Consider the following 57671-nt stretch of genomic DNA (forward strand, 5'->3'; position numbering starts at 1 on the left):
GTAACAGTTTATGTATGTCGAACAATTAAGATGGCTTCCTGCCATCCCTTGTCCGAAGCCAATTCATCTCCCACCTACTCACTAAGCGTTCCTTGAGGAAGGAGTCTTCTTGGCTAAAATGATAAAACGATAGGGTTTATTTGGTATGCGTATTATTAAGAGTATGCTTCTATTTTAGGAATGCTTTACCCCACAAAATGAAAGTACACTTTGTTTTCATTCTTAAGTTGATGGGCATGGGGTCACCATACATTGCAATTAACCTAATATCTTCTAGGAATAGTAAAACAAAAACACTGGCTTAATACCAGTGTTTTTGTTTTACTACCAATAATCGCTTTTATGATAACTAGAAACGTTTATATTATGTGATAAAAGAGGCTAGAGGCTTAACAAGTATTTATCCTTTTTTGTTGTCGTAAAGAGCAAATGTCATATCTGCTTCACAAACAATTTCGTTATCTATTGTAGCAATAGCATGGGCTTTGGCAAATAAACGACGAACACGCGTCATCTCTACTTCTAAACGTAGCTGATCACCGGGACGAACTTGTTTTTTGAATCGGCAATTATCAATACCAGTCAAAAAACCAATATTTCCACGGTTTTCTTCTTTCATGAGCATAATAAATGCACTTACTTGTGCTAAAGCTTCTACAATTAAGACGCCTGGCATAACTGGATAGTCAGGAAAGTGGCCGTTAAAAAACTCTTCATTAATTGTAACATTTTTGATGGCAACTGCGCGTTTGCCTTCTTCTACTTCAATAATACGATCTATCAGTAAAAAAGGGTAACGGTGCGGAAGAATCCCTTTAATTTGTTGAATATCAATCATAACTCTCTCTCCTTTTTTATATTTACACTTATGCTTCAGTCAATATTTCCCCCTCTATCTAATGTATTAACACAAGATATTAGTACTAGGTAATGATTTTTTCGTACGTTAGCGGTACGGAATCAATTTAGAAAAAGAAGGACCATTCTAAGATAATACCTTTACTTATTCATTCGGAAAAGATCATTTGTATCTGTTGTATCAAGCTATACAAAAAAACAATCAAGAAATAACCAAGATTCTATTCCACTTGTTCCAGTTTCTACAAAAGAATGGACGAAAATCTTATCGATATGAGAAGAAAACAGTCTTTGATATTATGGGCGTTGTCTATGAATATAGTGGATTTGGAAAACAAAAGAAAGCTGCATAATTTTTAAAAATGATACCTATCTAGGTTTATTTAGTATGCTTATTTTTAAGGACACAAAATATTTTAAGAGTTTTTTAGTTCAAATGAACAAAAATTCATTTTGTTTCCGTTCTTAAGTTGATGGGCATGTACGGTACCCCCTAATAGAATAATCTCTGGCTCATAATGCTTCCATTTAAAATCCACTGGTCACTTCATCGTCGTACACGCTCTTTATTTGTGAATATTTTCAGTGTACACAATGACAGTATTTTTTTCACCAGAACCAAAAATACGTATTACAAATAAACTCACTCAAAAATAGATCTCCTTCAAAAAGGAGGTCTATTTTAACGATCTAGATATTGTTCCAATAATTGAATGGGCCCTTGCAAATTTATTTGAATCATTTGTTTAGCCATAGAAGATGGTGAGCATGGCATATCATTTTCTAGCCACCAAGAGATTACACCAATATATGCAGCAGAAATATAACTAACTATCATTTCTTTTGTAACAGGGAGTTCCTCTTCTTTTACATTTGTTTCTAAAATCATGTGATCATAAAATTGAAAAATAAAATCTTTTAGATATTGAATGAAGTTTGGAATACCTTTTTTGATTAACATGACGTGAAAAAACTTATTTGACCTAGCTATATGCTCAAAAATATGTAAAGCCACATAATGCTGTAATTCATGTGGATCTTTGGTCACGCTGTAGAACTTCGATGCATCTCCAAAAAGTTCTCTAAGCATCTTATCTATACTTTGATTCAATAAATCCTCTTTATCTTCATAATGACGATAAAAAGTCGCTCGATTGACAGTTGCGCGTTCAGTAATATCTTGTATCGTAATGCTTTCATAACTCTTCTCATCCATTAACTCAATTAAAGAATCTCTGAGAAGATTGTGTGTACGGCGTACACGCGGGTCTACTTTTTTTTTCACCATTGTTAAACCCCTTTGCAAATTTTTTATACTTTTGCAACAATATCCAGCTGAAATGTTGCTTAAGCATCATTTCAGCTTTTTTTGATTCTTGTTATCGTAAAATCTATAACTATAATTATTTACAACAAGTGTTGTTTTTGCAACAAAAGTATCAAAAATATTCACAGCAGATTTATTAAAAAACAACATAATGTTGAAAAAAAAGTTCTTAATTACTGGTTATTCAAGCCAGAGTCAATCAGTGTATTGAAGAAAAAGCAAACTCAAAATAGGAAGGTGAGCATACATGCAACAAAATGAAGTGATCAAACAGTTTTCCACACCACTGGATGCTCCAGCATTCCCGGTAGGTCCTTATCGATTCCATAATCGAGAATACTTAAATATTTTATATCGTACAGACCTAGATGCACTGAGAAAAATAGTACCTGAACCTTTGGAGATTACGGATTCACTTGTTCGTTTTGAAGTTATGAAAATGCCAGATGTAACTGGATTGGGTTCCTATACTGAATGTGGACAAGTAATTCCTGTAAGCTTTGATGGCGAAGAGGGTGAATATTTACATGCTATGTACGTAGATAGTTTTCCCGCTATCGCTTCTGGAAGAGAGATAAGTGCTTATCCTAAAAAGTTAGGCAAACCAAATCTATTTGTGGATTCTGATACATTAGTGGGTACTCTTGACTACGGATCTTTAAGAGTAGCAACTGCCACGATGGGTTACAAACACCGCCCTCTTGACTTAGGTGAGGCGCGTAAAGAAATCTGTAAACCTAACTTTATGATTAAAAAGATGCCAGGATATGACGGATACCCAAGGATTTGTGAACTTGTCCGAAGTCAAATTACGGATATCACTATTCACGGTGCTTGGTCAGGTCCTGCACGCTTAGAGTTATTTGCACATGCATTAGCACCAATGTCAGATTTGCCTGTGCTTGAGGTTGTCTCTACCTCTCACATAATTACAGATCTTACTTTGTCTTCTCCAAGTGTTATACATGACTATCTAACAAGTAAGTAACACATGTGAAGAAGGTAAATCTAGTTAGAAAGGAAAGAAATTAGATATGGTTAAGATGAGTAAAAATGCTAATAGTCCTCAGTTAGCTGAGAATTTGCATGTATTTAGCCCTGTTACAGTTATTGGAGCTGGTGTCATTGGGATTTCATGGGCAGCCTATTTTCTTGCAAAAGGTTTAGAAGTACGAGTAAATGACGTTCTCCCTGATTTAGAAGAAGTTGTGCATGCGGGTATAGAACAGATTATCCCCACTTTACATGAACTTGGACTTCCAACTGAGTGTCTTACAGATCGATTAATTATTGAAAGAAACCTTGAACATGCACTTGACGGTGCCGCTGTTGTACAAGAAAACGGCCCTGAACGTATAGACTTTAAACAGGAATTATACGCCAAAATTGAACAATTTGTCAGCAAAGACACGTTACTGCTGTCATCTTCTTCTGGATTAAAAGCCAGTGAAATAGCAGAGAAGATGAAAAATCCAGAACGTATGTTAATTGGCCATCCATTTAATCCACCACATCTTGTTCCATTGGTGGAGGTTGTACCCGGCCAATTGACAGCTTCTAGTGCCGTTAAGAAAGCTGTCAATTTTTATGAAGCATTAGGTAAGAACTCTCTTGTTTTGAAAAAAGAAATGGATGGATTTGTAGCAAATCGTCTACAGTCAGCATTATTTCGTGAGGCTATTCATTTGGTACTAGAAGGCGTTGTTTCAATGAAGGAGCTTGATGAAATTGTCACCAGCTCAATTGGTCTTCGCTGGGCAGCAGGTGGGCCATTTTTAACATTCCATTTAGGAGGCGGCAAAGGGGGCTTCCCTGCTTTCCTCAAACATTTAGGGCCGGGAATGAATGACCTTTGGGATCACCTTGGTAAACCACATTTAGATAAAGATACAGTACAGGTATTGTCTGAACAAGCTATTGCTTCTTATGGCACCATTGCTAAAAATCAGCTTGAAGAAGAGCGAGATTGTCGCCAACTATCTGTGCTACGTGTACTTAATGAGAAAAAATAAATATATCTTGTCATACTATTTTTAAAAAGGAAGGGATTATAATGACTACAAATACAGACGCAAAAAAACTTACTGATGCTATCATTAAAGCAAATGAAAATAAATTAACCAAACTTGATGATTTCGATATTTATAAAGAACTAACCACTGTTTTAGAGGAAGTCGGATTATCAGTAGAAGAATGTGGCGGTACAGTTACTTTTTATGGTCAAGACCCTATTGTTCCAAGTACGTTACGTCTAGCATCAACTGCAGCAATCGCTTTAGTAGCAAAATCCATTGCTGTTTCAAAGATTTGGAGAATGCGTGGAGGAAAAGGTCAAGATATTCACATGGATTTACGTAAGGCACTTCGAAGACTATCTCCTTTTTACGATAGACAGTGGGAAAAAATCAATGGGCTAGCACCAGGTGTTGCTAATGATCCTTATAATCCTTTTGACTTTACTTTCTATCAAACAAAAGACGGGAAATGGGTTATGCCACTTAATCCGTATCCACGATCTAAACACGAGGCATTGAATTTTTTAAATTGTACTGAAGATCGTCGATCTGTAGCCAATGCAATTAGACAATGGAATTCAAATGATTTAGAGAACGCTGCTGCTGAACGCGGAATTGTTATGCCAGTAGTTCGTACAATAGAAGAGTTTATGATGGAAGCTACTTACGAAGAAGTAGCGAAGCTTCCTCTTATTGAAATTGAAAAAATTGGTGAGAGTGATCCAGAGCAACTTTCTAAAGATGCCAAGACTCCACTAGAAGGTATTCGTGCATTAGGACTTGCGCATGTTATTGCTGGTGCAGGTTTCGGAAGAGCACTCGCTTTACATGGTGCAGATGTTCTAAACGTCTGGCGTCCAACTGATTGGGAACATGATATTGTGTATGCAACATCAAATGTGGGAATGCGTTCTACGACACTTGATTTAGGAACTGGAGAGGGTAAACAAAAGGTAGAAGAATTATTACAAGGTGCGGATATCTTTTTTGCTAATCGTCGCTCTGGATTTATTGAGCAATATGGACTATCAGCAGAAGATTGTGCTCAAATTCGCCCAGGTATCATCCATTGTACAGTAAATTTACATGGAACAGAAGGCGCTTGGGCAAACCGTAATGGATTTGATCAAACAGCCGGGTGTGTAACAGGTGTTATGGCTCTTGAAGGTTCACCTGACAATCCAAAATTACCTCCTATTTCCATTGTAAATGACTATGCAATTTCTTGGTTACTGGAAGTAGGAGCTTTAGTAGCACTAGAGAGAAGGGCAAAAGAAGGCGGTAGTTATCGTATAAGAGTATCTTTAGATCGTGTATCTTTATGGATCCTTTCGATGGGTATCTTTGATAAACAATTTGTTAAAGAAACAGCTGGTTCCTCAAAGGAACATGAGTATATTGCACCAGATTTATTTACAGCAGAAACTCCATTCGGTTTATATCAAGGAGTAACGGATCAAGTGAAAATGTCAGAGACACCTGGTGAATATAAAACAGTTCTGATTCCACGTGGGTCCAATCGTCCAGGATGGTTACCTAAATAATTATAGTACTATTGGGTCGGCCTAGATACTTGTAAAAACGGGTCATAACGAGCTGAATTCACATAAATAATTGTATGGAGGAAATATCGTAGAAATGATTCAATAAAATATATTAAGATCGTGTTTTGATTAATCTTTTTTCAAAACACGATCTTTCTTTTTGCTTATTTATCAAGGCTATTAGTATTAATTTGATCAATTTTTATTCTAAAGCTACATTTGTCGAATGAAAATAAAAAAAGCCCTCAACAAATAGTTAAGAGCTGCGGCATATACCGCAATCCAGGAACATAACTTCCCAGCATAGGTTGATAAACTGCTAACGTTAGCAATGGCATTAGCTTTCTTAACAGTTAACAAAGCGTATTCTATCACGTATCCTGAACAAGAGATATGAGTAAAATAAGGTTTATTTTACAATTAATAGATATACAATATTGCATATTCTAATAGGATTTCATTTGTTGAATAATTAAATGGACTGACTCCTTACCAATATTCAAAATCGATTGCGTATTTCTAACTTGTGTTCCAGTTTTTTTGAGCAGGTCAATGAATATCCACATATAAACTCCAGATAAATCTCTAATATCTTCATATAGACTCCAGATAGCGTCTGTAAAATTCAAGTTATCAAGGAGGTTAGAAAAAATGAATTTTATAAAACGAGCAATTCTCAGTATGAAACAACGAAAAGGAACAACATTCATTTTGATGGCAGTCTTTTTAATTGTTGTCAATTTAGTATTAGCAGGCTTCACAGTCCAAAACGCAACTCAAAAAGCAGCGGATGCTGCAAGAAAAAAATTGGGGGCAGAGGTTGATCTAGCTCCTGATCAGCTAAAGCTACTAGAGAGTGGGCAGGAAGATAAATTTACTCCTCTTACTGAACAATTAGCCGGTAAATTAGCAAAATCAAAGTATGTTAAAAATTATAATTACTTGTTCACAAGTAATGGTACTCCCGATGGATTTAAACATATTGAACCAGCTAATAAAGAGAACAATTCTTCATTTACTAAGATGGCAGGAGAAGGAGACATTCCGACCCTAAGTATATATGGTGTTAGAGAAATGAGTTTACTGGACACATTTAAAAGTGGAGAAAGTAAAATCGTGGATGGCAAACCAATTACAAAGGATGTAGTCGATAAAGATGTTGCTGTTATTGAAAAAAGATTAGCCGCTGAAAACAACCTAAAAGTCGGAGATAAAATTAAAGTAAAAGGAAGTGATTCCAAAACTACACTGGAATACGAGATTATTGGGATTTATGAAACAAGTCGAAAATTGGAAGGGATTTTAGCTAATTTGGGTGACGCTATGTTAGAACCAGCTAACAACATATATACTACCTATAAAGCCGCTCAAAAGAACGCGGGGGGAAAGAACGAGAAGGCAAAAGCAGGTAGTCCTGACGCTACTTCACTTCAAGCGGTATATTCTTTAAAAGACCCATTATTTATTGATGCATTTAAAGAAGAAGCAAAGAAATCAGGTCTTGATTTTGAAGTATTCAAGTTAGATGCACATGACGAAGTATATAAACAAATGGTTGGCCCAATTGAAAACATCGCCTCTACTTCACAAATGATTATCTATATTGTATCTATTGCGGGTGCTATTATCTTAGGATTAATCATTATGTTATCAATTAAAGGGCGTCGTAAGGAAATGGGTATCTTATTGTCCATCGGGGAGAAAAAATGGAAACTAATGGCCCAGTTAGTAGTAGAAGTAGTATGTGTTGCTGTATTAGCGTTTGGATTATCTGTCACAACAGGATCTAAAGTGTCTCAGTTAATAGGAGATAATTTACTCTCTAGTGAAATTGCTACAGCAAGCGAAGAAAAAGATGAGTCAAAAAATGGGGTATCAATGATAGTTGAAGCTAATGGTAAGATGCCAAATGAAAAAGAAGATCCAATTGATAAAATTGATGTAAGTGTAACAGGAGAGGATTTAGGAAAAATGGGGGGAATTGGACTAGCTATTGCTATATTAGCAACTCTTCTTCCAGCGCTATCTATTCTACGCTTAAATCCAAAACAAATTCTTTTAAAAGATGAATAAGGAGGCCCAATATGGAGACGATTTTACAATTTAAAAACTTAAATTATTATTATGAAAGTAACGGAAAAAAAGTAACGATACTAGATAATGTTAATTTTTCTTTTCAAAAAGGGCACTTTTACACGATTTTAGGGCCATCTGGATCTGGTAAAACCACAACGCTTAGCTTAGGTTGTGGGCTAGATATACCTAAAAATGGTCATGTACTGTATAAAGGCAAGGACATTCGAAAAATTGGTTTGGATCGATACCGTAATCAATATGTATCCGTGATTTTCCAAGCATATAACTTAATTACCTATATGACTGCTCTTCAGAATGTACTAACGGCCATGGAAATTACAGGTGTGAAGGTACAGAATAAAAAAGCAAGAGCATTAGAATTATTAGAGAAGGTCGGACTCACAGAAGTAGAGGCGAAACGAAATGTCTTGCAACTAAGTGGGGGACAACAACAACGTGTAGCAATTGCTCGAGCACTATCTTGTAATGTGGATTTACTTATTGCTGATGAACCAACAGGAAACCTTGATGAAGAAACAGCAACAGAGATTATTGAGTTGTTTCAGGAGCTCGCGCATCAAGAGAATAAATGTGTAATTGTTGTGACGCATTCACAGGGAGTTGCAAAAAAATCGGATCGAGCAGTTTATTTAAGTAAGAAAAAATTAGTAGTAAAAGACGCCCCTAGCGTCTAAAAAACAAATTCTGTGATTAGAAGAGTTTGAAGGATAAGGAGATCGGGAAAATGATAAAAAATTAGTAGGTCTGCTTTTCATTATAGGATTATTAGGAGGCTGTACTGTAAGTCAAGAAGATGGAAAATCTGATTCGAAAGCTGATAAACCAAAGCAGATTGAATCACCTAATAAAAAGCCAGGTAATTCATCACCAAATGAACAAAAAGATGCTAAGTCTATTCGTATAAACGAAGACGGCTCATATACAAAGATTGATGATGATGGGAATGAAAGACCCCTAGATCCTAAAGAGATAGGAAAATAGAAAAAAGGTATAGATAGAAATCCAGGAGTCTCAAACATGAATTAAGATATGATTTTAACTATTTTAAGGAATGTGAGAATATCCTTATTTCCAGCGAATGAAGATGAACATCTTACACAAACATTGGAGGATAATGCGATGAACCAAGATCTGACTTTACAAATAGCTATGAATAACCGATTCCTTAACGTACAGGGAATCGGTTATTCATTTTATTTCTTTTTTATAGAGTTTTTATCTCGTAATGGTCTTAGATTATTGAAAGTTGTTTTTTGGTTTAAGTTCCACACATAATCACCTGTCAATGTGATATGTTCCCATCCAAGTGGAGATATATGTTGTAAATATTCCTCTGGTATATCCACTCCTTTTGTTCAATAACTTAATTTTGTATATTTATCTGAACATACATAAGTTTACAAGGTTTTTGAACACATAAAAAGGAGAAATCCTATGATTTTTGGTTCGATATTATCGCGTACAGAAATATATGTTAATTAAAAGTCAGAAAAGTAAATTGGATAAAAAATATTAATGGATATATTGAGTTATTACCTATTCAAATACCCTTACTAATATCAATTCATTTTATTAATAAAACTTATCTATATTTTGAAAAACCCCAACCCATTTACTCTTAAAATTTTTATTAATAAAAAACAACAGATGTAAGCTTTATTTGATATTAATTGCATTTTAGGGCGTATGTAAGATATTATTTCTTTTAAATAAATTAACTTAAAAATTAAATATAAAAAGCCAAACAAACTTTAAAAATCACACTTAAATTAGAGGAGAGTACAATATGAATACAATCATGATTGTAGAAGATGATACAAAAATCGCTGAATTACTGGGAACTCATATTAAAAAATACGGATATCAAAGTGTTATGATAGAGGATTTTGAAAATATCTTAGCTACATTTCAAAAGATTAAACCAGATTTAGTGCTATTAGATGTAAATCTGCCTAATTTTGACGGTTATTATTGGTGCCGCCAAATACGAGCTATTTCTACTTGTCCAATTATATTTCTATCTGCAAGGAGTGGAGAAATGGATCAAGTTATGGCTTTAGAAAATGGTGGTGATGACTACATTACGAAACCTTTTTATTATGAAGTTGTAATGTCTAAAATCCGTAGTCAACTCAGAAGAGCATACGGTGAATATGCTCCTAAAGTAAAAGAACGAATAGTTGAGCAATCAGGATTATTCCTGTTCCCAGAAAGAATGGAACTTCAACTAGAAGATAAGACAATTATACTTACTAGAAAAGAAACAACTTTATTGGAAATATTGATAACAAAGTCTCCACTCCTTGTAAAACGTGAAGTGATTTTAGAACAACTATGGGATAGTTCATATATAGACGAGAATACATTGAGTGTAAATATAGGGAGAATTAGAAGGAAGTTGCAAGATTTAGGTATTGAAAACGCACTGGAGACAGTTCGTGGTGCTGGATATCGTTTGCATGCTACTTGGGAGAAGGAAGGAAAGGAATAATGAAATTATTTTTAGAAGAACATATTCCACTCATTTGTTATACATTTGCCCAATTGCTTATCATTCTTTTTATATATTGGTTTGATGGTTATCCACATATTTTGACAGCATTATATTCTGTATTTTTGGGTGTTTTTTTATTAATAGGTTATCTAATATATCGTTATTATAGTCATCGTTCATTCTACAAGCGTCTATCAACACCAATGGAAACTTTAAATGAGTCAATAAAAGATAGTGATTTGACTCCATTATCAATGGCCTTAGATAAATTACTACAAACTCAATATCAATATTATCAAAACCAATTAAAAAAATGGGAAAGAAAACAACAAGAACAAATGACTTTTATGAATCAATGGGTTCATCAAATGAAAACACCTCTTTCTGTTATTGAGTTAATTACACAGGATGCAGATGACTCTCGATTTGACAGTATTAATGAAGAAACGGAAAGAATCAAAAAAGGATTGGAAATGGTCTTATATGTTGCTCGTTTAGAAACATTTGAACAGGATTTTCATGTAGATAGAGTGCCATTATTAGAAATGATTGATTCTGTTATTCATGAAAATAAACGTCTGTTTATACGTAGTTATGTGTATCCAGAAGTAAAAGTGGGTCCGCTCCTTACTGTAGAAACAGATAAGAAATGGCTTCGATTTATACTCAATCAAGTGCTGTCAAACGCAATAAAATATTCATCAAGTAAGAAAGAGAAAGTAATAATATCAACGTATTCAAAAGGACGAGCAATTATTTTGGAAGTAAGAGATTATGGAGTGGGCATTCCTATTGCTGATTTACCACGTGTTTTCAATCCATTTTATACAGGAGAAAATGGTAGGAAATTTAAAGAGTCTACGGGAATGGGATTATATCTTGTTAAAGAAGTATGTGAAAAATTAAATCATAAGATTGATCTAGAATCTGAAGTAGGTAAGGGAACAAAAGTTAGAATCGTATTCCCGTATGCATCTCGTTAACCGATGAAAGGTAGACTTTTCATCGGTTTTTTCTTTTGAATCTTACAAACTTGTTAGATAAATGTTAGGGAAATCGATAGGAAAAATCCTATGCAATATGTACATTGTATGTAGAATCAAAACTGAAAGGAGAAAGGAATTATGATACAAAAGCAACGTATTGAAATAGTTGATTATTTACGGGGATTTGCGCTTATAGGTATTACTTTTACAAATATATTTCAAAACACGAGTATGGTGAGCACTGATGCTCATCCTTATTTTAGCTCTTTCGTTTACACTTTCATGGTATCCAAATTTATTTATATATTTATGTTCCTTCTAGGCTTATCTTCTGCATTATTAATGTCAAATTTAAAGAAGAGGGGTGAAAGGGCAAATTTAATATATATCCGGCGTTTTAGTATTCTGTTATTAATTGGTGTTACATGTACATTTGTAGGGGTCTCTGCCGGTGGATTATTTATTATGTATGCAATTTATGGGCTAATAGGATTTGTATTTCAGTATATACCACCGATGATTAACATTGTCGTTTTTATCGCTATTGCAATATTAATTTGGTTCACACGTGACATGGTTTTAATTGAAGGTGAATCAACTAATAATCAAATTGTATCTTTAGTAAGCATGTTAAGCGGGTTTTCAATGGTTATTTTAGGGATATTTTTAGGACAAGTATCTTTTTTCAATCACCTACAAAGATATAAGGTATTACTTGTAACAGGTTTAGTCCTTCTTTTCTTTTTAACATACTATTCTTATGGCTGGATGAATAATTTTAGTTCTTTCGTACTGCCCCTATTTTATATTGTTTGCTTTACCATTTTAAGTATGATTCCCATGGTAAGAAGTATGTTCTCATGTTTAATCGCATTTGGCCGAATGTCTATGTCAAACTTTATTGTGCACACATCGATTGTTTTTGACTATTTAGAAAATGAAAAGTTCTCATTCTTAACCTATTTAGGTATCGGTCTATCCATTATTGTTATACAAATTATTTATAGTAACATATGGTTAAAGTACTTCAGAATGGGACCTTTAGAATGGATATGGCGTATGGGGATATATTGGAAGAAAGTTAGAATTGTAGGTTCATTCGCGAAAGATTCTAATTTTAAAGAAAACAAAACCTGTTAAAGAAGTATGTGAAAAATTAAATCATAAGATTGAGCTAGAATCTGAGGTAGGTAAGGGAACCAAAGTTAGAATCGTATTCCCGTATGCATCTCGTTAACCGATGAAAGGTATACTTTTCATCGGTTTTTTCTTTTGAATCTTACAAACTTGTTAGATAAATGTTAGGGAAATCGATATGAGACATACTAAGTATAGGTTACACTTCATGTATCGAAAAGAGAAATGGAAGGTGAAATACTTGTGGAGATACTACATGTTTCAGATTTAGGGAAAGTTTATCCTGGGAAAATTTCTTATACAGCATTATCCCATATTGATTTAAAAATAAACAAAGGTGAATTTGTAGGAATTATGGGACCATCTGGAAGTGGTAAAACAACGCTATTAAATATGGTGTCTACTATAGATGCTCCAACATCAGGAGAAGTATTAATTCATGGAGAAAATCCATATCTGTTATCTCCAGATCAGTTGTCTTTATTTCGAAGACGTGAATTAGGGTTTGTTTTTCAATCATTTAATCTCCTTAATACACTGACAGTGAAAGAAAATATTGTTCTTCCACTTACGCTTGATGGTGTAAGCCCTAGAGAAATGGAAGGGAAAGTGGAAGCTATTGCTGAAAAACTAGGGATAACTGAAATATTAGATAAACGTACGTATGAAATTTCTGGTGGGCAAGCACAAAGAACAGCAATCGCACGAGCTACTATTCATAATCCGAAATTATTACTTGCGGATGAGCCTACAGGAAATCTGGATTCAAAATCTGCTCGTGATGTGATGGGATTATTGACAACGCTTAATAAAGAAAATAGCACAACGATGATGTTAGTGACACATGATGCAATGGCTGCAAGTTATTGTGATCGCATTGTGTTTATCAAAGATGGACAGTTATACAATGAGATTTATTGTGGAGATAATCGCAAAGTATTCTATCAAAAGATTCTAGAGGTTTTAGCATTATTAGGAGGAAATGCAAATGACTTTTCGACAGTTCGCATTTAATAACGTCATTCGAAGTAAACGAACATATTTGGCTCATTTTTTAAGTAGTACGTTTGCTATTATGATTTTCTTTACTTATGCATTACTTGCATTTCATCCTAATTTACAAGGCGATCTTGCTGCCAGTGTAACAATCAATACATTTGCAAAGTCAGGATTACAGATATCGCAGGGGTTAATATTTTTCTTCTCATTCTTCTTTATCCTATATTCTGTAAGTGCATTTTTAAAAACAAGAAAAAAAGATTTTGGAATTCTAATGCTACATGGGATGTCACCTTCACAGTTGAATAAATTAATATTTATTGAAAATACAATAATTGGAATCGCTTCTATTTTAACAGGAATTACAATTGGAATGGCGTTCTCTAAGTTTATCTTAATTATGAGCAACAATCTGCTAATGATTGATAAAGGACTCCCATTTTACATGCCCTTTAAAGCTATTGGAATAACATTTGGAGCTTTCTTCTTATTATTTTTATTTATTTCACTTTTCACTTCTCGACTAGTAAATGTAGAGCAATTAGTAGAATTAATAAAAGCAGAAGAAAAGCCAAAGCCTGAACCCAAAGCATCCTTTTGGCTGTCTTTATTCGCACTTATTTGTATTGGATTAGGATATACGGGTGTATTCCATAGTGTAAATGCAATTCAATATAAGGATATGAAATATGTATTATTCATGATGGCGACAGGGGTGAGCTTTGTTGTACTTGGAACGTACTTCTTATTTACACAGCTCAGTGTATATGTGTTACGTGCATTAAAGAAAAGGGAAAATATTTTCTTTAAGAAAACAAACATACTCACCATCTCAGATTTAGTGTATCAATTAAAAGATAATGCAAAAATGTTTTTTATGGTCACTATTATATCTGCCGTTGCCTTCACTGCAGTTGGAACTTGTATGGGATTAGGTAACTCATCTATGGCTGAATCGAATAGTCCCTTTGCATTTTCTTATCAGTCCTATAATAATAATCCTTTAGAAAAAGAGCATCTAAAAAAAATAGAAAGCCAACTCAATAATGGTGGGTTTAAATTCAAACAAGTAGCTTATTCAATAAAACAAATTCCAGATACCCTTTATAACAGTAATGTATTATTAAGCGTTATAAAAATAAGTGATTATAATAAGTTAGCTGAGGCATTTGGTTTTGAAAAAGAAAGCTTAAAAAATGAAAATGATAGTATTGTCATACCTGCAAGAAAATTCGCTAATACAAAATCGAATCAAAATAACTTTCGATTGTCGCATAGAAATATAAAAATAGATATGCATGTAAATAAAACACTAACGCCAAAAGAACTACAAGATACAAACATAACGACAATTATTATACCAGACGCAGTATATAATCAAATGATAGTGGATCCAGAGAATTACCGTGGTGAATCCACCATTAATGGTTTTATTGTGAAGGATTGGGAGAACACGAAAAAAGTTGCTGAAAAAATCGTGACTACTCTTCAGAAAGATAATGAAGGTATACATGAGCCTGTATTATACAACGAACAATATAAATTTTCTTCTTTAATATCTACATGGATAGTGATGAAACAAGGTTTTGGACTTGCATCCATCATGAGTGTATTAATAGGCATTGTTTTCTTTACGTTTGCTGCAAGCTTTTTATATTTCCGATTATATACAGACTTAGAACGAAATCAGCGGCAATATAAAATGATAGCAAAAGTTGGTTTAAGTAAACCTGAATTAAAGAAAATTGTGTCACGTCAACTTGCATTGTTATTCTTTTTACCAATTGCAATAGCGATTACACATAGTACAGTTGCTTTTATGGCCTTACAAAAGTTAGCTAATTTTTCAGTCTTGGGTAGCTCCGTTATAGTATTGGTTTGTTTCTTAGTTTTGCAAATTATATACTTTTACTTTGTTCGTTCTCAATACTTGAAAAAAATGTATAAAACGATTTTTTAATTCAAAAATAATAAAAAGAAGGAGAATATAGGATGAAAAAAAGACTTGGGTTATTAATAGTAGCTGGTATTTCGATTACCATGTTAGGAGCATGTTCATTCTTTGGTGCAAAAAACTCCCCGGCAAATGGGCTTTCAATAGAGGTAGAGCAGTTAAATGAACAAACAAGAACTTCTATAATAGACCTATACAAAGATATAACCATATCACAAGAGCAATTCAAAATAAAAGAGGGTAGCATAGATAATAACAAACTCAACATAAAGCTCCCGACACAATTTGTGGATGCTAGGACGGATACTCCTAGTAATTTACTATTTATAAGCAGAACAACTGCTGAAAAAATGAATAAAAAGGGGCTTATACGTGAAAGGGATAATAATAGTGGGCTCACATCTTCAGTCCCTATTGCCTCTTTACCAAAAAGAAAAAAAGATGAAATTATCTTATTTGCAAATAAAGAATATAAGGACTTAAAAGAAATAACATATGATGGGAAAAAAATGATTACTCAATACGAAGGTGATGTATGGCTAGCGCCATATCGTGGTGGATCTAACGAAATCCTATTAATTGTAGATGATACATTATTTAAAGAAATAAATGGGAAAGAAAAAACTAGACAGATTCTATCTTTTAATAAATCTTTTGGGAATCATAATTTACTCAATCAAGGGAAAGCACCAGAATTAAGTAAGGAAATAGATAAAGTGAATACGGCTTTAGGTACTGAGGGTAAGGGAGCCGTTGAATTTGTAAATATTACAGAAAAGTAAAAATTACTTTTATATAGAATAAAAGTTTAGAACATATTAATCATCTTTGAAAAAATCATTTATTGATTTTTTCAAAGATGATTATTTTTAAGTACACAAATAAGTGGATCTGATTTTTTAGTCATAATAAAAAATCAGATCCACTTTTGAAAATATAATCAGCATCTAAATTTACATCCTTGTTTTTTTTGTGTCTAAAATGTGTCTAAACGTACAATTTTCCCGAAAAGGATTTTGGAGTCTAACAAACGACCGTTTATGGAACCTTCTTAACTTACAGTAGAGCCAAGTTTTTTAACTGAAAAATTCCTTAGCGCAAAAAAAGACACCTTAAGGTGCCTTCCTCCGACTTGATAACCACTTTAATTTTAATAATATGTATTGGAATCCCACCAAAATATTATTTTACTATGTTAATTTATACTGTTCATTGGGAGAATTGTCACATCGCTATCAAACTAAGATTTTGACCAAAGAACTTTCATAATTTACAATTCAGCTTCCGATATTTTAGTTAATTATTTCATTTCAATATGTATATTATTTATCTTTCTGTAGAAAATGTTTTGGTCAAATAAATACAAAATGTAGACATACAAAAAAGCCATTCTTTCTATGATTTTTAAGAAAGAACGGCTTTTTATTTATTTTATAGGCTATTACATTGGATAACCTGATAGCAACTGAACAGAAATTATGTGAATTTGTAAACTGGACTTATTGAGTTTTTCCATCTTCGTACATGTATATGGCATTCCCGCCTAGTACTAAAACTACAAATCTATCATCCTTTTTATATGTAATCATCGCGCCGTCTGCTTTCTGTGTTTTCCATCCAGCAAACCATAGTCCTAACTGATAATCAAAAGGTAATCCGTTCGAAAAACATGCTCCATTGTATTCATAATCTTTATGATCTTCTTGATACACATATTCTGCACGAGCAGGTACAGGAAATCCTTGTATTTTTGATTCAACTGTACGATTATAGTACGGGATAATTCCAATAATAACAACGACTAGTATCGTCAATGGTACCTTCCGATTCACTAAGATTCATCTCCTTTTTTTCCTCTTTTTAAATTTTTTAGGAAAGTAACCCTTTACTTCTACCTGGAATAATTGGTATTACAAAAACCATCACACAATGATGCTAGCATGATGGCATTTGTTATTTTCTTATTTCTTAGTCTCATTAACCCATGTAACAATGTCCTGAATGACATACGCAGGTACATTGGAAGGGACTTCGTATTCACTTGGATGACTTAATTCCCCGTCCCCCTCCGTGAAGAAGTGATTCAATTTCGGATATTCTTTGAACTGAACATTGCTGCGGCTTGAAAGTCCTTCTTGCCATCTCGTAAACTCATCTTTTACTGTTACTTGATAATCACGTGCGCCTTGCAGAATTAGTAATGGTTCTTTTCGTGATTTCGCTTCCTCAACTGGACGCCAACGAGTTACATCATACATGAAATGCGGAGAAAGATAATTGTAACCAGCTGGTGGATGATCTGGATCAAAAGTTGGATCCTCAATATAGGCAAATTGTTTTTTTAGTTCATCAATATATTCTTTTTGCGCCCCGAGGTACTGATACTGATCAAGGAGTATGTCAGTAAAAGGACGCGCAGGTGGTGCCATTAAAATACTTCCTCTCACAAGTGATGCAGGTGCTTTGCTTAATATACGTGGCATTGTGCCAGCTCCTTGACTATGTCCGAGAATGAAAATGTTAGCAGGGTCAATGCCTTCCTGTTGTGCTGCCGATTTAGCTGCATATATGGCATCATCTGTAGTATCACGGTCTAAGGTAGCAGGTTCTGCACTCATTTTAAAACCGTGTTCTAAGGAACGTTTCTCGTAACGTAACACTGCGATACCGCTTGATGAAAGACCAGCTGCAAGGTCTCTAAAGATTTTAGCTCCCATAAATGTACTATCACGATCATGCGGACCAGAACCGTGAACAAGAACAACAACAGGCACTTTTTCACCAGCTTTATGTTTTGGAACCGTTAATGTGGCTGGTAACGGGTATGTAGCATTTCCAATGACGATTTCGCGTTCTTGATAGGAATCAGGTTGGTCGTAGCTAGGATGCGGGATGGTATAAGATTTCTCGGGCGTCGTTCTTACTCCAACTTCATCTACTTTGCCGCCAGGCGTGAATTTAAGGAGTAGTGGAATAGTAGTTCCTTCGATAGCTCCTTGAATTTCAACCGTTTGATGGACCAAGTTTCGTTCTTTTATAACAGGCGTTCCCATGCTTGTAATCCTGCTCCCGCCACTTTGTGTCCACCAGCTTTGTAATATATTTGCCGTAAACCTAGATTGAAAAGCTGCAGACGTCAATTGAAGTGCCTCTGCATATTTACCTTGCTTGAGATATTTAAAAAATAAAGACGTACGCTCCGTTAAAGAGACTTGTTTCTTTTCTGCAGTTTGTGTCCCTTGTGTATCCGCGTGAATAGTTGTAATCGGAAAAGAAGAAATCCCTAAAGAAAAGAGTAGAGTAAAAGAAAGTGCTGATTTTTGTATGCTCTTTTTTTTCGACATGTTTTAACCTCCAAAATGTGATGATAGATATAGGTATGGTAATTAGTGGAATGTTTCCCTATTGGGGTTTCGGTACATGTAAGAGGGAATCCTGCATACATATCATAAAAAGCCAGTTTGAAAGAGTGGAGGAGTTAAGCAAGTCCCTGCCCAATATTGGAGCAAAGAAAATGCACTTGAGGCACTTCGGTGGACAATAGAAGAAAAATTAAAACTAACAGATGAAGAAATCAAGTGCTACTATAATCGTGCATGGTTCGCGAAATACCGATTATTTACACCACTCATGATGTATTGGAACGCTAGCCCATACGCAATGATACAAGATCTCTATCCAGATAAATTTCAAGAATGGGAGTTTGCGAATACACGGCGAAATTTATGGAGTATAGAAAAAGGGATAGAAATACTGAAATGGGTGATTGAAGAAAAAGAAAAGCTTTCAGATTCAAAAATAATAGAAATGTTCGATATGGAATAGATTAGAAAAAATAATCTATCAACCCCGCTCAATAAGCATTGGGGGAATAATCCTTTTCATTATTTAAATGCAGCATATCCAGGTAAATTTCAAGAATGGAAATTTTGTAGAGTGCGAAAAGGATATTGGAATAAATCAACTGCGCTTCAGGTATTACATATATTATTGAAAGAAAAATATAAGATGGCAGAAGAAGATGTACTACAAACATGTGATACGAAGTGGGCTGTTGCAAATGGCTTATCAACGCCTTTACATAATTTTTGGAAAAATAAAAGTTGAGAAAGTTTGAATGAAGTATGAATAGGATGAAAAATACAAAAAGCCTAGCATCATTGCTAGACTTTTTGTGTTAAATGTGTTCACCGTGATCTTCTAGTTTCGGAGCGCCGCCAGTATCGCCTTTATTATAGGCAGGAGCCCCACCACCATTTCCATGTGAATCTAGTTTAGGTGAAGGGAAATGAGTATGTGCCTCTTGCTTTGGCGCTGGTGTTTCCCCGCCATTTAAGGAAGGAGCCCCGCCACCATCGCCTTCAGATTCTAATTTCGGAGCAGGAGTATCGCCAATATTGTAAGCAGGAGCGCCACCGTAGTCACCATGATTTTCTACTTTTGGAGCTGGATAATGTCCATGGGTATCTTGTTTCGGTGTAGGTGTTTCGCCACCGTTTAAAGCAGGAGCGCCACCAGTATCACCACCATTTAAAGCAGGAGCCCCACCAGTATTACCATGTGATTCTAGCGAAGGAGCGATTAAATCTGCATGAGTCCCTTTTTTAGGAGTCCATCCTTCCCCATGAGTATTTGTAAAGGAAGGAGCCCAAGTATCACCTTTATTGTATGATGAAATAGGAGGCCTTCCGTGATCATAAGCGGGAGCGCCACCAGTATCACCACTATTTAAAGCAGGAGCGCCGCCAGTATCCCCACGGTTTAAAGCAGGAGCCCATGAATCCCCATGCGACTCTAATTTAGGAGCAAGTGTATCGCCATGTGCAGCTTTTACAACACCGCCATCTCCAATATTTACGCCAAAAAGACCAAAACTAAAGACGGATAATCCCACAATCGTTGACCCAAGTTTTCTTTTCAAACTATACCTCTCCTTTTTCCTTTGTTTTTTCTAATTTGTCTAAACGTGGTAGATAAAATGAAACGAATCGTAAAAAATTACCAATTTTATAAGATATACGACTAATTCTGTGTAAAATTTTGTAAAACCTCCTTTAAATTAGAATTTTCTAAAAATAAAATCCGACAAAAATCAACATTCTAAGGTAGTTGTGTTTTTATGATTGTGTCGATTTTTTTGAAGAAAGGCAGGAGGATCGACTATAGCATCCAAGTAATTATTTAATTGAACAAAAGTATTATTAAAAAAGAGCATGTAACAGAAGTTAAATACTCCTTGTTTTAAGACGATTTTCAGATGTTTCTCTAATGGAATAGTTATCACTAAAATTAACAATAACAGAAATTTTTTGTTCATTATTGTTCGCGGCATGTCCATGCAGATAAATTTCACGTGTTCTATATTCTTCTGAGGGTTTAATTGTTTCGATTACGATATCGAGATTTCTCTCTTTTTTGAAGTAACCAATTGTTACAAGTTCGGCAGTTTTTTTAACTTCTGGCCATTCTTCGCTATATTCTTTTGGAATGGAATGAGCGGGTACTAAAAGTATAAATAACATGGGGATGGTTATAAAAGCTATACTCAAAATTCCGTAGCGTAATAAGTTTCTTCCCATTAAGTAACACCTTCCAATGTTGTTGTATTTATAAAGTCAATAGTTCGTATCATAAACCAACATTAACCAATTTACTATCAATTCAGGTGACATTAGCATTACAAATTTGTAAGGTTTATCAGATAGTAGAACCAGTGGGAATTATATACAATTGCTATTTTAATCAGCATATGCCTTCAGAATTCTAATAAATACATACTTGAATTTTGATATGCATTTATGATTTTTTTGGAACAAAAAAATGACTCTTACAATTGAGTAAGAGTCCTATAAACAAAGAAAAAGTCGCATATGATACTACATAAAATCGTTGTTTTATTATAACATTTCAATATATAGTTGTCTATACATGGATATGCGAAGGAACTGACAAACATGCTATTTGCAGACAAAAAAGTCCTAGAGGGGACTAGGACTTTTCTACTGAACGATACGATTTATAAAAAGAACAAAGTTAATATATCATAAGAATGTTTCATAAATGTATCGGAAATGTGAACATTTCGTTATTTGAATGTAAGTTGAAAAACACATATATAAGCATGCAGTTTAATAAGGAAAGAGGAACTATCTCCACCAATGTCGTTTACTTGTCCGATGTAAAGGTGAAAGGATATTAACGAAAAGGCAATTTAGTAGGAAGTAAATTTAAAAAGCCCTGTCATTTGACAGGACTTTCAAAAAAGGAACAACAGTTAACAACTGAAGGTACCATTATATTATCATTAATGGTAATTTTCTTCTTTTGATTTAGGACTTGGTGAAACGACGTGTACAGTTGATTTACCAAATTGGTACGTAGCTGCGTATTTTTCTTCTGTCATCGTTTGATCTCCCTGCATATAAGGTTACTACATTAGTATGCGCAAAATACGCCAGTTTACTATAACATAAGTCAGATGTTTTGGTGTATATCTTAATATTGGAAAAAAGAACGATGAAAAAACTATGGATAAGGGAATATGAACAGTAGAAACAGAATACATATAAGTGTTTTATTATTGTATATAAATAATATTTACCATAAAGAAATCAGGGGTGTTCTATGAAGAAAATACAATTATACATTGTAGCTATTACTCTATTATTAATTACGGGTTGCGCAAAGATGGATGCTTCGAAAATTGATGAAGAATTAAGTGGATTTGAGAAAAAAATAAATTTACATCCATATTCAGATCGTGGTTTATCCTATGAAAAAAGGCGCACACTTGAAAATATGCAATTTCTTGATGTTGTTATTACTGGGAACGAAGCTTTTCATAAATTGTCACATAACGAGAAAGTGAAAGTGCTAACAGATTGGAAAAACGATTTTGATAATAAGACATCGACTTTCTATTTTGATTGTGGAGATTTTAAATGTGATTTTAGTTTTGGTTCCGTTCTTATTAAAGACAAAGCCGACACTTATTCGTTTTCTTTCCATTCAGCTGATACAGTCATGAAAAAAAATGATGAACGCTTCGAACATATTAAATCAAAGGAAGAAGAAGCGAGTGAAACGTTTTACAATGAGTTAAATCAAAGGATGAATTGGTTTGTATCGTCTTTATATAATTTCAAATTACGAGGATATCCTATTAGTTATGAAGAACCCTATCAAAAAAAGAAACACTTTACACGTTACCATGGCGAAATAGAGGATCACAGTAATAAAATTTATGAACTTATGATGCAAACAAAGCAAGAAAATTTGATAGAAACAGCTAAACGAATTCAAAATTATAAACTTCAATATAAAGAAATATATATGTCAAACCTTAATATGACTAGAGAAGATAGGAAAAAACTTGATACTTTAACATATGAACTAGCAAAGGAATTGCTAGTCATTGCAAAAGCATTTCCAAATCCCAATATGATAGATGAAAAGATAAAAGAGTTCAAAGACATTCTTACTAAAGGTATTTGATTGGTTCTCATGCATATAGAAAGTAAAAAAGGCGACTCTATGTCGTCTTTTTACATGGAAATGGAAATGGGAATATGGTTTTTTTGGTATAACAAATAGATTCTGCTGAGTTCAATTGATATAATTATCTTAATTATAGAAAAAACAGAGGTGCTGGGATGGGAAAGATAAGTAATAATAAAATAGAAAGACGGGCTGTAGAGGTAATTAAATCTTTTGCGAACGCGCTAGATGTACCACTTAAACCAAATATTCCAGAGGGGGATAAGGGAATTTCGTTTGATGGTGATATAGAAGTCTTTAAAGATTTATCGGAATCTGTAGAATCATTAATGGGTAAGGTGCCCGTACAAGTAAAAGGAACGCTGGTTGAAGAATTTACAACAGGGCCTAGAAAATTTCGAATCGAAATGGAGCACCTCAAAAATTATTTGAATAGCCAAGGTGTCTTGTATTTTGTTGTAGAAATAAAAAGAAATCGAGAATATAAGGTTTTTTATAAACAATTATTACCTCTGGAAATCTATGGAGTTTTGCAACAATACGCATTAAAAAAGAGACCAAAAGGAAAAATGGTTGAACTGAGACCACTATCCGAAACGGATTTAACAAGTGTATGTATTAAGTTTTTGAATGAGACCAATAAGCAACCATTAATGTTAATTGAAAGTACACCTTTTAAGCGTGAGGATTTTACAAGTTATGAATTAACGAGTTTAACATTTGATCCATCTATGGGAAATATATTTGAACATGATTTTACGCTTTATGGTGTGAAAGAGAAACTCACTGTTCCGCTGGAGCACATTCGAATTGATGCTGTATCAAGTGAAATCTTAGAAACAATCATTATAGATGAACAATCATATGTGTTAAATATAGAAGCAACAAAGATGGATAAGAGAATCGAATTGTTAATTGAGAATTCATTAGAACTTACCTATACATCGGATTCAACAAAGTTTGATTTTAAACTAAAGAAAGTGCATTCTTTAGATGCCCAATTAAAAGTATTGCCACTAATCATTAAATTATTATCAGCAAGTAAAGTGAAATTTGTTAACCTACGATTGCCTCTGGATTTATCCACAACAAAAAAGGAACTAGAGCTAATCAAAACTTACGAAAATTTATACAACACATTTTTACAACTTAAAAAAATTTTTTCGCAATTAGAAGTAGATGAAAAACTTGAATTCGGAGACGAACCAAATGACATACACAAAATTATTCACCAAATTAGTAATTTTAATAAAATGATGTTTGATGATAATAGCAGTGATGTCATATTGGATCTTCCAGAAAATGCGGAATATATAGGGTTTAACATTGGTGATATACGATTTATCCTTTATTATAATCCAGAAGCGAAACCGAAATTTTCGAATGCATTTTCTCAAAACTTCCCTAATAATCAGATTTATGTCGGCTGTGATGATGTTGTAACCCCGTATACACCATATCCTATGTTCAACAGCTCGACATTGGCGTATGGTTGTAACGTGAATATAGATGTAATTAAGGAGTCATTTAGCCACATTGATCCGTTTGCAAATAATGAGGTTGCAAATATAACAAATGACTTTTGTTTAAAATGTATAAATGCATATGACCTTTCAAAGAATTTGGATTTTTTAGATTTAGCAGATTATATATACGGAAAATATACTGGGGATACCTTGATTCCGAAGGTCCTATATATCAATCAAACACAGATTAAGAAGCGAAGAGAAGGCAAATTGACAGAAACTGATATAGATAGATTATATGCTATAAAACTAGAACATGCAGGTCATATAGATATGAACTTCTGTACGAGTGTACTATTAGAAAGTAAAGTGGAAGCTAAATTATCTTATGGAAGATTGAACAAGGAAGAACAAGAGAACTATAAGGTATATCCAATTTACAAACTCTATTGCGATTTGTATGAATCAGAACTAGTTAAATAACAATATTATAGTAGTAATGTTTGGAGAAAGAGTAATTGATAAAAGATACATCAATATTTCTAAAATAGGAGATGTTCATGTATCTTTATTCTCTTTTATAATTAATAAAATGATCTTTAATGATAAAGTAGGGGAAATACTTACCAAATAAAAATAGGGCAATAAAATATGTTCGATAATAAGTTCAAAGGAAACTTCTATAAAAAGTATATTAAGTAAAATAAGAGTATTTTCAAAAGATAATTTGGTATAATTAAACAAATAAAATCAATTAAGTAATATATAAAAATTATTAATTGTAGAAAGGGGAATATTTATGAATACTTTTTTAGACCAACACCCACAATATAAATTTTATAAAAATGGAAAATATTGCTATATGAGTGAACTTCCTTATGAATTCATCTTTTTTACAGACTTTAAAGGATTTATACATTATCAATTAAGTAAATATGGCGAGGATATGTTAGGTAAGGGTTGTCAGCTATACAACAGCCTAGCAGCTGATCTACAGAAGTCTCCAATTCCTCAACTACTACCATTAGACGATATAATCTTTCAAATAAGCCAATTATTTAAGTTGTATTATGCAAAAGGATTTCCTTCTTTAATGGATGCACTAGCTAAGATGTTGATTATTTTGGGCGGGTATGAGGAGCTAAATGTGTTTTTGGATGAAATTGGAATTGGATATACAGCAGACTATTACCACGGCGAGGTAAAGTGGTATGAGGAGGAGGAGACAGACAACACATATGAATTACATGTGATGAATCGGTTAGAGTATATAAGTAGTGTTGGTGCTGGCTATTTTGCAGAGGTACACAAGTATAAGGATAAAGATACAGGAATAAAATATGCCTTGAAACGATTGAAAAGAAAGAATGCTAAAAATAAGGCTTATGTAACTAGGTTTAAAACAGAAGTTTCAATCTTGCAGGATTTAAAGGGTCACTCTAATATAGTTTCAATTATAGATAGTGATATTAATGAGGAGCAAAAGAAATTCAATTATTTGATGCCATTATTAGATACAGATCTTAAGAAGTATATTGAAAAAAATAATGGTAAAGATGAATTTACGATTGAAAGGAGGTTGGAGATCTTTACACAAATTCTTTCTGCAATGAAATTTGCTCATGAAAAAGGGAAATGGCATAGGGATCTATCGCCAAGAAATGTTCTATTAGGCGAAGATCAACATGTTTATGTTTGTGATTTTGGTTTAGGGAAAGATTATGATGAAATACGTTCAAAAGATTATTCATATGTCGAGGGATATGGGACATTAGAATATGTAGCACCTGAACAAAAAGAAAATTTAAAAAATGCAACTGAGAAGAGTGATATTTACTCGTTAGGCCGTCTACTTTATTTTATTCTTACAGGAAAGACGCCAAATACAAATTACAAAGCTGCTGGAGCTTTTGAACCTCTGATTAAAAAGGCGGCAGAAGATGAACCAGAAGATAGATTTGAAACAATTTCTTTATTCGAAGAAGAATACAAGAAGTTGTTAAATGTATAAAAAATAGTGTCCATATTAGTACTAATAAGAAATTTATTAAAAAGATCTAATTAGCTTTCGTATACATGTGGTGGGTGAATGTTAAATTAGTTCTAAAAAATTATACGAATTAAGTATTTACTATTTTTTGGAGTATTGTAAAGGAACGAAATTTCATATGGTAGTACAGTATTTATACTGCAAAATTTGTATAGATCAATCCATGCGCTTTAGGGGGAGTATTAATTGACACATTTATTTGAATTCGAAAAATTCAGAGCGTTTATTGAAGATGAAAATCCAATAGTTGTAATAGATAGCTGCTTCTTTTTAGATTATTATAGATACAGTTCGCAAACATCGTATGAAATGCTAATTGTTTTGCAATCAATCAAAGAAAGAATTTGGATTCCATACCAGGTTTATTCAGAATTTAAAAGTAATCATAATGAAGTGAAGAATACTAACCAAAATAAATATAATGAGGTATCTAAACAAATAATTAATATGACAAATGAATTTAATAGAAAAGTTAGCACTCAAATAAGTCAATACGGGAAATTTGAATTTCCTAAAATTCATGAGTTAATGGAAAAGGTTGTACCACATATTAAATCAATTCAGAGCGAAGTAGGGAGTTACAAAGAAGAAATTAAGAGTGAAATGGATAAGAATAAAAACCTAATGAAAAGTGACAATATGGATTTGTTTATTAATTGTTTAATGGATGAAAAACAAGTGGCTACATCATTATCGAGTAAAAAGATACTGGAGATTTGTGATGAGGGTCAAAAGAGATACCATTATCTAATACCACCTGGATACATGGATAAGGATAAAGAAGGAAAGAGGGGTGAGAAACAGGATCCTAAAAAACCTTATGGTGATTTAATTATATGGGAATCCATTTTGAAAAAAGCAAAAGACGAGAAAAGGTCAATAATTTTTACGACTTCTGATAGTAAAGAAGATTGGTGGCAATTAAAAGCTGAAAATAAGCTTATTGAAGCGCCGAGGCCTGAATTAATTGCAGAATTTGAGGATTACGTTAAAGGTGAAAATAAAATGCTGATGATTCCTATGAAGGAGTTTATTGCGCATTATTCAAGGGTGAACAAAATTTCTGATTTTCACACTAAAATAGAATTAAATGCAGAGGAATTTATCGAGGAATACTTACTAGATAACTCTTCGTGGTCAATTGAATCTATACTTACACATGATGGTCAAATACAAGATTATATGGAAATGGGTTTATTTGCAGAAATTAATGACTTGGTTCCTGAAGAGATAGTTGTAGAAGATTATAATGTAGACTTTGATAATGAAAAGATTAATATTAGTATATCTGGAAATTGCTTTATGACAGCCCATGCAACCATTCGTGAAGACTATAGTGAAGAGCATGGGAGAGAAAGTACATATAATTTAGAAATGGCAATTGTGTTTTCTATTGAAATTAACATTGATAAAGAAGAATATCAATTAACGTTAAATAATGTATCTGTGGAAAATGTGGAAGAATCAAATTACTGTTTAGTTTGAGACCTTATTTAATTGTTTGGAGATTGACTGCTATTTTTTATTGAAATTTAATACAGAATAGCAGTCAATTAATTAGGAAGCTTTATTTTATTCGTTTCATGTTTATGGTGAATATAATGCATATACATAAAAATAAATGGTTTGAATCGACTTTTAAAGTGGATTGGGGTACGTATTTAAATAAAATTACATGTAATTTTATTTTGAATTTTGGTATTACATTATTATAAAAGGTAAGGATTTAATAAATATGGACATAGAGAAAATAATTATAGATTGGCATAATCGGAGTATAGGAGTTAAAGATGAAGATAGTTTAACTTATTTTGATGAGAAATGGCTAGAAATAATTAATAAGATAAAGAGTAGCAGTAATGATGAGCTGCAAGATTTAATAGTTGAGCCTAAAACGTTACTATTTAGGGTTCATACAGGCGGTAAGGAAGAGCCCCAGCTTTCTGATTATGATGACCAAGCAAATCATCACGAAGTCTATGCTGAAAAATATAAGAACTGGTTAGTCGACAATGATATTGAGGCGATTTACTTTAATAATCGGTGGTCATCATTTACAAAAAGTGCAGACGTTATTGGCTCAACGTATTTTTGGGAGAAAGGCTTGCGTGGATTTGTTATAGTCGTTTCATCTGAAAAGGCCGTAGATATTTCTTCTAGGATAGTTAATTATTTTGATGAGAAAGAAGTTGTTGCACCAATGAACAAAGACACAGTAAAAGAAATTTTGTCATTCAAAGACTTCATGAAAAAATACGGTACTGGAAATTCAGATTATGAAAAGAGTAAAAATTAATCGATTGATTTGGATAGTTTGAAACCCTCTTACGTTGTAAGTCCCGTAATATAGAGGCCTTTTTCGATTTTTTCGATTGTCTATGTTAATCTGACTCTATGATTGGTGAAGGATCTGAAGTAGGTGCGGTGGGAGACAATGCTACTAATTATATCGTAGTTGAGTATCCATCACCAAATGGGGAGAAAGAAGTTATTGACGTGTTCATAACAAAGGGACTAATATTTAAAACAGGTGAGAAAGTTGAAATTGATATGAAGTATGTAGACTGGGGCGGCATTTCTATTAATTACAACACAGTGGATCACATCGAAAAAGTGCATGAAGTAAACAATATTACTCAAAATAATGATGATGTGTGGATTTGGTTTTAATAAGGAAAATATCCTCTTTTCTTATACATATTAGATTAGTTATACAGATATTGAAATATGTTATTCAACTAATTGATGCAATAGTAATTTAAGAGCTGCGATTGTAGCTCTTTTTCTTATGCAGCTAACGGTGCAGTTAGTGGAAGAAGGATTTTAATTTACTATGATGAAATATGTAATCTAGGTGAAATCTTAGAAGGAGGTTTCAATACTGTAAAAATTGTTTTGTAGAATGAATGTAAGGGAGGAGAGCCAACTTGGAAATCAGAACAGAAAGATTAATAATTAGACCTTTTAAGAGTGCTGATTTACAGGATGTATTCGCTATTTATAATAATGATGATACATGTAAGTACCTATTACATAATAAGTGGACTCATGAAGATATGCAGAAAAGATTTGATAAGAAGCTAGCAAACAATGTACTCACAAAAGAATCGATATTAAGTTTGGCAGTCATATACAATACTAAAGTGGTTGGTGATCTATCCGTATGGTACACAGATATGAAAGACACTGTTGAGATTGGTTATAGTTTTTCAAATGAAGTAGCTGGGAGAGGTTTGGCAACAGAAGCAGTAAGTAGTTTGGTATTTAAATTATTTGATGAATTTAATGTACATCGTATACAAGCTAATCTTGATGCACGTAATACAGCTTCCCGAAAATTGTGTGAACGAATAGGCATGAGAAAAGAAGCCCATTTTATACAAGATTTTTGGAGTAAAAATGAATGGACAGATAGTCTTGTATATGGAATGTTATCCTCTGATTTGAAGTAATAGACGTAGTGATTTTGTTATGCTAACGGGTGAGTTAGTTGAATAACAAAGGGCATATTATATATGACTAATATATTATGCCCTTTAATTCATTAACTTTTGTAAATTTCGTTCTTGATAATTTCAAATATAGAAAAGCTTCCACAATTTATTGTTAAATAAAATAACTTAATTAAAATTACACAAATTAAAGGCCGCGAGCTCATATTTTTATATTCTAGGATAATGATATGCAAGATTGCATGTCTAAAATGGTTGCAATCCCACACGGCCTGTAACTATAATGGTTACGGTTTGGTGGTACCAATCAAACAAATACAATCAACATGAATGGAGATGTTATAGAATGGGTATGAAAAAATTAATCTTAGCAGGTGCTTTAGGGATCGCAGCATTATCAGGAACGAATCTACCAGGACTAGAAGCAACAAAAGCGAGTGCAGCTTCTGTTGAAACGAATTTCTCAACGTTAGAAGGACGCGTAGTAGAAGTAGATAATGGTGTAATAGTTGTGAAATCTAAACAATACGAAGAACCTGTAAGTGTGTATATAGAAAATCTTTCGAATGTGAAAGTAGGAGACAAAGTAAAAGCGACTGGTTCTATGATGCGTAATTTTACAGAATTTATGATTGCAACAGAGGTTGAGAATACGACAAATAAATTAGGTATGCATTTGAAAGAAAATGGCTCACCTGATTATGTGATTGGTGAAATATCAGAAGTAGGTACGATGGAAGACAGTGCTACTAAATATGTCGTAGTTGAGTATCCATCACAAAATGGGGAGAAAGACGTTATTGACGTGTTCTTAACAAAGGGACAAGTATTTAAAACAGGTGAGAAAGTGAAAATTGATATGAAGTATGTAGGCTGGGGCGGCATTTCTATTAATTACAACACAGTTGATCACATCGAAAAAGTGCATGAGGTAAACAATAGCACTCAAAATAATGATGATGTGTGGATTTGGTCTTAATTTGATTAGTAATATCAGATTCAAAAAAGTAAGACGTTCTTATGTTGTATAAGCTATATTTAAGTGAGTATGGATTATAATATCCATTTCAATAAAACAAAGGAGAGGAGTCTATTCTATGACTTCTCTCCTTTGTTTTATACGAACTTTGTTTGATTCTATTTATATGACCATATTTAAGCAAGAATAGCTTTTAAAATCGACACTTTGTTTGTAGTAAATAATACATAATTTTGTTTTACAGTTCTAATTAATATACGGTCAGTTGTCCCATATGCTGTTCCAATACGGATTGCAGTTGGTTCTTCAACTCCCGCATAGGTAGCATCTTCGGTAACTTCAAGCAAATCACGTAATGGGATTGTAACCTTCGCCAATTGCCATTTAATTATTAATTCTTCTTCTGTTTTTTTACATCAATACCTAGCATTATACCAATACCTTTCTATAATAGAATGCTACACTTTTAATCTTATTATACAAATTTTTAGATTATTTATCTATATGTATGAGTAGAATTGGTTTCTACGTGTTCGTATCTAAAGCCTTTCCAACGTATAGAAGGATATGCTGTCTTTCTGTTATAAAATATGTTAAGAACAAAAGTTCACATCAAGTTAATATGAATTTGATATGGTTGCAGTATGATGAACGAGAAACATTTAGAGTGGCAGGAAGGATATGAATTATGAGACTTAAATTAGTAGGAATCTTCACTTGTATGATTGTGGTGTTAGGTATTTTTATTCTTTACACCAACATATCTATTGGTAAAGGACCAAATAGGACAAACTATGAAAATCGTGAAAACTCCATAAATAAAGAGAAAGAAAGTTCTTTTGCTAGTATAGAGGCTGTAGTGAATAAGGAATATGGATTGCCTGAAAACTATAAGCCAAATGATTTAGTTGTCCCAAATGTACCATTCTCATTTAGTGGAACGGTAGAAAAGAGTCACCTTCGTAAAGAGGCAGCTGACGCACTAGAAAAGTTATTTGATTTAGCAAAACAAGAAGGAATTCAGCTGAATGCAGTTTCAGGATTTCGTTCCTATGAGTATCAAAAGAATCTGTATGCCAGCAATGTTAAAAAGAATGGGCAAGAGCATACGGATCGTTTCTCGGCAAAGCCTGGACATAGTGAACATCAAACAGGGTTAACAATGGATGTTTCTTCTAAAAGCGCGAACAATGAACTAGAGCTATCCTTTGCGAATACGAAGGAAGGCAAATGGCTAAAAGATAACGCACATCGTGCAGGGTTTATCATTCGTTACCCAAAAGGTAAGGAGAGTATTACTGGATATGCGTATGAGCCTTGGCACATACGCTACGTTGGAGATATTGCTGAAAATATATATAAGAAACACTTAACTTTAGAAGAATATATGAATATGAAATAAGAGGAGATATTTAATCGCTTGAAGAATGTATATATTTTGTTCGACAAAATAATATTGGTGATAATTAATACAATTTTTCTAAAAAGGCATGGTGGTTGTTATGAAGCTATTAGGGAATAAATTTACGCATGCATATGCTTCTGGTGCAAACGCAATTGCTATCCAGGTGGATCATCATAAAATAAAACGATATATACTAGAGTACAGTGATTTACGGCATATTGGTGTGTGTCATGATGATGAGTGTGAATGCGGATGTATGGATTCAACTTACATGAAACAGAAACCATACGGAACGAGGTAACACCGAGTGATATAGTAAGTGATACATGGATTACAGTTTTAGTAGATGAAAGACTGTATGCCGTACATAAACCGTTTTTTGAGATTATCTATGGTGGGGATATTTCATTATTAAGAATTGAAATTGAAGAGAATTACGATGATTTTGTAGGCTTCTCTGTTATACTTTGTCCCAATTGCGGAAAATGGTCTGTTTGTGATTAATCATCATAAACGGGCCATTTTTACTTTAAGTCACTGACAAACATTAAAACTACGATCTCAACAATCTAATACATGTAGTAAGAATATTGGATGATTAAATTGGTACAATCCCAAACTGAGGTGGCGTTGCGATTTAGATAATATAGTAATATCGTCTCGAAGAATGCACTTTGAGCAAAGTTTTCAATTTTAATAAATAAGGAGTGAAATGTATGTTTGATGAAATAACAAGGGAAGAACTGATAAATCTAGTTGGTAAAATTGTAGAATGTGAAGGAACTGAAGAGGAGATTGATGAAATGTTAGAAGCTGTAGAAAGAAATGTCCCACATCCAGAAGTAAGTGATCTAATATATTGGAATGATAAAGATCTTAGTTCAGAACAAATTGTAGATATAGCATTAGCATATAAACCGATACAGCTTTAGAATTTGAATGAATTGTTATTCTTGCTATATAAATAAAGTTAATGCTTTTTTAGATGAAAATTAGGATGAGTTAAAAATTCAGCAAATCAGGGGGGAGAACTCGCACTTGAGTCCTGCCTCTTATTAAATTCCAGAAAATACAAATCATTAACCTATACATAGGCTTCATTAGCTGTTATGTAATGCGTTTTGCCATGGTTATTGTGTACATAGCATAGTACGCGTTGGAATTAGTATCATTTACTGGTAGGGAGAGGAATGTTGCTGGAAATCTACTGATATAAAGCTATCCACAATAACTTACTTTTTGTTAGTTTACATAACCTATATTATAGGTTATGTAAAAAACGAGTGGGAATAAATCTCAAAATGAAAAGAATACTTATATCATTGAGACAGAATGAGGAATTTAGAAGCTATATTTTGAAATCTGTATTAAAATCACATTTAGAGGAACGCTCAGCTAAACCAATTACAATAAAAAAGAATTAAAGGAAACGCTCTATTCAACATCATAACAATTAAGTTTTGTGAAAAACACAATCTATTTAGTCTTAAGGAGTTAAAGTTAACTGTTTCGTATTAAAATGATATATACTGGCTATGTCCTAGAAATAAACACAAAATTATTTTATATGCATAGTTAAATATAAATGAGATAAAAAATATTCATACTGACAGAAGATAAGGTGAATGCTGCGTTTATAAAAAGGTGAAAAAACAAACACTTACAACTTCGCACGAAATACCAATTTTACGAACAGTATGATAGTCATATGAAAATCTAATACAGTGTCTATCGATTTCAAGGTCAGATGCATCGGTTTTAGTATATTTGTATACGCCTATATAATACATATTTTATATAAAAATAATCATATGCTGAATTATTCATAAACAATTTTTATAGTGAATTACATTTTAAAATATAAGCGTTTTTCTTGTGTTGATCTAACTAACTCCTGATTAATCATGATTAAATTAACCAATTCTTATTTTATAGCGACTTTTATACTGTTTTCATGTATTCATTTTGTATGAATTTATATATGAAAATTGTTTTATTTTACATACATTTATATGTAATTTTTGTACTAGCTTTTATAGCTTAATACAAATTTATCACCTGGTTATCTATAAATTTTATTAGAATGACTACAATATCCCATTCAATCTCGAGTAAATATTAGTATTCCATAATTTAATTATGTAAATAAGTCTGTGTAAAAATTTAATTTTACGCGAACTTGTGTTCGTATCTTTTTTCTGTTATAGTATATATGAGGTGATTTTTATGGATTACAGCAAGCAACGTCAAAAATCCGTACATCGTAAAAAATTATACGAGAATCTAAATGAAATGCCCTTTTACATAGAAGAATTTGTGGAGTACAAAGAATTGCATGATGCCTCTCCCTCCACCCTACTGAATTATGTATATGATTTTAGAGTCTTCTTTAATTGGTTATTATCCGAACAAATTATTGAATTAAAACCTATTAAAGACATATCTTTCTCTGATCTGGAGAGTTTAAAGAAAAAAGATGTTGAGAACTTTATGAGATTTTTAAAATTACAACAAAACATGCAGAATTCCTCTGTTAACAGAAAAATTTCGGCCTTAAAGTCTTTATTTAAGTACCTTACCTCCCTATCAGAGAATGAAGATGGAGAATGTTATTTTTATAGAAATGTAATGGCTAAAATAGAAATACATAAAGATAAAGAAACATTAAATGCTCGTGCAAAACGTATGAGATCTAAAATATTCCATAATGATGACGATCAAGAATTTTTGAATTACGTTAAATATGAACATGAAAAATCTTTAACAAAACATCAGTTGTTCTATTTCCTAAGAGATAAAGATCGTGATGTAGCTATCCTCTCCCTCTTTCTTGGTAGTGGTATTCGAGTAAGCGAATTGGCCGATCTTCGTATGGAAGATATAAACTTAAAAGAAAGACTAATTGATGTAATCCGAAAAGGAAACAAAGAAGATTCTGTATGGATTACCCCAATTGCATTGAATGATCTTGAAAAGTATATGGAAATCAGAGATAACAAATATGCTCCAGGGAAAGAATTAAAAAATGTGTTTTTATCGAAATATAAACATACTGCACAACCTCTTTCAGTTAGAGCTATCCAAGATATAGTAGAAAAATATACTAAGGCCTATGGAAAAAGAATGTCTCCTCATAAATTAAGACATACATTGGCAAATAAATTATATATGGAAGAAAAAGATTCATTACAAGTGATGCAGCAACTTGGGCATACGAGTCAAGATACAGCTTTGCTATATACACAACTTGGGGAAACAACTATTAAAGATAGTTTAGGCAGAATAGGAAAGAATAAAGAATAAAAGTTCAGCAATTTTGCATTGTTGAACTTTTATCCTTTTACAGACTTATGGATTTAAACGCTATTTATTATTCGTTTTAAATTTGATTTTATTATGTAAAAAATACATAATTCGAATCCTACTATAATTGGTATATAAAGACTCTCTCTTGATTGGAATATAAATGAAAATTTAAGACTCCTACAATTGTTGGTTACATTAAATACTTTTTTAACGAACAGTTTTCTTTATTCTATTTTTTATGTACTGCAGAAAGATACGAAAATGAATACTTTTTAGACAAGAAAGTAGATCCTTCATGAATATCTTTTGTTAATAAGGTAAGATACTATTAAACATCGCTTTATTTAAAAGGGATTTTTAGTAGTATCAGTTCATATTCAATTAGAAAAACAAAAAAATTTGTAGAAATCCCTACAAGATCTTTTTAGATAATATAAAAAGGTTAAAATAAACTATCTCATAATTTGAATTGAAGCAAACTGTAATTGCTCCTAAATCATATGCTGAGACTTCATCCTTGTATCCAGGTTTGCATCAAATAATATAAGTCATTTTTAATGAGTAATATGCACTCTTCCATCTTCGAAAATCTGAATGGATTGATATGATTCCATGAATCCGTTAATATGCCTAATTGCATATCAAAATAGCAAGATGCCACCACATACCTCATTAACTAAAAAAAGGACCTGATATTTCAAAGAAATTACCTGTAGAAAAAGAAAAATCCTATTTAGGGGTATATCAAGCTAAATTACGATTGAATATTGCAAGTTGGACAACCTACGCATGCACCATTAGAACCAAAAAACCAAGACTTACCCTGTGAGTCAAGCTCCCAAGTGTTAGTTACCATGTTTCCATTGTTATCAAAAAACCACCACTGACCTAGTGAACATACCCATCCTCTAGCCACTCTATTAGCATTAGGATCTGAGACAGGCAGATTTCGATCCCGTAGATATCGGTATTGTATTTTTCCTAAACTGGTCCTTATAAACCCTGTCCAGACTCCATTGTTATCTGCAAGGAATGAGCTACCACCACTTCCTGTGAACCACCCTTGCTGCCTCACACCATTTTGACAATAAACCCAAACGCCATTAGCTAAGCCCCAGCCATTTGGATTTGGGCATTGTGACGGTGGCGGTGGAACAGAAGAATCTTTAGTATCCTTGATTGTAAAATTGCAGGTGAATTCGTGATTACACACTGGCCCTTGCGTATTTAAAAGACGGTTGATATGAAGATGAGGTGTTGGGCTGCCGTTGCCTGTAACAGTAAAGGTACCTGATGCTGCCAACGTAGCAATCCGCTGCCCTGCAGTTACATGGGTATTTGCACTTACTTCTGGTTGAACGTGGACATATTCGGTGACAACACCATCAATGTCACTTCTGATGGCTATTGAATTTGGCGGGCAATTCTGCTGTAAACAAGCGATGAAATTAGGGGCATCAGTGTGACATAGACACAAAGGGTTACCTGTAATCGCCCATAATACTGTTCCTGATTCCATAGCAAACACAGGTGTACCGAACACGGCACCATCAAATCTCCAGTCTTTACCAGGATGGGTACTATCACAACGTTTAATCATATTGATTTGATTTGGTGACACTTTAAATGGCACATTCTGATATACATAGAGGGGTTTCTGAATAATATTAAATGGTGGACAAGTCAATTTTTTAAAACCTCCTTTTTAGAGTCGAAAATTATTACAATCTATGAAAATGTGTTTAGTATTGTGCCTGAACCTTGTTCTGTTTACAACCACATTGTTGCAAATATACGGTTACATTACTCATTATTTTCTACAGCACATGCCCATCAAGTTAAAGTTTAGGTCCTAAAGGATCGGTCGCATTCTCTTTAGGGGGCGTAGGCAATGCAACTGTATTCGTTTCACCGAATTCATTCGTATATAAAGTAAGAACCTCACTTTGTCGGGAAGCTAAAATACGCCCTTCATTTGTCATTTTATAAATTGATACTTTGACACCCTTAATAGGTTTTTCTGTGTCTTTTTCATATATTTTTGCAAATATCTTTCCACTTGGTTTCCGATAAAAAGCTTCCTGCCCTTCATCACTCACTCCTGCTATAGAATATGGTGGTTTATAATCTCCTGAAGAATATGGATGAGAATTATACAAATTCACCTCTCCTCTCGTTAAATCCTATTTATATTAAAACTCTAGTATATAAACAAAATAAAAAGGCCCTTTATCCATGATATTATGCTCAAATCTATTTTTTGAAATCATATAATTGCCTATTTTCTTTAAAGATTCTCTAGATTTTTTTAAAAATAAGTATGGACTACTCTATTTTTACTTGACCACTTCCTGCTAATCTATCCAAAATAATTCTTCAATCCAAAAGATTAATCTAGTTATACTTTTTTTGCATACTATAAAAGTTAAATAACCTTATTTACAAAGATAATTTTATGTAATTCAAATCTATACATGCTTATAACAAAGAAAGTTATGAATTAAAGATTTCAGTTGATTTATAAAGCACTTTTTTTGAATTATTTCTTTAAAATCTATATTTAAGGAATAGAAAAAACTACTTACAAATATTTAAATAAAGTAACTTTAATTTTAGCAAGTTGTGTGAATACAACTGAAAATATTAACCGCTATTTCTTTTAAAGAGCAATTCCTAATTGTAATTTTAATAAAATTAATTTTATTCTTTTACGATTAGTACCTGTCATATTAAAGTTCAATTCAACTATAATAAATAACAGTATTCTAAAGTCAAGGGGTGAAATATGGAGAGTTTGCCCACTCTTAAACTAGGCTCTGCAGGCTATTATGTAACAGTTCTCCAATTAAATTTAAGCGGTTTGGGAGTAAACTACGAGAAACTTGCTATTACCGGCTTTTTTGATGAAAAAACAAATAAATGCACAAAAATTTTCCAAGAAAAAACTAAATTAAATCCTAATGGAATAGTAGAAGTTAACACTTGGAAATCATTGTTTGAGAACGTATTATTAATACAAAAGAAGCTGCAATCTATAGGGATTTATTTTGGAGCACTTAATGGGATATTCGATGCATCAACTACCCAAGCCACACAAGAATACCAAAAAGAGCAAAATTTATACCCTTCTGGAGATATTACACCAAGAACACGCCACAAATTATTTAATCCCAATTCTCAATCTGAATTTTATACTAGCTCTAATCATTTACAATCCTTACACCCATATGTGGAGATGTTGGCTAAAGAGTTTCTTCAATTAACAAAAACTAATGGCTTAGATGTTCGAATATATTCAATGTTTAGGAGCTGGAGTGAACAAGACCGGTTATTTTCTTTAGGAAGATGGAAATCGGGTAAAAAGGTTACAAACGCTCGAGGCGGGGAATCATATCACAATTGGGGATTAGCCTTTGATGCTGCACCTTACGAAAATAACTCTATACCTTGGGGTGACATCAAAAAATTCAAGCAAATGGGGTATATAGGAGAGCAACTTGGTTTAAATTGGGGTGGGCGTTTTACTACCCTAATTGATTATCCGCATTTCGAATATTCTTTTGGATTAAGTACTTGGGATCTCCTTAACGGTATTACCCCTCCTATTTTGAATATATAGCTTTTCATGTAACTTAAATCATTTCTATTCATAAAGAAAAAAGCATCTTCCAGGTGAGATGCATGTACAGGATTAGGCAGCCCTTATGGAAGGAAGTTAATGAAAGGTCTTGAAAATCTTAATGGTTAAAATTAGGTGGCCTTTCGGGTTAAAAGAACATGAAAATGTAACTGTATTAAAAATAACACTAATCTTTTTGTGAATTTTATCAAATAGATTAGTGTTATTTCCATTTCTCTTTCTCTTTTTTGTGTACTGACGTCATTTCGCAAATTTTATACATCAATACGTTCTACGGTTTTGAACCTTAATTTTGGTCAATATAATCCCATTTAATATAATAAGTAATTCATAAATTATTTTATATATCTGTACCAATTTCATCTAATGTTTTTGGATTTATCTTTTCCCCATCTATTGTCATTTGTATTTTTTGCTTCGAATTTGCTGTTACCACCCAAGCATTCGGTAAATAACGATCTTCATGAGATAATGTGGATGGTGAATTTATAACCTTTCCCCCTAAATATAGCGTAGCAGAAGATCCTCCATCCATAGCCATTGCATTTATTGCTCCTTTTTCATATAGAATATCTTGACACTCTTTTAACGTGGCACCTATGCTATGTGTTTGCCTACCGTCTATCACTAGAAACATTATTGTACCATCTTCTTTTTGGGCCATAATACTTCGTGGAGCAGAGCCCCAACCACCATCCCCTTCTGTTATCATTTTTTCTCCATTTACAATTAACTGTGGCATAAATCCTGCTGCGGAAAAGACTTGTTTATCCAAAAGTTGTTGGGTAGAATAATTCCCTGTTATCATTTGTCCAAACTTTGTTAAGCCCGTAATAATTGTAGGGGTATTTTTATCTATATTTGTATCAATTGCTTTCCCATTTTCTATTACTATTCCAGTTGCAATATTTCCTCCACCCCTTCCTGTTTCATCAGCAAATCCACTTGCATTCACAGCAACAAGTGAATTATTACGTTTTGCCATTACGCTAATTTTTTCTCCCCTTTTATCGCCCTGTGTCCCTTGATGGCTAACAAGTTTAACATTGAAAGGGTTACTAATAGTGACTAATTTTCCTTCGAAAAGAAAACGACTATCTTTGTTACTTTTAATCGTTTCTACATCAATTTTTAATGGCTGATTTTTTAGTTCTTCTAATCTTTTTCCTGCTATTTTTTTATAAATAGCCTCATCACTGTTTGACCATTTCGGATGATTAATTCTATCTTGCAGTTTATCTAGTTCCTTTTGGGATAGAAATGTATATTTCGCATATTGTGGATGCTGAGAAGTTAGTATACTCCCAGCCATTGTTACACGAAGATCTCGGCCATAGTTAGTACCAAATAATATTCCTATGCCAATAAGCATGAAAATAGAAAGAAGAAGCAAAATTCGTTTGAAGATTTTTCTTAGATGTTTCATAGTTTTATCCTCCGGCATTAATTACATTCAATGAATCCTTTAAAATATTATTTACCTAAAGACAAAAGTGTTTGTTTCCCTTATTCCCGAGTTCCCCACTATGTCTTAGCAAGCAAGGCAAAATACTTATTCTATATTTCTTATTTATTTCAGTTTATATTTACAAATTTAATAAAGTTTTTGCAACCAAGAAATATATTACTAATCCTGTTCCGTCAACAAATGTTGTAATAAATGGACCAGAAACGACTGCAGGATCTAATTTAAATTTTCTCAAAATCAAAGGTAAAACAGCTGCGACAAGCGAAGCCCAAATAACAATAAATAATAAAGTGATTGCTACAACTTGTGCAACTTCTGTTCCAACTCCTAACATATAAGCACGAATGAGCCCAGCTACCCCAAGTGCAAGTCCGAGAAGCATGCCAATTGCAAATTCCTTTTTCATTACACGGAAAATGTCTTTAAATTTCACCTCTCCAATACCGATTGCACGAGTAATTGTTGCTACAACCTGTGTTCCTGTATTCCCTCCAGTACCTACTAATAATGGAACAAAGAAAGCAAGGGCAACCACTGTTTCAATTTCGTCTTCAAAATACTTTAGTACTGTACCTGTATATGCCTCAGCAACAAAAAGAAGCAATAACCATGGTAGACGTTTAAAGAAAATGCTCCAAATACTAGATTCAAAGTAAGATTGATTTAATGGTTCACTTCCGCCTAACTTTTGGATATCTTCTGTAGCTTCTGCTTCCATAACATTCATTACGTCATCAAATGTTATAATACCAATCATTTCATTATTTGCTGTTGTTACGGGTATTGCTGCTAAATTATAATTCAGTAGCTTTTTTACAACTTCTTGCTGATCAACCTCAGCGGGTACTGAAATCACCTCTCGAATCATGATAGTAGATAATATCTCTTCATCTGCTGCTAGTAATAACTCATGTATGGAAACGATTCCCTTAAGATAACCATGACTATCAAGAACATAAATATAAGATATTGATTCTACATTTTCAGAATGTTCCCTAATGTACTTCAATGTAATTTTTACTGACCAATTCCCTCTAACTGCAACATAATCACTTGTGACAAGACTTCCTGCAGTTTCAGGTTTGAAAGCCATTAATTTTTTTACATTATGTTTTGTAATTTTATTTAGATACGCCATTAATTTAGCTTGTTTTTCCGGATGAACCGCTAGAAGTAGATCTACTGTTTCATCAATCGGTTGTAAATTTAGTAACTTTTTAGCTTTGTTTTCAGATAAGTGAATTAAGATATTATATTTTTCTTTTGAACTCAAATGTTGAAGAATTTTTGAGCTTTTTAATACAGGAATCTTATCTAGTAATATGACTTGATCTTCAATTGAAAACCGTTTTATTTCTTGCGCAACATCATACGACGGATGACGTAAAACTTTATCTGCATCCAAATCATTTTGGGTTACAAGTAATTCATTTAATAATTTCTTCATGTTAACTCCTCCTCATATTGCTAAGGGAGACTCTAGAGTTTCATGAGTGGTTTTGTATTATTTTATCTGTCTAAAATTTTGATTAGAGCATTAATAGTTACATTGCAATCAATTTATTATTTAGAACTACCTCCTTTTTGAATATAGACAAGATAAAAATAAATAACATTAAACAAAAAAAACCTTACTCAAAAAGGAGTAAAGGTTTTTTTACAATACAAATAAATGATTATTAAGACAGCTCTGCAAAAATCCCAGAGGTGCCTTTCTATCAAATCGTATACCACTCCCTCGTTGAGTTTTAGCACTGTATAGCATAGGTTTTTATAACCAGCTACATTAAAAAGGGCCTTAATCCGACCGTTCCTGTTGACCCATTGGCGTCTCTCGACATTTTTGGGCAGCAGCGTTTCTCTATACAGGAGCCTCACCTAACAAAGATTATTGAATTACTTCAAAATTTAAACCAGAATTTAATATTTGTCAACTAACTTTCGATTTGATTCATAAAAAATTCTTTTTTAGAGAAATGTAATTAGATTCTATTACAAATTTGAAATTCTGCTTAAAAGATATAAAATTTAAATACAATTAGTTCGAAAAAACGTTATAAAACATATGAAATTTCGTATAAGAAATTTATTGTTTATGATTAATTTGTAACTTTATAGCAGAAGCTGAATCATTAGTCATTCCGTACTTCAAAAGAACATTCTTCAAAAAATCTTATTTTATGATTAAAATCTTTTTTACTGTTTATCAAATTTATATAGTTAAGTTACTTAATCAAACTATACACTACAAGTCGAAAATAAGTATCTATATGAGACGATTAAATACAATTTCCCACATCACCTCTTAAAGAGTTATAAAGAAATAAAGAATATAAAATTAGCAATAGGCTTACTTGACAAGCAAAAAAAAAGTATTTATGCTGGCTACACGAAACAAATACATAAAATTTATATTGCTAAACCTGTTAGGTGAGGCTCCTATACAAACACAGGCTATTGCCCAAAAATGTCGAAAGACGCCAATGGGTAGAACAGGAATTGTCGGATTAAGGCTCTTCTTAAGATAGCTAAGTAATGAATTTCCATTACTTTACGTTGTATAGTGCCAAAGCTCTACTAGGGGGAGAAAAGCTTTATTTAGTCATGCCAATTTAAATCCTCCCTAGTATGTAACTAGGGGGGATTTTTGCGTAAGAAAACAGGGTGTAAGCGATAGAATCTCTCAAAATTAAAATACTATTTAGTAATTGATGAGAACAAGATTCTATTCATTAGCAAATGAAATATTAAGTGTTAATGTAAATCAGGAGGATATTAAAATGAAAAAAATATTAAAACTCGATTATCTATTGCTCCTCCCTCTATTCATAACATGTACTTTAGGTATTATCATGATGTATAGTGCGAGCTCCATTGTCGCTGTCCAACATTACGGTTATAACAGTAGACATTTTGTTGATTCTCAATTAACAAAGCTATTTTTAGGAACAATAGGGTTAATAGTTTGTGCTATTCTCCCATATGAAATATGGAAAAAACGAATAGTCTCTATATGTATTATGGTTGGGGGGATTTTTTTATTAATTATGGTTTTATGGAAAGGAAAAGTGGTAAATAATGCTCAATCATGGATTTTTGGAATACAGCCAGCTGAATTTCTTAAATTAGGAACAATACTTGTAACAGCCCGTTTTTTTGCATTACGACAAGAACAAGCTAAAAATATTTGGAGTGGTAGCGGAAAACTTTTATTTTTTTTAGCTACAATTTTTTTTCTTATCTTTAAACAGCCAAATTTAGGATCCGCACTTTTAATATTAGGTATAGGTTTTAGCATATTTCTTTGCTCTGGAATAAATATAAATCTATTAATCAAAAGAATTATAATCGGTTCTATTTTGTGGTTACCTATTTTATATATTTTAATTCAATATAGTTTGTCAGAAGTTCAAAAGACACGTATTACTACAATATTCAATCCCTTTGTTGATGCGCAAGGAAATGGATATCAGCTTGTAAATTCTTTTATTGCCATTGGTTCAGGAGGAATTACGGGACGTGGATTCGGAAATAGCATTCAAAAAACTGGGTATCTCCCAGAACCACATACTGATTTTATAATGGCAATAGTTTCTGAAGAACTAGGATTTATTGGTGTATTTATTATATTGGCTGGAGTTTTGACTATAGTACTTCGCTCCTTAAAAATTGCACAATTATGTGAAGATCCATTCGGCAGTTTTATAGCAATTGGTATAGGATGTATGATTGGTATGCAATCAATCGTAAATTTAGGTGGTATTACGGGACTATTTCCTCTTACGGGTACCCCATTTCCATTTGTGAGTTTTGGCGGAAGTTCTTTAATGGTTAATTTAATAGCAATAGGAATATTACTTAATATCTCAATTTTCGATAAAATAAGATTTTCACCTCAGGATATATAGTTAATATACTTATATTGTTTCATAAAATATACTGGGTTATTAAATTTTTAAACTTATTTACCAATCTTCGATTATATATTTTATACCGATTTTCACCTGGAAATATTTAACGTATGAAGTAAGCGAACAGTTTTAAGTTAATCTTCCCTTTTTATTTGGCCAGGTATTTTAAAGCATGAGGAGGCATATGTCGTTGTAGTTCTTCAGCAATCGGTTAAAATTTGTCAAGAATCGAAAGATTCATAAAAAGACGTCATTATTTCCTATAATTATCCATAATGACTAGATAAATATGAACTGATTTGAATTACCGGGATATGTTTTCTACCTACAAAATCCGGTTCTGGTGCAAACACTCCAAAACGCTTGTAAGTAACCTCCTAAACTTGGACATACTGATACTAGTACTCTAAAAAAGGATGTGATTGGTATGGAAAAGCAAAATCTATTCAAGTGGAAACATTATCAACCGGATATTATTTTATTAACCGTGAGATGATACCTACGGTATAACCTCAGTTTTCGTGATTTAGTCGAAAGGATGGAAGAACGCGGGCTATCCCTTGCTCATACAACTATCATGCGATGGGTTCATCAATATGGTCCCGAATTAGATAAGCGAGTACGACGTCATCTTAAGTCAACCAATGATTCTTGGCGAGTCGATGAGACGTATGTGAAAGTCAAAGGTCAATGGATGTACCTATATCTTGCTGTTGATTCAAAAGGAAATACAATTGATTTTCATTTAAGCAAAACAAGAGATCATAGGGCTGCAAAGCGTTTTTTCAAGAAAGCTTTGCAGTCTTTTCATGTTTCAAAGCCCCGTGTGATTACAGTGGACAAAAACCCGGCCTATCCTATAGCGATTGAAGAGTTGAAGACAGAGAAAAAGATGCCTGTAGGCATCCAAATAAGGCAGGTAAAATACCTTAATAACATTGTAGAGCAAGATCATCGTTTTATTAAAAAGAGAGTTCGTTCAATGTTAGGATTGAAATCTTATCGTACAGCTAAATCTATTCTTTCAGGAATAGAAGCGATGCATAGCATTAAAAAAGGCCAACTTATTTTAGGAGACAAGTCTGTCCAAAATGAAGTGAAGTTTATTCATCAACTATTCGGAATGGTTGCATAAGAATAGATTCCATTAGGAATCTATATACCTCTTTCAAATAAATGCAATCTTTGCACCAGAACCCTATTATAAACAAACTTCAATAAAAGATGCCTTCTCCCTCTTTTTTTATGACTGGATTTTTTGAGTGGATGTGACCCCTAATAAACATTGCAGTTTTGTAATATTAATGTTACTAAAATCAATTTCTTCACTATAAAAAATTCACTATAATTTCCATATACAAAGATAAAGAGAGTAATATGAAAAACATTAGTTATATTATTTGCACTGTTTTCTAGATTTTGCTATAGAATATGTGAATACAATAGATATTTTCGATATAGATCTGCACGAATAACTCTTGAGGTAGAATCAACCAATCAATAATTTTTACGTTGTCATTTAAACGTAAACAAAAAATAGCTGCAAAATAAATAATAATAGTTGATTTTGGAGCTATTTTTTGTTTACTTCACTTTTTTTCGGCACTCTGCATCAAGACGCTAAATCCATTGACTACGGTAAGACTTTATTTCAAATCCACACAAAAAAACAGATTACCTGCACACTAAAAAGTCTAGCGAACAGGTAATCTAGGTGTTTTGATATTAATGAAAAACTAATTTATTTTTTGAATTCTTCCATCAATAATAGGCTGAATTGGTTCTTTTGCTTGTTTTATATATTCTACTAATGCTTCAAAATCAGTTGGTCCTGTTTCAGCATCTTTCCCATTTTTAAATGACACAAATCCATCTCCGCCTGAAGCCAGAAATGCATTCGCAACGACGCTGTAAGTTTTAGAAGGAATAATTTCTTCTCCATTTGTTAAGCGGATACTTGTGACTTTTTCTCCATTTGGCTTGTTCGCATCCCAAGTGTATTGGATCCCGGAAATTTGAAGCATTCTTGTTATGTCTTTTTGCCATTGTTGATTTAAAATATCACGAATGTCTTGCCCTGTTAAATTAACTTTTACTAATTGATTTCCGAATGGTTGAATGCCATATACCTCTCCCCATGTAATATCACCAGCATCTAAGTCATTACGAATACCACCAGGGTTCATAAGAGCAACTTGGGATTGCATTGTTGCACGTTGGGCATCAGCAACTAAATTACCGAGATTAGATTCACCAGCTGTATTTAGTTTGCGATCTAGTGGAGCGGTAGACTTACCAACAACTTCATTGACAAGAGGTGCGATTTTTTCTTGATATTTCTCAATTTTCTTCTTTATTTTTTTATCAGGCTCTATGCCTTCATGGTAAGTTGTAACAATTTCTGCTTTTTTCTCAACAATATCTTGTGTCTTACGATCAATCTTTACATCAACATCAGCAAAAGCCATACCATAAGAATTTGCTTGTACGACAAGTTTATTATTAACAGTTCCATTTACATAGGTGTGGCTATGCCCTCCAAAAATAATATCGACTTCTGGATCAGTCTCATTTGCTAATCGGACGATATCACCATTTGTTACACCGTTCTCATTTGTTGTACCTCCGTTATGCGCAAGAACAACGATAGATTTAACGCCTAGTTTTTTCAATTGTTTTACGGATTTGTTAATGGCTTCAACTTCATCTGTAATTTCTACATTCTTTAGCATAGTAGGCATAACAAGGTTAGGAACATCTGTTGTTACGACTCCGATAAAGCCAACAGGAACTCCTTGTACCTTTTTGATAGTAAATGGTGGTAAAAATAGACGACCGGTGGATTTATTATAGAAATTTGCGGCTACATATGGGAATTTTGCTCCTTTAAAATTCCCTGTTTTTTCATGGTATCCACCATAAATAAGGCGCTTCATTTCTTCAATGCCTTCATCAAATTCATGATTTCCTATGGTTCCAACATCAAATTTTAAATCATTTAGAAATTCAATCGTGGGTTCGTCTTGTAATAATGCTGAAACAGGAGGACTTGCTCCAACAGCATCGCCAACTTGAACCTTTATTGTATTCGGATTTTGTTTTTCACGATCACGTAAATAAGCCCCTAAGTACTCGATTCCCCCTGCATCTTTATTGTTAATTTTCTTTACAGTGTCTAGTTGCCCATGTAAATCGTTAATACCGAGCATTTGTACATCTATGTAGCGGTTTGGCTCTGTACTTGCTTGAACTGAAGGCGCAGCAAATACACTTGAAAAAGTAACTGTACTTAATGCTAAAGCAACTTGAATGATTTTTTTCAACATAAAATTTTCTCTCCCCTTATTACAAATCTGACATCATACGATATAATCTTAATAGATTAAGAGGATTATTTCTATAAAAATTCTACTAATTATAAAAATTAATAAGATTTTATTGTTTTCCGACAAAAGACTCCTTCCTCAAAAATGTGAAGGTGTAAAACGTCCATTTTAGGTGGGAGATGAATATTGGTAGGCTTGAGCCTACGTTTTTTGATTAGGATGTAAAGGGCCCCCCCATGCCAATCAACTTAAGAAACTTAACTACCCCCAAAAGTAAAAAAACGTTATTCTTTCTAAAAAGCTAACTAGAAAGGATGACGTTTTTTATGAATCTTTCGATGTTGAGAAATACATTCTTCCCCAAAACGAGAAAATGTACATCTCCAGATGAAATGTACATTTCTTTGTTTTGAGGATTCTTCAAAATATTATCTTGATAGCAATGTAGCAATACCCCTAAGAGACCTAAAAAACCTCTAATCGATAAGTTCATGTAATTATTCTTGATATTACTGTTGAGCCGCCTCCGGTAGTTCATCAAAGATTAGTCTTTTAAAAATGTTAATAATGCTTCATTAAATTCTTTTGCATGAGTTGCGTTTAATCCATGAGGACCACCTTTTATAAGAGCGAGTTTACTACCAGGAATGGAATCATATGTGCGTTTTCCACTTAACTCAAAAGGTACAGTTGCATCAGAGTCACCGTGAATAATAAGAGTAGGTATATTGAACTTTTCCAAGTCTTTTCTAAAATCGGTCATACTAAAGGCGGTAATACAATCGAGCGTTCCTTTAGGGGATCCACTAGCTGCAACATGTATTTCTGTATAAATTAATATTAAATAAGATATTATAGAATCTCTTTCTTTTTTCTATCCGTACTCCTGAATTGAGTAAATCTTTTGTTTGGTATTTACAGGTTCGTTGCACGAAACCAAACTCTCTGGCAAGATTTCGTAAGATATTTGGAGATAAAAAGCTTTGAAATTCTTGAGTAAATAGATGGGAGAAAAATGTCGGAAAAAGATAAAATTAATTGGATTATTTTTATTGATTATAAATAAACGTTATCATAAAATGTTTATAAATACCCAAACAATTTTTTTCTTCGTTTGCTTTTTTTATCCGAAAAAAGAAACCGATAGAGAATGTTAATACCAAAAAAATATGTAACTAGTACAGAAAAGAGGCTTTCAAAACTGACATACTAACAAAATTGAAAACGACGCATGATTAGTTCTTGAAGAAAAGTTACAACCATATGAGGAACGAGATTACAACCAAAAATAGTCTTAAAAAGGAGACAAAATTATGGGAAAAAGAAAGTATCCAGTAACACCTCAAGATCGAATGAATTATATATTAGGTCTTTATTCGGCAAATCAACAAATTAATGCCGTTCTTTATTTCCCTATAGGTATATCAAAGAAAATACTCGAACAATCAGTAAGGATAACGTTACAATTACAGCCAGTTTTGAACAGTCGTTTTGTAGAAAGTGATATACCTTACTGGGAGGAACATTCATCTAGTATTAACTCAACAATTTGTTTTTTTGCAGAAGGAAATGATCAAGAACTTGAAATGATGACAATAGATTTTATCAAGGAATCTGGAGATCCTATTCAGGGGCCTATGGTTCAAACAAAATTATTACGAGGCACTACAAAAAATATATTAGTTATTAAATTATCCCATCTTTGTTCAGATGGTGCAGGAGTCAAGGAATATATTAATTTGCTGGGAGCAATTTATACTCAACTTTCTCTGGGGCAGTCTAAGGATCAAATTATAAAGGGATTTGGTGCAGGAAATGAGGGGTTTCGCGATCAATCATTTGTTTTCAAATATGCTGGAATAACAGACATAAAAAGTGCGTATCGTCCCAGCCAAGAACAACAAGCAGCGTTATGGTCTTTTCCATCTCAACCGAACAAAAATACTTATCCACAAATGTCCGTGCGGCGGTTAAGCCATGGGCAAACTCTACGTCTAATCCAATGGACAAAAGCACAACAGGCTACCTTGAATGATGTAATCATGACTGCATACTTCCGAGCTTTATCACATTTCACTGTGTATGCAGAACCTCGCACCGAAGAAAAAATGATCGGAATAACAATTGATTTACGCCGATATCTTCCTAATCATACAACTGGTTCAATTTGCAACTTATCCGGTATGGAAATGCCAGTGATTAAAATGGAAGATGATGACTCATTTAATCAAACCCTAGTTCGAGTCAAAAAATCAATGGATAAAATAAAATCTCAAAATCCAGGTCTTTCTTCAGCGGCAGGAATGGAATTACTGGCAAGTATAAAGCTATCTGAAGTGAAGGAAATGTATAAACAGCAATACGAACAGGCTTTACAGATGAGAATGGCTTTACCGTTACTTACTAATATCGGATCGATAGCAAATGAACCTATTAAGTTTGGTGAAGTTCAGGCTCAGGACGGGTATATGACATCACCTATTATGTATGCACCATTCTTTACAATGGGAGCAAGCTCTTATAATGGAAGACTTACATTTACGATTGGCTATCATTCGCCAGATACAACAAAAGAAAAGGTAGAGCAATTTTTGGAAAGTGTGGTCAGTCAACTATCGCAATTGTAATCGGAGTATCCCCCACGCTCAATAAGCTAAATTAATATAAGTATAATCTTACATGAAATTTTTTTTCAAAAGTTCCAGTGTAATTTCGTTATAGATTTGCATTCCAAATAAACCCTATCTGGTTTCAATTTTCACATCCTTCTTCTTTAAATTTGTATTACTAAATAAAGTCGTTTAAAAATAATTGAAGCTAATTTCACCATTGATAATATTTTTGGTATGATCAATGTATAATAAAATTATAACTCATCTAAGAGTCTAAGCGTTATTTGATCAACGATCGCTCAGGCAATGAGTTATACCTCTTGGAAAAGGTACCTTGCAGCAGGGGTACCTTTTCTTTTATTTTTAGTTATAAAATAGTTTAATTAGAAACTATGTAGTTAAAAAGTATGATGATTAAATTGTAATTGAAGTGAAGCATATATCCCATATGAATATTTTAAAATATTAGAAAGAAAATCATTTGAGCGATAGCTGGTATACCGATGATAGTTAAACATTGCACCCAATTATAATTATATGTAGAAAGATGGAGTAGTCCAAATGAGCTTCCAGACAAAATTAAAGAGGTTGTAATTGAAGTAATAGGACTTATTATGAAGGAACGTATGATTTTGTGCCAAAAGAATTATATAGATACAAACATAATGTTCTCACCAATTAATTGAATTGCAATACCATGCGTTTTAAGGAACATATTGGTCATCTCTTCATTTTCAATGGGGTTAGATGTTCCGTTGAATGTTGTAAGAGATATTAGTACAGACAAAAACAACAATATTATAATATAAATAATAAAAGCACTGAAGAAAGATTTTTTTAGCTGCCGGCAAGTAATTTTTTTAGAAATCAAAAATCTTTGATCCCACATTATGAGTAGAAAAACAAATGAGATAGGAAACGAAAAATATACTGCTTTAATTATGTATTGCAGCAGTATGTCTATATTATTTATATACCTAAGCGAAAATAAAGGGAAAGGCAAATATACTGTAGCAATACAAAATAAGATTAGTAATAGAAGCTGCAGATACGTTTTAGTTTGCACCAAGCAATCTAAGTATGTATTAGCAGCACTAAACGCGTTTAAAGGCCTTTTACATTCCCTAAAAAGAAATTTCATAACACACCTCCATTTTCATTTTGGTAAATACATTTGATTCCAACTCTAACTATCCATTCTTCCCTACTATTACTAAATGTAAGCTCTTAACTGGACATTTCATAAAACTTCACGTACCGAAATTATTAATTATATTTAAAATATAGTTAGTAAGAGATTTTCTATTCCCCCCCCCAAAAAAAGCACCCCACTGGATGCTTTTTTTGTTCTCTCTATAATTCGCTTAGTAATCTCTTTTCCATTTCTAAAAGGTTTGCTTGCTGCACCTTATTAATTTCTTCTATTTTATTTTGACCCCCTCCTAAAATCAGCATGGGGTTATGTGTGTTTGAAGTTTTAAAATTAAATACCTATATAGTCACTCTACACCTGTCCTTTAGTTTAAGTGCAATCCTTCACAAATATTAAATTTTGCTTGGGATTCTTATTCCATTAAATGGTCCAATACAAAAGAAAGAGCACAATTCTTATTAGAGAATTATGCCCAATTGTTGAAAATCAATTAATTCATTTTTTTTTAAACTTCCCCCTATTAAATTTCAATAAGTATAGGTACAATCATTGGTTTTTTCTTAGTATGTGTATATACATATTGTCGTATTGATTTTTTTATTTGTTTTTTCATTACATTCCATGAGTTTCTATTTGCTTCTTGTAGCTCGTTAACAGTTTTTATAGTAAGTCGATTAACGTCTCTTCGGAGTTCCGAGAAATCTCTATCCACAAATCCACGAGAAATGGTATCGGGGTCAGAAATCAACGTTCCTTCCGCTTTGCTCATAGTTAAAATAATCATGAGCATCCCATCCTCTGAAAGTTGTTTGCGGTCTCGTAACACAATTTCCCCAATATTATCGACATCCTCCCCGTCTATGTAGGTATTCCCCACCGGTATTTTCCGGGTCTGACGGGCAATGGTATGTTCAATATCGACGACATCCCCATTATTGATGATAAACGTGTTTCCTTGCTCTACTCCAACGGATTCCCCTAACAAACGGTGATGGTGCAGCATTCTAAATTCACCGTGAATGGGAATAAAATATTTTGGTTTCATTAATGTAAGCATTAGTTTTAAATCTTCTTGATAACCATGGCCAGAAACATGCATTCCGGATGTACTTCCTGATCCATAAATCACTTTGGCTCCAAGGGCAAATAAGTTGTCTACGATACTCGTGATATTTCGTTCATTCCCGGGTATTGGACCTGCTGCAAAGATAACCGTATCTTCAGGTAAAATGTCGACACCGCGAAAGTTTCCAGTGGACAGGCGAGCAAGAGCAGCCAATGGTTCTCCTTGACTCCCCGTGCATAAAATGGCCACCCTTCCAGGAGCCATTTCATTGATTTCATGTGGGTCAATTAACATTCCATCTGGAACTGTTAAATAACCATGTTCCATAGCAACCGCTATGACATTAACCATACTTCGTCCAAGCAACGCAAGTTTTCGATTTGTTTTTTGTGCTGCATTCACGACTTGTTGAACGCGACTAATATTTGAAGCAAAGGTAGAAAGAATAACTTTGCGTTCGGCTTTCATGAAAGCTGCTTCCACATGTTCACCTACTATTTGTTCCGATGGGGTCAAACCAGGACGCTCTGCATTGGTACTCTCAGATAATAGAAGCAAGACCCCTTCTTTGCCGATTGCAGCCATTTTATGAATATCCGAATTCTCATTATTCGCAGGGGTTAAATCAAACTTGAAGTCCCCTGTATGTACAATATTACCCTCTGGTGTGTGAAAGACTATTCCCAAGCAATCAGGAATACTATGGGTCACTTTGAAAAAACTTACCCTTATTTCTCCAATTGTCAAGTTTGAGTTTGAGTTGATTTCAATAAGTTCACTTTCTCTTAGGAGTTTATGTTCTTTTAATTTGATTTCAATTAATCCTAGTGTGAAGCGTGTGGCATAAACGGGTACATTCAATTTTTTTAAGAAGAACGGGATCCCCCCGATATGATCTTCATGTCCATGTGTGACAATTAAAGCCCTGACTTTATCTTTATTTTCTACTAAATAAGCTATATCAGGGATAATCAAATCAATTCCTAATAAACTTTCATCTGGAAACTTATTGCCACAGTCGATAATCACGATATCGTTTGAATATTCAATTGCATACATATTTTTTCCGATTTCATTCAAGCCGCCTAAGGCGAAGATAGATAATGCATTCTCTATTGTACTCAAATTTATAACCTCCCATTTTAAATATAATCTTAGTATGCCCTTTAGGTTTCCCTTTATCAGTGGGTTGAATGCTCGAGATTCCTAGAAAAAAGGGAACTTTAGACTTGTTTTTCCTAAATATACTGACTACAACATTGATGTCTTCGTTTCCCACATTGTTATCGAGGTCTTACCTCCCATGGAGACAGCTGCTATTGAAATCACTCATGGTTTTCGATTCTTAATAAAGATGCAATTCTTTTTTAAGAAATGCACCCGATAATGGAAGATCGTTTTGCAGAAGTCATGCGGCACTTACATTGTAGAATGGCCCTCTAAAACAGAAGAAGCTCTCCTCATACAAATTGCATAGCTTAGGGTGAGAACAAATTCTTCTAAATCATATCTACGTGCATTGGAAAAACCGTTGTCTTGACCTTTAACACTGAATCCACATCTCATCAGAACCTTAAGGGATACTTCAAATTATTAGCTTGATGGATATGGGACGACACCCTAATATGTTTGGATTAAAATCATTGCAAACATATTAGGGTGATTGCTAGAATAGAAATTATGCATATAATCAAAAAAGGACAAACTCTCCAAGATGAAAAGTTTGTCCAAAACCATGATTTCTTTGGTTCAACAATATAAAATTCAGTTCCGCTAGGAATCTTTCGTTCTTTTTTCATATCCCACAATTTTTGCATCAGTACTAACAATAGTGGATTAGAATAATGACTTAATACTTGCTAGGACAGTAAGGATACCTATAATAATAACAAATACATTGCTCGCTTTCCCTTTGTATTTAGCAAGTACTGGTACTTTATGGATCGCATACATTGGTAATATACATAAGATAGCAGCAACTAACGGACCGCTAAGAGCATCAATAAGTCCAAGAATACTTGGATTTGCATAAGCAACATACCAGCATGTTAATACGACAAAAGTAAGGATCATAGTCTTAACTGTTTTTTCTCCTATATCTTTCCCGCGTGTTTTACTGGACTTGATAATCATGTCACGCATTACCTCATATGCTCCTATATAATGGCCAAGGAAGGACTTTGTTATGGCCGTAAAAGCAATAATAGGAGCTGCAATAGTGATTACAGGCGAATTAAGCTCATTTGCAAGATATGATAGGATTGACAAGTTCTGTTCTTTTGCCATCATAAGATCATTTGGAGTCAAACTTAAGGTACTGCTCCAAACAAAGAACATAACAACAGCGAATGTCATGATATAACAAACTTTTTGTATTTGAGCACATTTGGCATCAGTAGCTTCTATTCCATACGTAGCTCTCTGTTTCATAACAAATGACGAAATCATAGGCGAATGGTTAAACGAGAATACGATGATTGGCAGTATCATCCATATTGTTCCTAAATATCCTGTTCCTGTTGAAGCAGTAGAAACACTTGAAAAACTAAGCATTGACGTATTCCATTGTGGAATCAAAGATATTGCTATAAAAAGTAGAGAAACTATGAAAGGATATACTAGCATGCTCATTATCTTTACAGTGATATCTTGACCAAAATTTAGTATAGCAATAAGACCGAGTACTAATACAAGCGATAAAACGGCCCTTGGAGGCTCCGGCATGTGCAATTGATGCACGATAAAACTACTTGCAGTATTTGTAAGTGCAACCGAATACATCAGCACGATCGTATAAATTGAGACGAAATATACTATGTTAAAAATGATACTTGCCTTATTTCCGAAATACTCTCTTATTGTACCTGTAATCCCCTCATCAGCAGAATTAGAAGCGTATATCATTTTAGCAAGCGCCCTATGTGAGTAATACATAACAGGATATGCAAGTATGGTAATTAACAGTAATGATAATAAACCACCTGAACCTGCATTAATAGGTAAGAAGAGTACTCCTGCTCCAATTGCTGTTCCAAAAAGGCTCAATGCCCAGGTAGTATCCTGTTTATGCCACTTTTTAGGGTCTGGATATTTCTCATTTTTTACTGCAGTATTTTCAGCTTGAAATTCTATTTTTTTTGCAGTATTCCCATTCATATAATAATTCCTCCTTGTGTCCTATTCTTACGTCTCTTTTTAAGGTTTAGGAATATAGATCGTTCTTGAAGAATGAATTGCTTACAAAGTGCGCCATATCGTGTGTCCTTCTTCTAAGTTGATCAAAATCGAAAAATTCGCTAGTCATCAACCTGATGGGTTTATTAGCGCTTACAAAACATTTTAATTATATAGTAGTACATTTTAGTGATAATGAATCTCAATATACAGACATCCTTAGGAGAACAATAGAAAATAGAATTGTTAACTATTTCACAATATTTCCGATAACTGTTTATTGATTTGATTGTTTCTCTCCAAAGATTTTATTTTTTATAGCAATCCCTGTAGGTGTGGCCGCAATTCCGCCTAAACCTGTCTCCCTTAATTCGCGAGGCATCTGTCTTCCCACCCTATACATCGCTTCAATAACTTCGTCAGCATTGATGATATTGTTTACGCCGGCTAATGCGATGTCCGCTGCTGCTAAAGCATTTGCCGTTCCAATGGCGTTTCTCTTTACACAAGGAATTTCTACCAAGCCAGCGACCGGATCACAAACTAAACCGAGTAAATTTTGTAATGCGGTTGAAAAAGCTTCAGAAGATTGCTGTGGCGTTCCTCCGGCAGCTTCTACCGCTGCTGCAGCCGCCATTGCTGAGGCACTGCCTACTTCAGCTTGACATCCTCCGTACGCTCCTGAAATACAAGCATTATTTGCGACTATCGTTCCAAATAACGCTGAAGTGAATAGAAAATGGATCATATCTTCATGACTTAATTGCAACGTATCTTTAATACTAAATAGGACTCCCGGGATCGTCCCACTCGCACCTGCTGTTGGAGTTGCACAAATAGCCCCTAATGCAGCATTTACTTCATTAACACCGATAGCACTTTGAATCCCTAACACCATCAAATCTCCAGAAAGAGTTTTCCTATTTTCTCGATAGTTTTTAATTTTAACAGCATCACCTCCGGTTAAACCGGTTGGAGAAAATACCCCGTCGCCCTCGATACTTTTATTTATGGCATTTTCCATAGTCGCTAAATTTCTTTCCATTTTACTCCAAACTTCTTCATAAGACGTTTTAGTTTGTTCGATTTCCTGTTCTATTGCTAATTCATAGATTGGCTTTTGGCTTTTATTAGCTGCATCCACAATTTCTTTTATGGTCATATACATATTTTTTCACTCCTTAATGTAACTAAAGAATAATGAGATTAGCTATATTGCTTAAATTTCCTAATTCCTTCTGAATATTACCAGGCAATAGCGAATCCAAAGCGAATGCATATAAATATTTTCCGTTTTCTTCTAAACTATGAAAGTTGTTAATTTCAACATCATATTGTTTAAAAATCCTGCGTAAGACAAATTCAAAGTCAGCTCTTTCGGAAATCGCAATAATAACTGGCAATGGCCCCTGCAGATCTAAGCTAAATCTGTCAATTTCAACATGTTTGACTTCAATTAATCCACCGCCGATCGAAATACCCATTGTTCTAATACTTCGGCTTTCATCCTCTAAATATACATCTGCCGTATTTGGATGACCAGCAGGACTATCACCCGCTTTTTCAATAAAGGTAATGTCAATTCCTTTAGATTCTGCTATTTTAATAGCATCTGGCACTTTGCTGTCATCGGCAGCAAATCCTAATATCCCAGCAATAATTGCAAAATCAGTTCCGTGTCCTTTATGGGTTTCAGCAAATGATTCATAATACCTTACCACGACTTTTTTTGGAAGACCTTGAAATAATTTGTTG

At 33.4% G+C, this 57671-nt stretch carries 40 protein-coding genes, 12 pseudogenes and 2 riboswitches (1 of these 54 running past the window's edge); of the genes and pseudogenes, 33 read left to right on the forward strand and 19 right to left on the reverse strand.

Annotated elements, in window-relative coordinates:
* Positions 1-400 precede the first annotated feature (400 nt).
* The gene (gene fabZ, locus ACFVQC_RS27210) at positions 401-838 is read right to left on the reverse strand and encodes a 3-hydroxyacyl-ACP dehydratase FabZ (RefSeq protein WP_264541616.1); all 438 of its coding nucleotides are present in this window, start codon (positions 836-838) and stop codon (positions 401-403) included.
* A 178-nt stretch (positions 839-1016) separates the two neighbouring features.
* On the opposite strand from fabZ, the pseudogene ACFVQC_RS27215 reads away from it, so the two are divergent.
* Positions 1017-1211, forward strand: a pseudogene (locus ACFVQC_RS27215) (IS4 family transposase); the annotation flags it as partial.
* A gap of 329 nt (positions 1212-1540) precedes the next feature.
* Here ACFVQC_RS27215 and ACFVQC_RS27220 read toward each other — a convergent pair.
* Positions 1541-2146, reverse strand: coding sequence for a TetR/AcrR family transcriptional regulator (locus ACFVQC_RS27220; protein WP_264541617.1), 606 nt, complete (start codon positions 2144-2146; stop codon positions 1541-1543).
* A 286-nt stretch (positions 2147-2432) separates the two neighbouring features.
* Between ACFVQC_RS27220 and ACFVQC_RS27225 the strand changes: the two genes are divergently transcribed.
* The 6 genes and pseudogenes from ACFVQC_RS27225 to ACFVQC_RS27250 form a co-directional block, all read left to right on the forward strand.
* Positions 2433-3173: an acetoacetate decarboxylase gene (locus ACFVQC_RS27225; protein WP_264541618.1), complete on the forward strand. Its 741-nt coding sequence runs from the start codon at positions 2433-2435 to the stop codon at positions 3171-3173.
* A gap of 46 nt (positions 3174-3219) precedes the next feature.
* The gene (locus tag ACFVQC_RS27230) at positions 3220-4197 is read left to right on the forward strand and encodes a 3-hydroxyacyl-CoA dehydrogenase NAD-binding domain-containing protein (protein ID WP_377899830.1); all 978 of its coding nucleotides are present in this window, start codon (positions 3220-3222) and stop codon (positions 4195-4197) included.
* Positions 4198-4238: 41 nt separating this feature from the next.
* Positions 4239-5744, forward strand: a complete 1506-nt coding sequence (locus ACFVQC_RS27235; protein WP_377899831.1) for a CoA transferase — start codon at positions 4239-4241, stop codon at positions 5742-5744.
* 651 nt (positions 5745-6395) lie between these two features.
* Positions 6396-7817 (forward strand): FtsX-like permease family protein, encoded by a 1422-nt coding sequence (locus tag ACFVQC_RS27240; RefSeq protein ID WP_377899832.1) that lies wholly within the window; start codon positions 6396-6398, stop codon positions 7815-7817.
* Positions 7818-7828: 11 nt separating this feature from the next.
* Positions 7829-8515: an ABC transporter ATP-binding protein gene (locus ACFVQC_RS27245; protein WP_377899833.1), complete on the forward strand. Its 687-nt coding sequence runs from the start codon at positions 7829-7831 to the stop codon at positions 8513-8515.
* Positions 8516-8906: 391 nt separating this feature from the next.
* A pseudogene (locus tag ACFVQC_RS27250) lies at positions 8907-8996 on the forward strand (Rpn family recombination-promoting nuclease/putative transposase); the annotation flags it as partial.
* 38 nt (positions 8997-9034) lie between these two features.
* Here ACFVQC_RS27250 and ACFVQC_RS27255 read toward each other — a convergent pair.
* A pseudogene (locus tag ACFVQC_RS27255) lies at positions 9035-9193 on the reverse strand (Tn3 family transposase); the annotation flags it as partial.
* A 434-nt stretch (positions 9194-9627) separates the two neighbouring features.
* Here ACFVQC_RS27255 and ACFVQC_RS27260 point away from each other — a divergent pair.
* The 7 genes and pseudogenes from ACFVQC_RS27260 to ACFVQC_RS27290 all read left to right on the forward strand — a co-directional run bounded on the left by ACFVQC_RS27260 (position 9628) and on the right by ACFVQC_RS27290 (position 16193).
* On the forward strand, positions 9628-10332 hold the full coding sequence (locus ACFVQC_RS27260; RefSeq protein WP_002169720.1) for a response regulator transcription factor: 705 nt from the start codon (positions 9628-9630) through the stop codon (positions 10330-10332).
* The gene (locus ACFVQC_RS27265) at positions 10332-11318 is read left to right on the forward strand and encodes a sensor histidine kinase (RefSeq protein ID WP_377899835.1); all 987 of its coding nucleotides are present in this window, start codon (positions 10332-10334) and stop codon (positions 11316-11318) included. Before ACFVQC_RS27260 ends, ACFVQC_RS27265 begins: the two co-directional genes overlap by 1 nt.
* A gap of 141 nt (positions 11319-11459) precedes the next feature.
* A complete protein-coding gene (locus tag ACFVQC_RS27270; protein ID WP_377899837.1) occupies positions 11460-12461 on the forward strand; it encodes a DUF418 domain-containing protein in 1002 nt (333 codons plus the stop codon).
* Positions 12457-12558: pseudogene (locus ACFVQC_RS27275) on the forward strand (sensor histidine kinase); the annotation flags it as partial. The gene ACFVQC_RS27270 and the pseudogene ACFVQC_RS27275, both read left to right, overlap by 5 nt.
* A gap of 143 nt (positions 12559-12701) precedes the next feature.
* Positions 12702-13472: an ABC transporter ATP-binding protein gene (locus tag ACFVQC_RS27280; protein WP_377899838.1), complete on the forward strand. Its 771-nt coding sequence runs from the start codon at positions 12702-12704 to the stop codon at positions 13470-13472.
* Positions 13447-15417: an FtsX-like permease family protein gene (locus ACFVQC_RS27285; protein ID WP_377899840.1), complete on the forward strand. Its 1971-nt coding sequence runs from the start codon at positions 13447-13449 to the stop codon at positions 15415-15417. The genes ACFVQC_RS27280 and ACFVQC_RS27285 overlap by 26 nt, the downstream gene beginning before the upstream one ends.
* A gap of 32 nt (positions 15418-15449) precedes the next feature.
* The gene (locus tag ACFVQC_RS27290; protein WP_377899842.1) at positions 15450-16193 is read left to right on the forward strand and encodes a lipoprotein BA_5634 family protein; all 744 of its coding nucleotides are present in this window, start codon (positions 15450-15452) and stop codon (positions 16191-16193) included.
* A gap of 717 nt (positions 16194-16910) precedes the next feature.
* Here the strand turns inward: ACFVQC_RS27290 and ACFVQC_RS27295 are convergent.
* Both ACFVQC_RS27295 and ACFVQC_RS27300 read right to left on the reverse strand, forming a co-directional pair.
* Positions 16911-17243 carry a hypothetical protein gene (locus ACFVQC_RS27295; protein WP_377895527.1) on the reverse strand — a complete coding sequence of 111 codons (333 nt, stop codon included), beginning with the start codon at positions 17241-17243 and terminating at the stop codon, positions 16911-16913.
* 129 nt (positions 17244-17372) lie between these two features.
* Positions 17373-18755 (reverse strand): alpha/beta hydrolase family protein, encoded by a 1383-nt coding sequence (locus ACFVQC_RS27300; protein ID WP_377899843.1) that lies wholly within the window; start codon positions 18753-18755, stop codon positions 17373-17375.
* A gap of 139 nt (positions 18756-18894) precedes the next feature.
* Here ACFVQC_RS27300 and ACFVQC_RS30260 point away from each other — a divergent pair.
* Both ACFVQC_RS30260 and ACFVQC_RS27305 read left to right on the forward strand, forming a co-directional pair.
* Positions 18895-19236 (forward strand): annotated as a pseudogene (locus ACFVQC_RS30260) (DUF4046 domain-containing protein); the annotation flags it as partial.
* 111 nt (positions 19237-19347) lie between these two features.
* Positions 19348-19518: a hypothetical protein gene (locus ACFVQC_RS27305; protein WP_377899844.1), complete on the forward strand. Its 171-nt coding sequence runs from the start codon at positions 19348-19350 to the stop codon at positions 19516-19518.
* A gap of 247 nt (positions 19519-19765) precedes the next feature.
* Here ACFVQC_RS27305 and ACFVQC_RS27310 read toward each other — a convergent pair.
* Both ACFVQC_RS27310 and ACFVQC_RS27315 read right to left on the reverse strand, forming a co-directional pair.
* Positions 19766-20332 (reverse strand): annotated as a pseudogene (locus tag ACFVQC_RS27310) (hypothetical protein); the annotation flags it as partial.
* A 304-nt stretch (positions 20333-20636) separates the two neighbouring features.
* On the reverse strand, positions 20637-20990 hold the full coding sequence (locus ACFVQC_RS27315; RefSeq protein ID WP_377899846.1) for a phosphoglycolate phosphatase: 354 nt from the start codon (positions 20988-20990) through the stop codon (positions 20637-20639).
* A 1045-nt stretch (positions 20991-22035) separates the two neighbouring features.
* Between ACFVQC_RS27315 and ACFVQC_RS27320 the strand changes: the two genes are divergently transcribed.
* From ACFVQC_RS27320 to ACFVQC_RS27355, 8 genes and pseudogenes are all read left to right on the forward strand, one after another.
* Complete coding sequence (locus tag ACFVQC_RS27320; protein WP_377899847.1) at positions 22036-22905, forward strand: hypothetical protein; 870 nt, start codon at positions 22036-22038, stop codon at positions 22903-22905.
* 158 nt (positions 22906-23063) lie between these two features.
* Entirely contained in the window at positions 23064-24857 is a 1794-nt protein-coding gene (locus tag ACFVQC_RS27325; RefSeq protein WP_377899848.1) for a hypothetical protein, read from the forward strand.
* 316 nt (positions 24858-25173) lie between these two features.
* Complete coding sequence (locus ACFVQC_RS27330; RefSeq protein WP_377899849.1) at positions 25174-26385, forward strand: serine/threonine-protein kinase; 1212 nt, start codon at positions 25174-25176, stop codon at positions 26383-26385.
* Positions 26386-26610: 225 nt separating this feature from the next.
* The gene (locus ACFVQC_RS27335; protein WP_377899850.1) at positions 26611-27909 is read left to right on the forward strand and encodes a PIN-like domain-containing protein; all 1299 of its coding nucleotides are present in this window, start codon (positions 26611-26613) and stop codon (positions 27907-27909) included.
* Between the two features lie 250 nt (positions 27910-28159).
* Positions 28160-28720, forward strand: coding sequence for a hypothetical protein (locus tag ACFVQC_RS27340; RefSeq protein WP_377899852.1), 561 nt, complete (start codon positions 28160-28162; stop codon positions 28718-28720).
* A 92-nt stretch (positions 28721-28812) separates the two neighbouring features.
* Positions 28813-29094 (forward strand): annotated as a pseudogene (locus ACFVQC_RS27345) (hypothetical protein); the annotation flags it as partial.
* A 257-nt stretch (positions 29095-29351) separates the two neighbouring features.
* The gene (locus tag ACFVQC_RS27350; protein ID WP_377899853.1) at positions 29352-29876 is read left to right on the forward strand and encodes a GNAT family N-acetyltransferase; all 525 of its coding nucleotides are present in this window, start codon (positions 29352-29354) and stop codon (positions 29874-29876) included.
* A 346-nt stretch (positions 29877-30222) separates the two neighbouring features.
* Entirely contained in the window at positions 30223-30855 is a 633-nt protein-coding gene (locus ACFVQC_RS27355; protein WP_377899854.1) for a hypothetical protein, read from the forward strand.
* Positions 30856-31031: 176 nt separating this feature from the next.
* On the opposite strand, the pseudogene ACFVQC_RS27360 reads toward ACFVQC_RS27355, so the two are convergent.
* Positions 31032-31285, reverse strand: a pseudogene (locus ACFVQC_RS27360) (SunI/YnzG family protein).
* A gap of 258 nt (positions 31286-31543) precedes the next feature.
* On the opposite strand from ACFVQC_RS27360, the gene ACFVQC_RS27365 reads away from it, so the two are divergent.
* The 5 genes from ACFVQC_RS27365 to xerS all read left to right on the forward strand — a co-directional run bounded on the left by ACFVQC_RS27365 (position 31544) and on the right by xerS (position 35563).
* Positions 31544-32257 (forward strand): M15 family metallopeptidase, encoded by a 714-nt coding sequence (locus tag ACFVQC_RS27365; RefSeq protein WP_071735009.1) that lies wholly within the window; start codon positions 31544-31546, stop codon positions 32255-32257.
* 100 nt (positions 32258-32357) lie between these two features.
* Positions 32358-32561 carry a hypothetical protein gene (locus ACFVQC_RS27370; RefSeq protein ID WP_377899855.1) on the forward strand — a complete coding sequence of 68 codons (204 nt, stop codon included), beginning with the start codon at positions 32358-32360 and terminating at the stop codon, positions 32559-32561.
* Positions 32513-32764 carry a hypothetical protein gene (locus ACFVQC_RS27375; protein ID WP_377899856.1) on the forward strand — a complete coding sequence of 84 codons (252 nt, stop codon included), beginning with the start codon at positions 32513-32515 and terminating at the stop codon, positions 32762-32764. The genes ACFVQC_RS27370 and ACFVQC_RS27375 overlap by 49 nt, the downstream gene beginning before the upstream one ends.
* Before the next feature lie 212 nt (positions 32765-32976).
* Complete coding sequence (locus ACFVQC_RS27380; RefSeq protein WP_377895539.1) at positions 32977-33192, forward strand: bacteriocin immunity protein; 216 nt, start codon at positions 32977-32979, stop codon at positions 33190-33192.
* A gap of 1294 nt (positions 33193-34486) precedes the next feature.
* Positions 34487-35563 (forward strand): tyrosine recombinase XerS, encoded by a 1077-nt coding sequence (xerS, locus tag ACFVQC_RS27385; RefSeq protein ID WP_377895541.1) that lies wholly within the window; start codon positions 34487-34489, stop codon positions 35561-35563.
* A 757-nt stretch (positions 35564-36320) separates the two neighbouring features.
* Here the strand turns inward: xerS and ACFVQC_RS27390 are convergent.
* On the reverse strand, positions 36321-37253 hold the full coding sequence (locus tag ACFVQC_RS27390; RefSeq protein ID WP_377899858.1) for a M23 family metallopeptidase: 933 nt from the start codon (positions 37251-37253) through the stop codon (positions 36321-36323).
* Positions 37254-37410: 157 nt separating this feature from the next.
* Positions 37411-37725 (reverse strand): annotated as a pseudogene (locus ACFVQC_RS27395) (peptidoglycan-binding protein); the annotation flags it as partial.
* 626 nt (positions 37726-38351) lie between these two features.
* Between ACFVQC_RS27395 and ACFVQC_RS27400 the strand changes: the two are divergent.
* Positions 38352-39185, forward strand: a complete 834-nt coding sequence (locus tag ACFVQC_RS27400; protein WP_377895545.1) for a peptidoglycan-binding protein — start codon at positions 38352-38354, stop codon at positions 39183-39185.
* 361 nt (positions 39186-39546) lie between these two features.
* On the opposite strand, the gene ACFVQC_RS27405 is transcribed toward ACFVQC_RS27400, so the two are convergent.
* Positions 39547-40632 carry a phosphodiester glycosidase family protein gene (locus tag ACFVQC_RS27405; RefSeq protein WP_377895547.1) on the reverse strand — a complete coding sequence of 362 codons (1086 nt, stop codon included), beginning with the start codon at positions 40630-40632 and terminating at the stop codon, positions 39547-39549.
* Between the two features lie 160 nt (positions 40633-40792).
* Entirely contained in the window at positions 40793-42121 is a 1329-nt protein-coding gene (gene mgtE / locus ACFVQC_RS27410; protein ID WP_377895549.1) for a magnesium transporter, read from the reverse strand.
* Between the two features lie 278 nt (positions 42122-42399).
* Positions 42400-42567, reverse strand: a riboswitch (M-box (ykoK) riboswitch).
* A gap of 522 nt (positions 42568-43089) precedes the next feature.
* Positions 43090-43266, forward strand: a riboswitch (M-box (ykoK) riboswitch).
* Between the two features lie 188 nt (positions 43267-43454).
* Here mgtE and ACFVQC_RS27415 point away from each other — a divergent pair.
* Together ACFVQC_RS27415 and ACFVQC_RS27420 are read left to right on the forward strand one after the other, a co-directional pair.
* A complete protein-coding gene (locus ACFVQC_RS27415) occupies positions 43455-44582 on the forward strand; it encodes an FtsW/RodA/SpoVE family cell cycle protein (protein ID WP_377895552.1) in 1128 nt (375 codons plus the stop codon).
* Positions 44583-45012: 430 nt separating this feature from the next.
* Positions 45013-45720 (forward strand): annotated as a pseudogene (locus ACFVQC_RS27420) (IS6 family transposase).
* Positions 45721-46321: 601 nt separating this feature from the next.
* Here ACFVQC_RS27420 and ACFVQC_RS27425 read toward each other — a convergent pair.
* Both ACFVQC_RS27425 and ACFVQC_RS27430 read right to left on the reverse strand, forming a co-directional pair.
* On the reverse strand, positions 46322-47911 hold the full coding sequence (locus ACFVQC_RS27425) for a bifunctional metallophosphatase/5'-nucleotidase (RefSeq protein ID WP_377899859.1): 1590 nt from the start codon (positions 47909-47911) through the stop codon (positions 46322-46324).
* A gap of 544 nt (positions 47912-48455) precedes the next feature.
* Positions 48456-48728, reverse strand: a pseudogene (locus ACFVQC_RS27430) (alpha/beta fold hydrolase); the annotation flags it as partial.
* 496 nt (positions 48729-49224) lie between these two features.
* On the opposite strand from ACFVQC_RS27430, the gene ACFVQC_RS27435 reads away from it, so the two are divergent.
* Complete coding sequence (locus ACFVQC_RS27435) at positions 49225-50538, forward strand: condensation domain-containing protein (protein ID WP_377899860.1); 1314 nt, start codon at positions 49225-49227, stop codon at positions 50536-50538.
* Positions 50539-50902: 364 nt separating this feature from the next.
* Here the strand turns inward: ACFVQC_RS27435 and ACFVQC_RS27440 are convergent.
* The 5 genes and pseudogenes from ACFVQC_RS27440 to ACFVQC_RS27460 form a co-directional block, all read right to left on the reverse strand.
* Positions 50903-51664, reverse strand: a pseudogene (locus tag ACFVQC_RS27440) (hypothetical protein).
* 532 nt (positions 51665-52196) lie between these two features.
* Positions 52197-53867, reverse strand: coding sequence for a ribonuclease J (locus tag ACFVQC_RS27445; RefSeq protein WP_377899861.1), 1671 nt, complete (start codon positions 53865-53867; stop codon positions 52197-52199).
* A gap of 711 nt (positions 53868-54578) precedes the next feature.
* On the reverse strand, positions 54579-55898 hold the full coding sequence (locus ACFVQC_RS27450; protein ID WP_377899862.1) for an aromatic amino acid transport family protein: 1320 nt from the start codon (positions 55896-55898) through the stop codon (positions 54579-54581).
* 295 nt (positions 55899-56193) lie between these two features.
* Positions 56194-57084, reverse strand: a complete 891-nt coding sequence (gene sdaAA, locus ACFVQC_RS27455; RefSeq protein ID WP_377895236.1) for an L-serine ammonia-lyase, iron-sulfur-dependent, subunit alpha — start codon at positions 57082-57084, stop codon at positions 56194-56196.
* Between the two features lie 22 nt (positions 57085-57106).
* A protein-coding gene (locus ACFVQC_RS27460) for a serine dehydratase beta chain (RefSeq protein ID WP_377895234.1) crosses the window boundary here: on the reverse strand, positions 57107-57671 show its 3' portion. It continues 134 nt past the right edge of the window; the window shows 565 of its 699 coding nt (coding positions 135-699); the start codon falls outside the window, past its right edge; its stop codon occupies positions 57107-57109.

Source organism: Bacillus sp. NPDC057893 (genome assembly GCF_042796455.1).
GTDB lineage: Bacteria > Bacillota > Bacilli > Bacillales > Bacillaceae_G > Bacillus_A.

What these genes read in the sequence shown, in the direction of transcription:
- ACFVQC_RS27285 (WP_377899840.1), top strand. Translation starts at nt 13,447, where the DNA reads ATGACTTTTCGACAGTTCGCATTTAATAACGTCATTCGAAGTAAACGA.
- fabZ (WP_264541616.1), bottom strand. Translation starts at nt 838, where the DNA reads ATGATTGATATTCAACAAATTAAAGGGATTCTTCCGCACCGTTACCCT.
- ACFVQC_RS27435 (WP_377899860.1), top strand. Translation starts at nt 49,225, where the DNA reads ATGGGAAAAAGAAAGTATCCAGTAACACCTCAAGATCGAATGAATTAT.
- ACFVQC_RS27260 (WP_002169720.1), top strand. Translation starts at nt 9,628, where the DNA reads ATGAATACAATCATGATTGTAGAAGATGATACAAAAATCGCTGAATTA.
- ACFVQC_RS27270 (WP_377899837.1), top strand. Translation starts at nt 11,460, where the DNA reads ATGATACAAAAGCAACGTATTGAAATAGTTGATTATTTACGGGGATTT.
- ACFVQC_RS27375 (WP_377899856.1), top strand. Translation starts at nt 32,513, where the DNA reads ATGTATGGATTCAACTTACATGAAACAGAAACCATACGGAACGAGGTA.
- ACFVQC_RS27315 (WP_377899846.1), bottom strand. Translation starts at nt 20,990, where the DNA reads ATGGGAAGAAACTTATTACGCTACGGAATTTTGAGTATAGCTTTTATA.
- ACFVQC_RS27245 (WP_377899833.1), top strand. Translation starts at nt 7,829, where the DNA reads ATGGAGACGATTTTACAATTTAAAAACTTAAATTATTATTATGAAAGT.
- ACFVQC_RS27365 (WP_071735009.1), top strand. Translation starts at nt 31,544, where the DNA reads ATGAGACTTAAATTAGTAGGAATCTTCACTTGTATGATTGTGGTGTTA.
- ACFVQC_RS27400 (WP_377895545.1), top strand. Translation starts at nt 38,352, where the DNA reads ATGGAGAGTTTGCCCACTCTTAAACTAGGCTCTGCAGGCTATTATGTA.
- ACFVQC_RS27415 (WP_377895552.1), top strand. Translation starts at nt 43,455, where the DNA reads ATGAAAAAAATATTAAAACTCGATTATCTATTGCTCCTCCCTCTATTC.
- ACFVQC_RS27325 (WP_377899848.1), top strand. Translation starts at nt 23,064, where the DNA reads ATGGGAAAGATAAGTAATAATAAAATAGAAAGACGGGCTGTAGAGGTA.
- ACFVQC_RS27370 (WP_377899855.1), top strand. Translation starts at nt 32,358, where the DNA reads ATGAAGCTATTAGGGAATAAATTTACGCATGCATATGCTTCTGGTGCA.
- ACFVQC_RS27220 (WP_264541617.1), bottom strand. Translation starts at nt 2,146, where the DNA reads ATGGTGAAAAAAAAAGTAGACCCGCGTGTACGCCGTACACACAATCTT.
- sdaAA (WP_377895236.1), bottom strand. Translation starts at nt 57,084, where the DNA reads ATGTATATGACCATAAAAGAAATTGTGGATGCAGCTAATAAAAGCCAA.
- ACFVQC_RS27225 (WP_264541618.1), top strand. Translation starts at nt 2,433, where the DNA reads ATGCAACAAAATGAAGTGATCAAACAGTTTTCCACACCACTGGATGCT.
- ACFVQC_RS27450 (WP_377899862.1), bottom strand. Translation starts at nt 55,898, where the DNA reads ATGAATGGGAATACTGCAAAAAAAATAGAATTTCAAGCTGAAAATACT.
- ACFVQC_RS27240 (WP_377899832.1), top strand. Translation starts at nt 6,396, where the DNA reads ATGAATTTTATAAAACGAGCAATTCTCAGTATGAAACAACGAAAAGGA.
- ACFVQC_RS27235 (WP_377899831.1), top strand. Translation starts at nt 4,239, where the DNA reads ATGACTACAAATACAGACGCAAAAAAACTTACTGATGCTATCATTAAA.
- ACFVQC_RS27230 (WP_377899830.1), top strand. Translation starts at nt 3,220, where the DNA reads ATGGTTAAGATGAGTAAAAATGCTAATAGTCCTCAGTTAGCTGAGAAT.
- ACFVQC_RS27320 (WP_377899847.1), top strand. Translation starts at nt 22,036, where the DNA reads ATGAAGAAAATACAATTATACATTGTAGCTATTACTCTATTATTAATT.
- mgtE (WP_377895549.1), bottom strand. Translation starts at nt 42,121, where the DNA reads ATGAAGAAATTATTAAATGAATTACTTGTAACCCAAAATGATTTGGAT.
- ACFVQC_RS27300 (WP_377899843.1), bottom strand. Translation starts at nt 18,755, where the DNA reads ATGTCGAAAAAAAAGAGCATACAAAAATCAGCACTTTCTTTTACTCTA.
- xerS (WP_377895541.1), top strand. Translation starts at nt 34,487, where the DNA reads ATGGATTACAGCAAGCAACGTCAAAAATCCGTACATCGTAAAAAATTA.
- ACFVQC_RS27355 (WP_377899854.1), top strand. Translation starts at nt 30,223, where the DNA reads ATGGGTATGAAAAAATTAATCTTAGCAGGTGCTTTAGGGATCGCAGCA.
- ACFVQC_RS27265 (WP_377899835.1), top strand. Translation starts at nt 10,332, where the DNA reads ATGAAATTATTTTTAGAAGAACATATTCCACTCATTTGTTATACATTT.
- ACFVQC_RS27330 (WP_377899849.1), top strand. Translation starts at nt 25,174, where the DNA reads ATGAATACTTTTTTAGACCAACACCCACAATATAAATTTTATAAAAAT.
- ACFVQC_RS27340 (WP_377899852.1), top strand. Translation starts at nt 28,160, where the DNA reads ATGGACATAGAGAAAATAATTATAGATTGGCATAATCGGAGTATAGGA.
- ACFVQC_RS27425 (WP_377899859.1), bottom strand. Translation starts at nt 47,911, where the DNA reads ATGTTGAAAAAAATCATTCAAGTTGCTTTAGCATTAAGTACAGTTACT.
- ACFVQC_RS27290 (WP_377899842.1), top strand. Translation starts at nt 15,450, where the DNA reads ATGAAAAAAAGACTTGGGTTATTAATAGTAGCTGGTATTTCGATTACC.
- ACFVQC_RS27405 (WP_377895547.1), bottom strand. Translation starts at nt 40,632, where the DNA reads ATGAAACATCTAAGAAAAATCTTCAAACGAATTTTGCTTCTTCTTTCT.
- ACFVQC_RS27380 (WP_377895539.1), top strand. Translation starts at nt 32,977, where the DNA reads ATGTTTGATGAAATAACAAGGGAAGAACTGATAAATCTAGTTGGTAAA.